The sequence below is a fragment of the Segatella asaccharophila genome, assembly GCF_054687055.1.
Map to the genome: position 1 here is coordinate 1 of NZ_BAACAN010000001.1, position 57,671 is coordinate 57,671.

Below are 57,671 nucleotides of genomic sequence, written 5' to 3' on the forward strand. Positions count from 1 at the left end.
TCTGAAAAGGAGACTTCTTGCTTCTGATTCGCCATATCTAAAGGATTAAAGGATTTATACTGTGGCAAAGATACAAAAAATCCCTTTTCATTCCCTTTGGCGAAAGACAATCATGTACGTTTCATATTGCATTTTAATAGGAATAATAAACAGAATAAATAAATGGAGAAGATTTTCTCCATTTATTTGTATAGACTATGGCAGGATAATCATGCTTCTTCTTTAAAGCGGACAGCTGTTTTCTCTATCTCAAGTCCCTGCTGATAATTTTTGATGTATGTATTGAATCCTTCCACTTCTTCTTTAGTAGGAGAGATTTCTGTACCCGAATTACCGGCAAAGACATTGGTATCCAGAAACTCAGCCAGCGATTGTTTCCTGGTGTTGTTGACAAGGTAAGAAGCCAGAAGAGCAATGCCCCAGGCACCACCTTCACCTGCTGTTTCCATGACATAGATGGGTGAGTTGAGGGCGGCAGCCAGAATACGTTGCCCTACACCCTTAGTTTTGAAGAGACCGCCGTGACCTGTAAATCTGTCTACATTGACCTTTTCTTTGTTGAAAAGGATATCATTGCCAATCTTTAGTACGGCTACGGATCCATAGAGGTGTGCACGCATGAAGTTGGCAAGATTGAACTTGTCGTTGGCAGAACGGACGAAGAGTGGTCGGCCTGCTTCAAGTCCTGTTACAGGTTCTCCTGAAAAATAATTATAGGAAAGAAGCCCGCCGCAGTCAGCATCACCTTCAAGAGCATGATTGTAGAGTTTGCTGAAAATTTCATCCATGTCAACAGGCACACCGAGCAGTTGCTGGTATTCTTTGAAGAGACCAACCCATGCATTCAGATCAGATGTACAGTTGTTACAATGCACCATGGCAACGGGACTGCCGTCAGGTGTCGTCACCATATCAATAACCTGATAAGGCCGGGAAAGATTTTTTTCCAAAACGATCATGGAGAAAGAAGATGTTCCGGCAGATACATTTCCTGTACGTTGCTTAACGGCATTTGTCGCAACCATTCCTGTTCCCGCATCACCTTCAGGAGGACAGACAGGTATGCCGGCTTTCAGATGGCCTGACACATCAAGTCTTTTTGCGCCATCTTCTGTCAGTGTGCCAGCATCTTCTCCTGCCAGCAAGACCTTTGGGAGAAGGTCTTTGATTTTCCAGTGGAATCCTTTCGGCGCTATGAGCTTGTCAAACTTTTCAGCCATTGTGTCATTATAGTTCTTTGTAACGGGGTCTATCGGTAGCATACCCGATGCATCACCGATACCTAGTACTTTTTTCCCTGTGATCTGCCAGTGGATATATCCGGCAAGAGTAGTCAGAAATTTAATGTTCTTGACATGCTCCTCACCATTAAGGATAGCCTGGTAAAGGTGAGAAATACTCCAACGGAGAGGAATATTGAAATTGAAGAGGGCTGAAAGTTCTGCTGCCGCCTTACCGGTGTTCGTATTACGCCATGTGCGGAATGGCACCATGATACGTTCGTTCTTGTCAAAAGGCATATAACCATGCATCATCGCACTGATGCCGATGGCTGCCAGGTTCTCAATCTCTGTATCGTATTCCTTTCTGACATTGGAACGCAGATTAGCATAGCAATCCTGCAAACCGTACCAGATAGCTTCAATACTATACGTCCAGAGACCGTCAACGAGTTGGTTCTTCCACTCGTGACTGCCCTGGGCCAGAGGTTTATTATTCCGGTCGATCAGGACGGCTTTGATTCTGGTAGAGCCGAACTCTATACCCAGAATAGCCTTTCCTGATTCGATCGTAGATTTTGAGTCTGCATTCATATTATCTCAAAGCCTTGTTCAACATGTAATACATTTCATTCCAGCGAAGTTCCTTCTTGAACTGTTCAGGATCGGTATCCTTATTGATGATGCAGCCTTCAATGTCTGCAATGACAGCATAATCACGCCAGTATTCATCAGTAAGTCCGAAGGAGAAACAAGAGTGGTGGGCACCGCCGGCTTCCATCCAGCAGCCTACTCCCTTTTCAAAGGTAGGTTCAGGAATCCAAAGGGCAGAAGCTACAGGCAATTTAGGTAGAGGCTTACTCTTGATCAGGTTGACGTCATCGGCGATGAGGCGGAAACGGTTACCGAGATCAACAATAGTGGCTGTAATGCCGTGCCCTTGTTTGGTCGTGAATACCAGGCGTGCCGTCTGGCTTTTACGGATGCCGATACCCAGGAAATGAACTTCCAGACGAGGCTTTGCTTCCTCTGAGATATCCGGATTGACTTCCAGCATGTGAGATTCCAGAATAGCGGTCTTGTCCCCGTCGAAGTCCAGGGTATAGTCCTCAAGGAACGATGTGCCTCCTTCAAGTCCCTGGCTCATGAACCATGTCGTACGATAGAGTGCGGCACTCTTCCAGTCGCCTTCAGCTCCAAAACCGAAACCATCATGCATCATACGCTGAGAAGCCAAGCCAGGGATCTGATCAAATCCACGTCCAGTCTTTTCTACATTATAGTCACCCAGATCATCGAAATTGGTTGTGAATCCCTTTGCCCCGAAAGCCTTTAATACAGAACGGAGGGTCAACTCAGCTTTTGCAGAGTTCCAGATTTTCCTGTAGCCTTCTGACTTTCCGTCTTTCAGGTTATCTGCAACTGTATATTCCTTGAAATAGACATTGTGGACCAGATCATCCACATCTTTATCCTTGATCTGATCAAAGTACTCCATGACCGTTGAGAATGGGCAGTAATCCACATGGTAGCCGAGAACCTGTTCTGCGGATACCTTGTCTCCATCCGTGACGGCAACATTGTTCATCTGATCACCGAAGCGGAGGATCAGACAGTCATGAGCGTCAGCCCAGCCGGCGCATACGCGTTCCCAGACGGCGATATGATCCTGTGTCTTAGCATCTTTCCAATAGCCAATGACCGTCTTGCAGGGTTTACGTAGCCGGGCAATGATATGTGCATATTCACGATCACCATGAGCACTTTGATTCAGATTCATGAAGTCCATGTCCATAGTATCGTATGGGATGTGCTGATTATACTGGGTGTGGAGATGGAGGAGAGGCTTTTGCAGGATCTGCAGGCCGTGAATCCACATCTTGGCAGGAGAGAAAGTATGCATCCAGGTGATGACGCCTACACATTTCTGGTCTGTGTTGGCCGCAGACATCACAGCAGCTACTTCATTTGTATTGTTTGCTGTACCTTTATAGACAACCTTAATAGGCAGGCGTCTGGATTTATTTAATCCATCAACCATTTCTTTTGAGTGTCCGTCTACTTGTTTAACAGCATCACCACCATAAAGGAGTTGTGCTCCTGTAACAAACCATACTTCAAAGTTTTCAAATGTTTTTACCATAGTAATGTTTTTGTTTTTAGTTCTTGATATTTCAGTTATTCAACCTGTCTTTTTTGGGATGACAGGTCTGAAAAGATTTAAGCTTTTCTTTTTCTTTGTCCATAATACGCATTCGGGCCATGCTTGCGGTTGAAATGTTTTTCTATTAGTAACGGGTTCATGGTCGTATTCGGGTTAACCGAGAACGATATAAAAGCCATTTTTGCTACCTGTTCAGCTACCACTGCATGATAGACCGCTTCATCCGGATCCTTACCCCATGTGAAAGGACCATGGTTTTTGACCAGTACCCCGGGAGTATAGACTGGATTGATCTTTCCTTTTTTGAATCGGTTGACAATGACTACTCCCGTATTATACTCGTATTCATCCATCTGGTCTCTTGTCATATCTTCCGTGCAGGGAATGGCATCATGGAAATAATCAGCATGTGTCGTACCGATGTTCGGGATGTCCATTCCAGCCTGAGCCCAGGCGGTGGCGTAGGTAGAGTGGGTATGTACGATACCTCCGATTTCCGGGAAATTGCGATAGAGCACAAGGTGAGTGGGGGTATCTGAAGAAGGATTCAGAGTACCTTCTACTACCTGTCCTGTTTTCAGGTCTACAACCACCATATCGGATGCTTTCATCGTGTCGTAATTGACCCCTGAGGGCTTGATGACCATGAGTCCTCTGTTTCGGTCAATACCGGAAACATTTCCCCAGGTAAAGAGTACAAGATGGTGCTTTACCAAGTCTAAGTTGGCCTTAAAGACCTTTTCTTTTAAATCTTCCAGCATATATTTATCTTAAGAGTTTATTCAGAGTTTGAATGTCGGATCTTCTAAATAGATTCGTTTGTTAAAGCGGTATAATGCAGCACCGCGTTTGGAAGTTAACTTATCAATGAGGCCTGTTTTTTCTACGAAATCAAACTGTTTGATCCGGTTTCTGAAATTACGCTTGTCGATTTTCTCATCAAGAATAGCCTCATAGACGGATTGCAGTTGGGTGAGCGTAAAAAGATTCGGCAGGAGATTAAAGATCAGAGGCTCCGTATTAATATGCCGTCTGAGCATCAGGATCGTATCTCTTACCATCAGGTTATGGTCAGAATAAAGCAGAGGCATATTCTCCAGGTCAACCCATTCCAAGCCATATTTCCTTCGCAACTTATCATCATAGTCCTTGGCATTGATCAAAGCGCAATAGGCTATTGAAATGACCCGTTCTCCAGGGTCACGGTTGATAGCGCCGTAAGCACCTACCTGCCGCATATAGATCTTGTTCAGTCCGGTGAGTTCCAGAAGATCTTTGTTGGCCGCTTCTTCCAGACTTTCGTCGCTGCCAACGAACCTTCCGTAAAGAGACCATTCTCCACGTCCCGGATCCATCTGCCGTTTACCGATAAGGAGTTTGAGGTGTTTGGTTTCAAATCCCAATACAATACAGTCGACGGAGACGAGTACTTTCGAATGTTCTCCATAATAACTTTTCATTGCATTATTTTTATCAAATTCTTATATGGGTTCATCCGGGATCAATCCCCGGATGAACAGTCCTGCAAAATGAATTACCAGAAGAGAACGTAGAATACAGTGATGAGAGCTACAACTCCTAAAGATGCGATGACATCCCACTTGTTCCAACTGCGCCGTGTTTCCTGACGCTCTTCTTTACTCTGCGTGAGATAAGTGATACCTTTGAGCTTTTCTTCACTGGCCTGTTTGGTAAACAGGCTGACTATGATCATGACAATTATCGTCAGGATCAGTAGGCAGATTTCAAAGATAAGCCAGTTGGTGTCCCAGAACCAGCCCAGTCCTCTTTGCAGGGAAGAAGCATCAAGGGCATTCTTCACAGGTGCAATTTGGGTGATAAAACGGACCATGCCGATAAGAAACCCTGTAACGATACCTACCTCTCCTGCTTTAGGAGTAATTTTCTTTGTGAAGACACCCATGACGAAGACGGCCACAATGGCGGGAGCAAGAATGGACTGGACATCCTGAAGATATTCATAGAGTCCTTTACCTGCCATTAAAGGGATCATGCAGAGACCGATAATGACGACTGTGATGGTGGCGAGCCTGCCTACCCATACCAGCTTTTTCTCACTTGCATCTTTATGGTGCGGTTTATAGAAGTCCACCGTATAAAGTGTGGCGCAGGAATTGAAGAATGCGCTCAGAGAAGTGACCAAGGCACAGATGAAACCTGTGGTAACCAGCCCCTTTACACCTGCGGGCAGTACGAATTTCACAAGTAATCCAAAGGCCTCATCGGTGTTGTCCATCGTAAATCCGTTGACATGATTTTTTGCCAGTGCCATAGCGACCATACCCGGAATCAGAAACATGAATACGGGCAGGCATTTCAGGTATCCGGCAGCGATGGTGCCACGACGGGCACGACGCATGACGGCCTCATCACTTTCATGATCCCCCTGGCCGAGTACTCTTTGTACAATATGCTGGTCAGTACAGAAGTACCAGAATCCGATAATGGCCGAACCGATGATCACACCGATGCCCGGAAACTGTCCGTATAGTGGATCATGCGGGTCCATGTGTACCAGATGATTGGTTCCGTAGCCATTGTCCATGGTACTGGCTGCCGCCATCATTGTATGCCAGCCATGGGGGATGCTTCCTCCTCCTAATACAGCCAAAGACAGGAAGAGCACGAGGAAAGCGCCTACAATCAAGATAGGTGTCTGGATCTTGCTCATGGTCATCACACCTTTCATTCCTCCAATGACTGTGATGATACCTGTGATGATGATTAATCCGATGGCTCCTACCCAGAAGTTCAAGCCCATCAGACTTTCCAGAAAGATGCCTCCCGTGAAGGCTGTTACACTCACTTTTGTGAGGATGTAGGACACCAGAGTGATAATACTCAGCCAACTACTTGTCGTACGGGTATACCGGCGGCTCAAGAATTCGGGCATGGTGAAAACTTTTGCATGCTGATAGATTGGCACAAAAAGCCAGCCTAAAAGTAGGATGCACCATCCTTGCATTTCCCAATGGGCCATACCGAATCCGGTTTTTGCTCCGGCTCCAGCTAAACCTACCAGGTGTTCTGAACCTATATTTGCAGCAAAAATGGCTGCACCGATGACCCACCACGGTTCTCCTTTTCCCAGAAAATATCCGCCGGAAGTTTCATTCTTCTCTCTTCTCTTTTCTTTTGATATGGATCTCATCACGGCCCATCCGATCAGGACTACTCCTAAAAACAGGACTACCCAGTCGAGCCATATAAATTCATGTATTGACCAATTCATTGTTCTTTGTTTCAGTTAAGGTCTCTGTTATTATTTGCGATTATTTCTTTACACTGAACTTGAAGGCAAGATGGGAATAATATTTCTGCCCCGGTTTCAGGTACGGATTAGAAAATTCCCAGCCTTTGGTCTTCTCCATAATTTTGGTAGGAGAATCCGGATATTTTTGACTTTCCAGGCAGACACTCACATGTTTCGGGTATTTGATGCCGTGTTTGCAAGCAATCCCGGTGCCCTGGAAGTTCCCTGTGTAAACTTGAAGGCCCGGTTCATTGGTAAAGACCTGGAGCAAAATTCCTGTTTGGGGTGAATAGAGACTGGCTGCAACTTTTGTGTCATTGCCCTTGCCATTCTTAAAGGTGTTCAGACACCAGTTATGGTCATAGCCGGTCGCATTTCTGATTTGATCGTATGTCGTGTCCACAATTGTCTTCTGGATGGCATGAGGTGTCCGGAAATCCATAGGCGTCCCAGCTACGCTTTTGATTTCTCCCGTTGGAATATAGTACTTATCCGATGGAGTAAATTTGTCAGCATTGATATATAAAACCTGGTTCGTACCAACTTTTGAAGGATCACCGTTCAGGTTAAAATAGGAATGATTGGTCATGTTGACCACCGTTTCTTTATCTGTCGTGGCCTGGAAAACAATATCCAAGGTGTTGTTGTTCTTTACAGTATAGGTAGCAGTAGCTTTGACGGTTCCCGGGAAACCGTTGGCTCCGTCCGGTGAAGTGAGGGCAAAGATGACGGATGAATCTGTTTGGGCTTTTACGTCATAGATCTTGTTAGCCCATCCTGTGTTTCCACCACCATGGAGACAGTTGCCATGGTCGTTGGCACGTAACTTATAGGTCTTCCCACCTATTGTCAATTTTGCATTCTTGATACGGTTTGCATAGCGGCCTACAGAAGCCCCGAAGTCAGATGGACTGTTTAAGGTATCTGCATATTGGCGGATGTTGTCATAGCCCAGTACTACATCTGTAGGTTTGTTGTTCTTGTCAGGCACTGAGATGGATACCACACGCCCTCCATAATTGGTCAGGCATACTTCCATTCCCTTATTGTTCTTAAGTGTTATCAACTCGGTCTTTTTCCCATTGATTGTTGAATCAAAATCTGCTGGGTGAAGGCCAGATACTGTGGTTTGTGCATTTTGGTTAGCACCACATGAGGCAAGCAACATTGTTGTTATTCCTGCTCCCAAAAATAGATTTTTTAAGTTTCTCATTCCTGAGTGATTATTAAGAGATTTGACTTATTGAGTGTAAAATTAGCAATTTTCTTTTATTCTTTTCCCTTTCATTCTCTTTTTCTTTAAATAATAGTGTAAATATAACACTTTTTAAGAATATGAAGGGAATTTCAGTGGCGTAAATCTGTCTATATCAGCTCCGAAAGAGTCTCTGTATCTGCATCTGTGGAATTGAGGTTTTATGGGTTCAAATAATATTGTTTTTTTTAACGGTAAGTCAGAATCATAATCACTGATTCTTTCACATAATGGTTAATTGTGACCAGATTCTTTAGAACACAAGGACCAAAATGGTTCATTTTGGTCACCGTACAGACTGCCACATATTGCTCCTCCATGTACCCCCCCGGAATCAGGTGTCAAGGGACTTTAAGGCCCTAAAATCAGAGGTATACTGTAAACAACAACCATATTATCAGAGTCACTTTATTCTTGAAACATAATAAGATGGTTAAAAGCCCAACTTTATAAAATGATCCGTTTTATGCATTAGTATCACTTTTTCCTTCTTGTTGATGCCTTTTCATATATTCCCTGGGAGACATGCCATAGAAATTTTTAAAGGCGGTAGAAAAAGAGGTTAAATTACTGAATCCGCAGGCATACATGACTTCCGATATGTTTTGATGACCTTTTGTAAACAGACAGGCGGTTTGCTTTAATCGGACATTTCTAATGAAATCATGCGGTGTCTGGTTGGTGAGTTCTTTCATCTTTCTGTAAAGGTGCACACGGCTGATTCCCACTTCATTGGCAATCATCTCGACATTTAGTTCTGTGTTGTTGAGATTCTTGTTTATGACAGACATGATCCTATCCAGGAGTTTGTCATCAGGTGTTTCGATATTTACAGGATTCAAATCGTTATCACGGTCTTCATTTCCGACAAATTTGTTACGGAGAATTTCTCTTTCTTTTAGCAGATTGGTGATTGTCCTTTTTAGGATGTCCATATTGAAGGGCTTTACTATATATGCGTCAGCTCCTGTTTCCAGACCTTCCAGGCGGTCTTCATCACGGCTTTTTGCCGTGAGGAGGATGACCGGGATATGATTGGTGTTAATGTTGGATTTGATTTTTGCACACAAGGTGTTTCCATCCATTACAGGCATCATGATATCACTGATCACCAAAGCCGGGATTTCTTGGCAGATAACCTTTAGTGCTTCTTTTCCATTTCCACAAACCAGAATGTTAAAGTCCTTTCTCAGTTGTAATCTTAAATAGTTGCGAATATCTTCGTCATCCTCAACAATGACTATAGTCTGGCGTTTGCGGGTGGAAAGTTTGTTGAACAGTTCTTCCTTATTAAGTCCTGGTCTTTCCGGAATCGTGTTGTCAGACTGGACTTTCAATGGATGACAGTCATCATTATTTTCGTCCGTTAATTCTTCCGGTGAAAGATGAGCACAGCCTAAAGGCAGAGTGACAATAAATTTGCAGCCTTTCTCACCGTTCTGGTTGTTCCGTGCGATGATCGTACCATGGTGAAGTTCGACGAGAGACCGGGTAAGGTCCAGTCCTATTCCTGTTCCAGGCAGGGTATCATTAGAATTCGATGGGTTCTGGTAAAAACGACGGAAGATGGTTTCCAACTTATTTTCCGGAATATTTTCCCCATCGTCTTTGATAGTGATACGAGCATTTTTCTCGTCGTGAGTCAGGATGATCTCCACATTTCCTCCTGCAGAAGTAAATTTAAAGGCATTGGATAATAAATTCATCAAGATCTTGTCGAAGTTATCACGATCAATGTATACATTCATCGGTTTTTCATCAGAAGTAAATGTGAATTTGATATTTCTGGTTTCGGCCTCCTGTGAAAACAGTCGATAGATATCATCTGTGAAAGCGACAAGATCGGTTCTTTTCATCTGCATATTCATGAGTCCCTTATCTATTTTCCGTAAATCCATCATTTGATTGATAAGGTGCAAGATACGGGTAGCATTCCGTCTTATGATTTCATATATGCTTCTTCTATAAGTATTCTTATCTTCCTTCATCAACGACTGCAGAGGAGTTAGAATAAGTGTCATCGGGGTACGGATCTCATGGCTGATATTCATGAAGGCCTTGATTTTTGCTTCTCCCAACTGTTCCGCGTGGATATGTTCCTGCATACGCAGTCTGGCTTGTTCCTTATGCTTGCGGCTGCTTATCAGCCAATAGATAAGTCCTGTGGCAAGAAGAAGATAAATGAAACGTGCCCAAAGAGAGGCATACCATGCGGAGTGGACAACTACGGAAAATGATTTGAGAGAGGATTCAAGATTATTGTTTATAGCCTTAACCAGAAAATGGTAAGTACCCGCTGACAGGTGGCTGAAAGTAATCTCATTCACTCCAGGCTGCAGACGTTTCCATTTCTCTCCATTTATCTTATATAAATAGGTGATATGGTCAGGGTTATCAAAAGTCAGGGTGGAAAGTTGTATGGAGAAGGAGTTATCAGCCCAGGCGAGATTAAATTTATCGGTATTGATAACCGGTCTGTCTGTAATCTGATAGATCCCGGATTTCATGCCAGCAATAACATGTTCATTGCCAACTATAAATCCTGTGATTTTTACAGAAGCGTGCCATTGGGGCTGGTGAATATTTTGTGGGTTGAACCAAGTGATTCCTCCTGTACCTCCGAAAATCATTAATTTCCCATCGGCTGTTTGGCAGGATGCCCCATCTGAGAATTCATTGCTCTGCAAGCCGTTGTCGACATAGAAGTTCATCGTCCTTCCCTTGTCAGGGTCAAATTTAGAAAGTCCGTGGTTAGTCCCGATCCACAGATTACCCGATTGGTCGGGCTCTATGGAGGCAATGCCATTATCGGGAAGACCATCGTTGATAGTGTATACGTGCAGAGAATGTCGTTTCAGGTTATAGCAACAGAGGCCCTCATTTGTGCCTACCCATATTCTGCCATGAATATCTTCACGGATGATTCTGGAAAAAGTACCATAGTCTGGGCAGTTGCAACCGAAGGTGCTCGTCCAACTGTTATGGATGAGATCCAGGCAGCATATACCTACGGATGAAGCGATGAACAGACGGCGTCCATCACGGGAAAGTTGTAATTTAGAAAGATAATTGTTAGGAATACTGTTTTTGTGCCGGTTCAGATCAGCTCCATTCATCATACGGTAATTCAGGATGCTCTGACTTTTCCTGTCCAGCCGGATCAGTCCCTTTCCCATTGTGGCGAACCACAGGTTTCCCTGTTGGTCAGGGACAATGTCGAAGACACTAAGTTCACCATTTTGTTTCAGGTTTTGGGGATGCCATGCTCCTGATGACGGATCAATATAGCCGCAACCTTCACGCCAGGACCCTGCCCAGATATGTCCTCGAGAGTCTTCAGCCAGCGTAAGGACAGAAAGAGGCAGGTTCGTGTAATGACGGATCAGTTGGAAATGGCTGTTCAGTTCATAGAGTCCATCCTTGTCCGTTCCAATCCAGATATGTTTTTTATGGTCAATAAGAGTACTGATTACACAGTTGCCGCCAATGACATTGTCATGCCCCAGGCGGTAGCCCATATAACCAAATTGAATCCGCTCTGCAGGTTGCATGAAGACACCTTTTTGGAGCATTCCTAACCATAGATTATCATATCTGTCTTCCAGAATAGAACAGATTTTGGTTCTGGACAGATCAATTTCCCTGCTGTAATAAGGATTTTTCTGAAGTGTATTTTTCTGTGGATTGTAAATATATATCCCTTGTCCGTCTGTTCCCAATAAAAGATTTCCTTTATGGGAGAGTGTAAGGCAAATAAGGGGAAGGTGTCCTGTCTGTCGGACTTTCGTAAAGGTGTTGCTATTAGCCGGTTTACGGTAAAGTCCGTAATTGAGCAGGGCGGCATAGATATTTCCGTGTTGGTCTTCACAAATATCCCGAACAGATTCTCTCCGCTGACGATCATTGAAAAAACAGAATATTCGTTTACCTTTGAAGGTGATAAGCCCGTTATTTTCTGTTATGATCCATAATTTTCCACTATGATCTTCCATGGACTTTTCTATATATCTGAATTTCTTGAAAGGGTAGCCCAGGCTCTTGGCTATGCCTCCCCGTATCCGTATCAGGCCATAACCGGATGAACTGGCAATAAGGTCGCCATTATGGCGTTGAATGATGTTTGTAATATAAGTTTTTATTTTTTTCCCATCAGGTCCAACCATCTTTATGCTATGGAACAGACTGCCATTGTAAGTTTCTATGCCACTATTGGTTCCTAAGAAGATCATTCCATTGCGGTCTTGCGTGATGCAATTTACATAATTATTTTTCAGACCGTAGTTTTCTGGTGCTTCTTTTGAGATTGTCCGGAATTGATAGCCATCATAGATGTCTAGTCCGTTGCGTGTGGTAATCCATATAAAACCATCGTGATCCTGGAATACTTGTGTAACGAAATTGCTGACAAGCTGATTGTCTGTGCTGTAGAGTTTTCCGATTTGAGCCATTAAACGCTGCTGGCATAAAAAGAGAATACTGATGAGTATGAAAAGATATTTGTTCTTCATGATTTCGTTTTTGATGAGGCAAATATAATTGTTTTTTTTGAAGAAATGCGTTCAGATTTCTCTTTTGTGTAAAAAGTAGCCCGGAATGTAACATGGTGGAAAGTTTATGATACTTGGTAATAACGGTAAAGTATATGTATGATTTTAGTGCAGTTTTTAGAGATTATTTATTATCTTTGTCGGAAAGAACTACGAAGGTAAAGTGCCATGATGAAAAGGAAGTTAGTGTTAACCTTTATTTCAATCTTCTTGACTTTAGAATGATCAGGTCAGGAAAAACCATAGGCTGACAGGATATTGAAAAGTGGGCCCGATACTTTAATATTCATAAGGATACTGTGAATGCTATTCTTAGCGATGAAAACTAAGGATTCTCAATGTGTTCAGGCACTTATCTTAAAGGTTCCTCTATGTGAAAAACTATCGTGAGAAACTTAAGTTTAAACATAATGATGCATAAAAAACGATATTTTTGTTTTCTAACGGTCTTGATGCTGTTCTTCACCAATGTTGTCTGGTCACAAGAGAACATACTTTGGTATACCCGTCCTGCTGCTGAATGGCTTGAGGCCCTGCCGATCGGAAATTCCAGAATGGGCGGAATGTATTTCGGCGGAATCGTAAAAGATGAACTTCAGTTGAATAATGAGACTTTCTGGTCGGGGTCTCCATACCAGAACAATGGAAAGGAAGCACTTGTGCACCTTAGAGCAGTACGAGATTCAATCTTCTCGAATGATGAAATGGCCGCCTATCGATTGATTAACCGATATTTTGTGGTTGGTCCTCATGGGATGAGATACCTTACCTTAGGGAGCATGTTCTTGAGTATGAAAGGGCAATATGCTGCTCTCGTGCGTCATTACTATCGTGATCTGGACCTGAAGAAAGCTGTCGCCCATATTTCCTATTCTATTGGAAATGTGGATTACAAGAGAGAAATTTTTGCCTCTTTGGCTGATAAAGTTATTGTTATGAGATTGGAAGCCAACCGGAAAGGAGCACTCTCTTTCTCGCTGAGACATCATTGCGTGTTAGGAGGATCCCACCGTGTGGAGGGACATACACTGATAGCTACAATTAAAGGAGTCGCACAAGAGGGTGTACCTGCCGGACTTACAGCTGAGTGTCGCTTCCATGTAGTCAGTGATGGCCATATTCATGATTATGGAGACAGTATTGTGATTGATGGAGCCCAAAAGGCAACAATCTATATTACTTCTTCAACCAATTTTGTTAATTATCATGATATCAGCGGAAATCCGTCTAAGCAGAATGTTCAGATACTTCAGCAAGCCTTAAGATACAATTATCCGATGCTCTTGAAGCGGCATCAGATGACCTATGGCCGGCAATATGATCGTGTGAGTCTTGTCCTTGATCGTTCGGAGAAATCTAGTGAAGAAACTGATCGCCGACTGGCTGATTTTGCAGGAGGGAGGGATATGGCTCTTGTGGCCTTGATGTTCCAGTATGGCCGCTATCTATTGATTTCTTCTTCCCAGGCTGGAGGGCAGCCAGCTAATCTGCAAGGTGTATGGAATGATAAACTTTATGCTCCGTGGGACAGTAAATATACGATTAACATCAATACGGAGATGAATTATTGGATAGCCGGTCCTGGAAATCTGCCAGAGGCGGAGATGCCCCTTTTCAGTATGTTGCAGGACCTCAGCCATACTGGAGCTGTCACGGCACGGGTAATGTATGGTTGTAGGGGGTGGATGGCTCATCACAATACGGATCTTTGGCGTATTGCAGGGCCGGTGGATGGCGCTACATGGGGAATGTTTCCTACAGGCGGGGCCTGGTTGTCTACTCATATCTGGCAGCGTTATCTCTTTTCAGGTGACCAGAGATTTCTCCGTAAGATGTATCCTGTGATGAAGGGTGCGGCAGATTTTCTTCTGGATTATATGCAGATTGATCCTCGTACTGGTTGGTTAGAGACGGTGCCTACTGTTTCACCGGAGCATGGACCAAGGGGGAAAGGAACAACTGTTACGGCCGGGTCAACTATGGATAATCAGATCGCCTTTGACGTGTTTTCTAATGTGCGAAGAGCCACACTACTCCTTTATCCAAAGGATACAATATATGTAGATTCTCTCGATCATGCTTTGTCCATGTTGCCTCCTATGCAGATCGGACGGTATGGGCAATTGCAGGAATGGCTTCAGGATGCGGATGATCCGGATGACCATCACCGGCATATCTCCCAACTCTACGGGCTTTATCCGAGTAATCAGATTTCCCCATATTTGCATCCGGAACTCTTCGAGGCAGCGCGAATAACCCTTCTCGAACGCGGAGATATGGCAACAGGATGGAGTCTGGCATGGAAGATCAATTTCTGGGCGCGTATGCTCGATGGTAATCATGCCTTTAAAATTATCAGCGATATGCTGCATTTACTTCCTGATGAAGAGAAGGCTAAAGATTATCCTAAGGGGAGGACCTTCCCCAATCTTTTTGACGCGCATCCACCTTTTCAGATTGATGGTAATTTTGGCGTAGCTGCTGGAATAGCGGAAATGCTTCTTCAGAGTCAGGATGGGGCTGTACATATCCTGCCGGCATTGCCTGACGCCTGGCATAGCGGACAGGTAAAAGGATTAAGAGCGCGTGGTGGTTTCCTGGTTAGTATAGTATGGCAGAAAAATAAGCTCCGCACCTTGAAAATCAGGTCTACTATTGGTGGCGTGCTGCGCTTGCGCTCTTATGTTCCTTTAAAGGGGGAAGGACTGCGTAAGGCAACCGGGCCATGTCCGAATCCTTTTCTTACCCCTGCCAGAGTGAAATCCCCATTGGTTTCAAAAGACTTTCATGGATCTTTGTTACCAGTCGTCAGGAAAGTTTATGAGTATGATGTAAATACCCGGAAAGGAAATAACTATATTTTCTATCCGGAATAGACTGTGAGACTTTCCCTCAGGTTACTAAAAGGAGTTACAAATCACGGTAATGCCTTTTTTTGTTACTTACACGCAAGTCCCTGTTACCATATAGGAAAGTCTGCCTCATTAGGAATATCTATCTTTGCAACAACAAAAACAGATATTAAAATCATGAGGAAAACTTTATTTGGTATTTTTTCCCTATTATGTTTAGGGATCTCTATTAACGCCATGAATGCTATGAACCCATTAGATTCAGATAGAGATACTCTTTATGCCAGTTTTGATGCGGTGACGGAGATGCGTAATCCTGTATTGTGGGCTGATGTACCTGATCCGGATGTTATCCGGGTGGGAGAAGAATTTTATATGGTAAGCACGACAATGCATCTGATGCCAGGAGGGCCGATTATGTGTTCTAAAGATCTTGCCAACTGGCAACCGGTGAGTTATCTCTTTGATAGTCTTACAGATTCCCCTAAATATAATATGATAGGTGGAACCGTATACGGTCGCGGGCAGTGGGCTACTTCGCTGCGTTATCACAATGGGAAGTTCTATGCCATGTTTGCTCCTAATGACAATGTGGGTGGGAATACTTATATTTATACTACCGAAGATCCTGCTAAAGGATGGAAACTTCTTTCGCGTATGCGTCATTTTCATGATTCATCATTCCTTTTCGATGATGACGGCAGAGTTTACGTTTTTCATGACACAGGATGTATTACAGAGTTACGTTCTGATTTGAAGGGAGTACTAAAGGGAGGATTGGATACCTGTGTCATCTGTCGTGATGCTGAAGAAAATGGGCTTCTCGAAGGTAGTCGTGTCATCAAGCATAATGGAAAATATTATTGGCTGATGGTGTCGTGGCCTAAGAATAAGCCTCGCCGGCAAGTATGTTTCCGTGCAGATCATATTTGTGGTCCATGGGAAAAGAAGGTTATCCTTCAGGATAACTTCGCAGGTTTCCCCTACGCTGGACAGGGAACTATCGTAGATGACCAGAAGGGCAATTGGTATGGCGTAGTCTTCCAGGACCGAGGAGCAGTGGGAAGGGTACTTACCGTGGAACCCTGCCATTGGATTGGCGGCTGGCCAATGCTTGGTGATACTAACGGGAAGATCCCTTTCATAATGAAAAAGGCAGTGCCCGGACAGCCCTATCATCCTTTTGTCGTAAGCGATGAATTCGACGAAGGAAAAACGTGTCATCCTGTGTTGGATATTCATTGGCAGTGGAATCATAATCTTGTGAATTCTGCATGGTCATTGACGGACCGACCGGGATACCTTCGGTTGAAGACGTGCCGTATCGTAAGTAATCTCTTTGCTGCACCAAATACTATTTCCCAGCGGATGGAAGGACCAGGATGCTCGGCAGTGGTAAAAATGGATGTCAGTCATCTCAATGATGGTGATCATGCTGGTTTCTGTGCTTTCAACGGGGATGCTTCTTTACTCACTGTAAGCAGAGAAGGAAGGCGGTTGATCCTTAGGCGTACAAATGAAAGTGTGGTGCTTTCAGACCAAGATAAGAAAATAGAAGGTGTGAATTACAGGGAGATGGATTCTGTCAGTCTGCATGCTCCGATTATCTATCTTCGAATTGATGCGGATTTCAGATTGCATATCGACAAAGCCCGGCTTTTTTATAGTTTGGATAACCAGAATTGGATACCACTCGGAGATCCCTTTCAGATGAAATATGATTATAGGCGACTGTTCATGGGAACACGCTATGCCATCTTCTGTTATGCGACGAAGAGTCTTGGGGGTTACATCGATGTAGACTGGTTTCACTATTTCAGACAAAGACAAGGAGAATGAAAAGGTATGGACTAAGTAGAGTTTGCTGAATAAGTTGATTTAACATTTATTTTATTGAATAGTTACATATTTGATAAATCCCTCAATCGGATGGTGATAGATAATCAAGCATATTCTTTCTGAAGAAAGCATTAACAGATAAGGATTTTGGACGTGTATGATAAATAATAGAACGTTAATGATACAATAAGGAATGATAATGTATTGGTTCTTTTGTAATTTTGTAGTATATTTTATTGAAACCTAAAATCTATGATTATGACTATTACCAAGAAAAAGACATTATTGATGGCATTGATGTTGGCTGCTACAAGCCTGAATGTTAACGCTAAGAAGGGGGTTCCTCCATTTGTGTATCACAGTGAAAATACTGTTACAGGTAAAGTTCCACTTAAATGGTTAAATCCTGAAAAATTACCTATTATACGTAGGTTACCCAACCCACTGGCATGGGCTAACGGCAAGGGGGAGGTTAAAAACTTCGCTGACTGGGCTAAGAGGCGAGATGAAATATCACAAATGATTCAGCATTATGAGATAGGGAAGAAACCAACGGTAGATAAAAGCTGCATCAATCCTTATATGATAGGTGACACCCTGTTTGTAGATGTAACAGTAAATAATAATACTATTAGATTGAAATCTTTTATCCGTTACCCTAAAGTGGGTAAAGCTCCATACGCATTGATGATAGGTACAAGTCATCTGTCGCTGCCAAAGGACATTTTTGATAATCGACCTATTGCCACTATGGAATTTAATGAAGCTCAGGTAAACAATTACTCGCAGTTTGGCAAGCCCGCCGGACGTGGAAATTATGCTTTTGACAGATTATATCCTGATCTCAAGGATAATGGTGCTTACAGTGAATGGGCGTGGGGGTTGAGCCGACTGATAGATGGATTGCAATTGCTAGGAACAGAAAAGACGAAGATAGATATGAAGCATATCGGACTGACCGGTTGTTCTTATGCTGGAAAGATGGCGCTGTTCTGTTCTGCATTTGACGAGCGTATTGCTCTTACTATAGCGCAGGAACCGGGAGGTGGTGGTGCGGCGGCATGGCGTGTGTCGCAGACCAAGGATGGTGTGGAAAATATCGATAAGACGGATTATAATTGGTTTAAGCAGAGCCTAAAGGCTTCGTTTGGAGGTGATAATGTATATAAGTTGCCATACGATCATCATGAACTGTTGGCGATGATTTGCCCTCGTGCTTTATTAGTGTTGGGTAATACGGATTACAAATGGTTGTCTGATGAATCGGCATACGTATCTATAAATGCTGCAAAGAAAGTCTGGAATAAGTTCGGCATTTCGGATAGAATAGGATATTCTATAAGAGGTGGTCATCCTCATTGTCAGTTGCCTAAGGAGCAGTATCCTGAAGTTGAGGCTTTCATAGATAAGTTTTTGTTGGGTAAGAAGAATGTCAATACAGATAACATAGGGATTGCTCCTATGTTCAAGGATAAGGTTTCTTTAACGGAATGGTAGAATAGGTGATGAGAGTGTGTCAAAATGAAATTACTATCCTCTACATGTTACGAATCGTAACTAACAAAGATGAAAACCATATTTAACTCCATAATATAGGGGAAAGATATGGCTTTTATTGGTCCCTATAAATAATCCGCATACAGATTGTTAGTAGGTCCTTCAGAAATAGAGTTTTGCTACACCCTTATCTTTTTCCGTTTGGATAGTTCGCTTCTCGACTTCCCAATTGTTCTCCATTCGGCTAGTTTCACAATACCCCAAGGCCCCTGCCCCTCTTGCCTAAGGTGGGTTGTAACTCTTACTGAATCTCTCTTTAGAGAAGAGACTATGGTGCGCCCTTTGGAGAAATCAGAGTCAGACAGCCGAAAGAACTCCAGTTCTCGCTACTATCTGATAACGATAATTCATTGAATCCTAAGTATGTTTTATACTCTGATGTTGTATAGAAATATTCATTTGTTTCATGAAATTGATTTGCAATATCAGAGAAAGTTTATGTTACAAAACTTATTAAAAGATATCAAAAATATCAACTAATTTTGAACCTGAAAATCTATAATACTTGAAGTAATGCAAAACCTACTGTCCTTATTGAAAGGAAATTCAAAAGTATTGATAGTTTGCTATTTTGATAATAGCTGTAGTCGAAAATATATTGGAAATCTTTAGTTAACATTAAATGTCGACTTTATGAAATTATCCGTAGTTTTATGTGCCTTATTGTTTATGGGTTTTCCCCTTTCTGAATACGCTCAGACTGTTCAGTCGGTAAAATCTTCCCCACATTCGAATCCTATGATGGGATTTTATCAGAAACCGGATCCTAAGAATATAAAGCATCCGGACTTAACAGAGTATTTCTCTCCAGTTTCCAGTTCTGTGATGACTCCGGATGAGAATGGTTTTATCCGTCGCTGGTTACTATTAGAACCTTTTACAAAGTCTAATCGCAGTAATGTGGTTTTTATTGATTCTTACTTAAAAGAGAATCTTTCTCAATCCAATTATCCGGAAGTCTGGGGATACCTGCCCCACGATGGGCAGAAAGTAAAGGCAAAAACTAACAAAGGTATGGAGATTGTGCGCTGGCATGCTTTTGATAGTAATCTCTTCAATGTAAAGCTTTTTCGCTTTGCATCCGGACTGAACAAAAACAAGTATGGTGTGGTCTTTTGGGGTATTACCGTTATAAATGCTCCTGAAGAAATGCACAATGTGCGCCTTGCTGCGGGTTCTAATGGCGCTTCCTGCTGGTGGCTCAACAATAGTGAAGTATTGATACTTTCAGGAGACCGTCGCATGGTGATGGATGATGGTATATCTCCTCGCGTTACATTGGAGAAAGGTAGAAATATACTGCGTTTTGCAGTTATCAATGGTCCGGGCATGAGTGATATCTGCGTGAGATTCCTCGACAGCAAAGGTGAACCTATCAAGAATTTAACAATTACAACGAAATGAAGAAAATTTATATAACTATATTGCTATCTGCTTTCTTTTTCAATGTGAAAGCACAAGTTGGTACTCCATTCATCCATGACCCTTCCACAATAGCCTATTGTGATGGAAAATATTATGTGTTTGGAACTGGCGAAGGTGGATTAATCTCTGAGGATGGATGGCACTGGCATGGTGGTGCCGTGCGTCCTGGTGGGGGTGTAGCACCGGATGTAATGAAAATTGGAGATCGCTATCTGGTAGTTTATAGTGTTGGCGGAGGCGGTCTGGCTGGAGGTCATGCTAGTAATGTAATGACTATGTGGAATAAGACGCTTGACCCTACTTCTCCAGATTTTAAATATACTGATCCTGTGGAAGTTGCTAATTCGGACTATGATGAAGACTGTGATGCTATTGATCCTTCTCTTTTACGGGCTCCTGATGGAAGACTCTGGCTTAGTTATGGTACCTATTTTGGATTTATTCGACTGGTGGAACTCGACCCGAATACTGGAAAGCGAATGGAAGGTAATAAGCCTGTCAATATAGCAATCGATTGCGAAGCTACAGATTTGATTTACCATAATGGGTGGTATTATCTTCTCGGTACACATGGAACATGCTGTGATGGTCCTAATTCTACTTATAATATAGTAGTCGGACGATCAAAAGAAGTTACCGGTCCTTATCTTGACAATATTGGACGTGAGATGTTGAAGGGTGGCGGCAAGATGGTTCTCTCTGCAAGAAAAAACAAAATCGGTCCGGGACATTTCGGGCGCTTTGTTGAAGAAGAAGGCGTGGAGAAGATGTCGTGTCATTATGAGGCTGACCTTCAGCAAGGGGGGTATAGTGTTCTTGGTATTTTACCTTTGCTTTGGAAGAATAACTGGCCTGTAGCTGGACAGCAATTTCAAGAAGGAACGTATGAGATTGCTTCTGAGCGGCGTGGCTATTCTCTGGAGTTAGCAGTAGATTTCGTACGTATGGAAGCAGGATTTCGTTTCTGGCGCAAAATAGATGAGAATACAACCAAGCCTGTCGAAAACCAACGACTTGATGAAGTGGAAAGTTCTTGGCCTAAAGGAAAGATTAGTGTACGTACGAGTGATTATATGGATCGTCCCAATCAGCGTTGGACTATTACAACTGTGAATGATAGTGTAGGCACTCTTGGTGCACCTTATTATAAAATTCAGATTGCCGGTACTCAACGCACGCTAACGGCTACTGCCGATAAAGAGCTTACTACAGAGCCATCTTTTTCGGGCCGACCCGAGCAACTTTGGCAAATAGATCAGCTTACTGATGGCACATATCGTATTATGCCGAAAGCTATTCCTGGAACGAAAGAGCGCCTCGTGCTCTATTCTGCAGGAGACAGTACGCCTACATTGGCTCCTTTTGATATGAAAAGTGATAACTCTAAATGGGAATTTCTGGAAAAAGAATGATTCTGAAGTATCGGAGTTTGGCCTTCCTTTCATTTTACCTTTTAATCTATGCTAAGAAGAAATATATTATTTATAAGTTGTCTGGCAGTTTCTTTGACAGCAGTGGCACAGAACCCAATTATTAAGGGACAGTATACTGCTGATCCAACAGCGCGAGCCTTTGGAGATAAACTATATCTCTATCCCTCTCACGACATCGTGAACCCTATGAACCCTAATAAGAAGTGGTTTGCTATGGCAGATTACCATGTTTATTCTTCAAAGAATCTTTCTGACTGGACCGATCATGGTGTCATACTTGACCAGCAGCAGGTGGAGTGGGGCAATCCTAAAGGTTATTCGATGTGGGCACCAGATTGTGTGGAACACAAGGGTAAGTATTATCTCTTCTTTCCAGATGCATCGAAGTTAGAAAGAGGCTTTGGCATTGGTATTGCAATAGCACCTAGTCCTATAGGGCCTTTTGTCCCTGAGAAGAAACCTTTAGAAGGTGTTATGGGGATTGATCCATGTGTGCTTCAAACTTCAAAAGGCGAGGATTATCTCGTATGGGCAGGCATGGGCATCAGAATGGCAAAACTCAGTGATGATCTTCTTTCATTGGCTAGTAGGCCAATAGAGGTAAAGGGTCTACCTGAAGGATTTAAGGAAGGTCCTTTTGCCTTTGAGCGTGATGGATGGTATTATCTAACTTTTCCTTGGGTGCGACATAAAAATTCAACAGAGACACTAGCCTATGCGATGAGCCGGAATCCAGAAGGACCTTACACTTTTAAGGGTGTCTTCATGGATGAGTGGGCTAATGGCTGCTGGACTAATCATCATTCTTTTGTAAAATATGATGGGCAGTGGTATCTTTTCTATCACCATAATGATTATTCGCCTAACTTTGACAAAAATCGGTCGGTATGCATAGATCCTGTTTTTTTCAATGCTGATGGTACTATTCGGAAAGTTATTCCTTCTCTTCGAGGCGTAGGTATCACAGATGCACGCAAGCATATTCAGATTGACCGTTATAGTTCTCTGTCTAAGAAGCATGCTTCTATCAACTATCTTGATTTACAAAATCCTTTTAAGGGGTGGTATCTGAAATTAAATGCTGGTGGTTGGGCGTCTTATGATAGGGTAAACTTTAAGTCCGGGCTTACTCAGCTCTCCCTACGAGTGAAAAGTGCAACTCCAGCTGAGTTGAACGTCTTTGTGGGAAACAAAATGATAGCCCATTTGACAATTCCAGCCCAGAAAGAATTCACCGTACATACATTTGGCGTAAAGAGTGTGCCTATTGGCATCATTGGGTTGAGAGTCCAACTTGTCAAAGGTGAGAGTGTTGATATCGACTGGCTTTCCTTTGAAGAAGATAATCTGCATCCATGGACAGAAGGTGCTTTTCAGACTCATAAATACCGCAATTATTTTGCGGAGCTTGGTTATAGTGAGGCAGAAGTGAAAGATCGTCTGAATAAAATCTTCCAGGAAGTGTTTTTCGGACCAGATAAGGTTTATTTTGAAGTGGGAGATTCGCTTGGATATGTCTCAGATCTGAAAAATCATGATGTTCGCACTGAAGGAATGTCGTATGGAATGATGGCCGCTGTGCAAATGGGCCGGAAAGATATCTTTGATCGTATCTATCGTTGGGCAAGAAAATACATGCTTTATAAGGATGGGCCGTTAAAAGGTTATTTTACATGGAGTTGTAAGCCGGATGGAACTCGTAATGCTGAAGGACCTGCAAGTGACGGTGAACTATATTTTATCACTTCCCTTATCTTTGCTTCCAATCGTTGGGGTAACAATACGGGTATCAACTATCTGGCGGAGGCTCAGTATATTCTGAATAACTCTTTCTCAAAGCATACAGATGGACAAGGCGTAACTCCACTTATTGATAAGGTTCATCATATTATCACCTTTGTACCTACAGGATTCGGTGCTCGTATATCAGATCCGAGCTATAACATTCCTTCTTTCTATGAAGTGTGGGCTCGCTGGGCTAATGATGGTCGGGCTGATTTCTATCGGCAGTGCGAGAAAGCAACTCGGAACTATCTTCATAAGAGTATTAATCCGGTGACAGGGCTGAATCCTGATACTAATAACCTTGATGGAAGTATCCTGTCCTTTAATGGACCTCATGGGCATTTTGAAATGTCCGATTTTAGTTATGATTCTTGGCGAGTTCCCATGAATATCGCCCTTGACTATAGTTGGTCGTGTGCCGACCCTGTTTGGCAACAGCAATATGCTAATACCATTCAGGATTTCTTCTTTGACAAAGGTATTGATGCATTCATCGATCAGTATCATATTGACGGTATGCCTGCAGCAATGCCTAACAAAGGAGGAGGCAAACCGGGGCTTCGTCATTCTGTAGGACTTGTCGGCACTCTAGGCGCTGTATCTCTTGCTGCAACGCATGCAAAAGCCCGTGATTTCATTAATAGGCTTTGGAACTCATCAAACAGACCATTCCCTGATGGATATTTTGATGCCTATTATGACGGGTTCCTTCGACTGTTTGCTTTTATGCATCTGAGTGGTGAATATCGTATAATCTTTCCCAAAGGCTAATATCGTTCTTTTTGCTTAAATAATTACTAAAATCGTGTTTTTCAGTTTCCTTATATTAATTTCATAAAGACATAAAAATTTATTGCTGATGAAAAATCTTGAAAGTTTGGGCAAACATTGTTTATTTTTAATGATGTTGCTCTGCCTGTTCCCTCTTGGAATACAGGCTCAAAATTATGTGAAAGGTACTATTCTTGATGAGAATGGGGAACCCGTTATTGGTGCAACTATTAAAGTCCAGGGTTCGAATGAAGGTGTAGTCAGTGACCTTGATGGGCATTTCTCACTGAATGTTAAACCTGGAAGTAGACTTGCTGTTTCATACGTGGGTTATAAGACACAATTGTTAAAAGCAAGTAACAATATGAAAATTGTACTTTCCACGGACTCTAAATTTATTGATGAGGTCGTCGTCGTAGGTTATGGCGTTCAGAAGAAAAGTGACCTTACTGGCTCTGTGGGAACCGTAAATGAAAAAGACTTAGCGAATCGTTCTACTTCTGATGCTGGCGCTGCATTGCAGGGTAAAGTTTCTGGTGTACAAGTATTGAACTTCTCCGGTGCTCCAGGTGATGCTGCTTCTATCCGTGTACGTGGTTATTCTTCTAATTCTGGTAACCTCGGTCCGTTACTTATCGTAGATGGTTTGAAAGTAGATAATATTCAATATCTTGATCCGTCAATGATTGAGAATATTGAAGTCTTGAAGGATGCTGCTTCGGCTGCTATTTATGGTGCAGAAGCTGGTAACGGTGTTATCTTGATTACGACTAAGAAAGGGGAAGCCGGTCATGCTAGTATTTCCTATGATATGAAGCTTGTCAACCAAAGTATTGCTCATAAGGCAGAGATATTCAACGCCAAGGACTTTATCGCTTATAAGGAATTGTCGGGTATTGATATGGACGCAAAACTAAAAGCCAACAACTATGATGGTACTAATACAGATTGGCAAGATGTTATTTTTGATCCTTCCTGGTCTACTCAACATTCTCTCACTTTCCAGGGAGGAAACAGAAATGGGCATTTTTTTGCTTCTTTGAACATGTTGAATAATGATGGTATCGTCGTTGGTAATAAGGATCAGTATAAGCGTCTGACGGCTCAGATCAATGCTGACTACAATCTCTTTAAATGGATTTCTGTTGGTACTAATACCTCAATAGAGAAATGGAGCACCCGCGCTGTACCACAGATGAATCTTTTTGGTTCCGTCTATACTTCTGCTCTGACACTTGATCCTCTTACTCCCGTCTATTTTGATGACCCTTCGGAATTCCCATCAGATATGTTACAAGCCTATAAGGCTGGTAAGAATATTCTGAAAGACCCGTCGAATGGCAAGTGGTATGCCGTTTCGAAATATCAGACAGATGATAATGGCAACCCTTTACTACAACGTGACCTTATCGATCAGAAGTCAGATGGAATTAATGTTCGTGGGACACTGTATGCCAATATTACTCCATTCAAAGGATTGACTTTTACGTCTCGTTTTGGTTATCGCCTCTCTTTCAGTAATGTACATAGCTATACTCCGGCTTATTACGCTAATAGTATGGTTTACGGTAATAACTATGATATCTCTGCTACAGCTAATACCGGCTACTACTATCAATGGGAAAATTTTGCCAACTACAACTTCCAGTTTGGAAAGAATGACTTTACTGCTATGGCAGGTATGTCTTATATTGAAAATAATACAGATAATGTAAAGGGTGAGGCAAATGGCCCTGACATTCTTACCGGTTATGAGAGCAATTTCCATTATCTTGACTATGTAAACAACAATTCCAGTACTACTAAATCTATTAGTAATGCCCCTGGTCGTTTGACTAGCATCTCTTATTTTGGCCGTTTGGTCTATAATTTTGACAACCGTTATGGACTTCAAGCTAACTTTCGTGCAGATGCTTTCGACTCTTCCAAACTTGCTAAGAACAATCGTTGGGGATATTTCCCTTCTTTCTCTGCAGGATGGACAGTCAGCAACGAGAAATTCTTCAAAAATGTGTTTGATCCTAAAACCTGGAGTTTCCTGAAACTTCGTGCATCATGGGGTCGTAATGGTAATATCAACGTTTTGAGTGGTTATCCTTATGCAACAACAATTTCTTACAACAGTTACTGGTATCAGTATGATGTTGATGATCCAGGTGTTAGTTATGGTTCTGCTCCTTCTGGACTTGCTAATCCTAAATTAAAATGGGAAACTTCTGATCAGGTAGACCTTGGTCTTGATGCTCGTTTTCTAAACGATCGTCTAACCTTGGGAATCGACTACTTCAATAAGAAAACACGGGACTTGCTCGTCAGTGTACCTGTAGTTAATGAGATTGGTGTAGATAATGAAGTTATGAATGCGGGTAGAGTTCGTAATCGTGGTCTTGAAATTGAACTTAGTTGGAAAAATCATATAAATGACTTCCGATATGAGGTTTCGGGCAACTTTTCTTCTCTTTCCAACAAAGTCACTTATCTTGATCCTGCTGTTGGACGTATTGTTGAAACTATTTCTGGTTGTAATAACCCAATGCGAAAGGTCTTTGAAGCGGGCCACTCTATCTGGTACTTTTACGGCTATAAATATGATGGTGTAGATTCTAAGACTGGGGCTGCCAAGATTCATGATTTCAATGGTGATGGTGTAATTAATGAGGATGATATGACCGATATTGGTTCTCCTATACCTACCTATACTTACGGTATTACTCTCAATATGGCTTATAAAGGCTTTGATTTCACGCTCTTCGGTACCGGTCAGGGTGGCAATAAGATTTTCAACCTTGCTTATCGTGCAGATACCCCACTACGTAACTCTCTGAGATATTATTATAAGAATGCATGGACAACCGACAACCATAAAGGTTCAATGCCTGATCCCAAGCAGGTGGTTAACGACTGGCATTTTTGGGGTTCTTCCGCTTCAGAGTTCAGTGGTGCCTTTTTCAAATTCAAGGAGATTCAACTCGGTTATACTTTGCCGAAGTACTTAATCAGGAAAGTGATGCTGAGTAATGTTCGTGTATATGTTTCTCTTGATGATTTCTTTACTATCACCAAGTATCCTGGCCTTGATCCTGAGACCGCAACTATGAATAATAATAGTTGGTTGATGGGCTGTGATGTTGGTTCATTCCCGACTTCCAAGAAGTTTATTATGGGTCTTAATATTACATTCTAAATGTTTCAAATTAAACGATCATAATTATGAAAAAATATATAATTTTTATTCTGTGCGGGCTATTCTTACTCAGTTCGTGCTCGGAAGACAAACTTGAAATAGGACAGAAAGGGGTTATTACAGAAGAGAATTTCTATAAGACAGATGCTGATGCGGAGTCAGCATTGACTGCTGCCTATCAGATGCTCATTACCAATGTGGGTGGATATGCTCCTAGTTCTTCTACTGTCAATGCTCCTTATGTGTTGTTCAATCTTTGCGGAGATGATATCTATGCCGCTGGAAACAACTATGGTGATAACGATTTTCTGGCTGCACTTAATGAGTTTCGTTATGATACTCAGAATAGTGTGGTAAATGATGCTTATAAGGGATATTATCATGCTATCTATGGTGATAATCTGCTTATCGATAAATTCAAAGGGGGAACCACACCTGTTCAGAAACGTTGTGTAGCTGAAGCGCGTGTCATTCGTGCTTATTGTCACATGATGCTTGCTATCGGTTGGAAGAACCCTCCATTGATAGATCACGTTCTTACCGGTAGTGAGAAACCAACTAATAGCGAAAGTCAGAAGACTTTACTTGACTGGTGTGCGAAGGAATGTGAGAATGCTGTTTCAGACCTTGACGAGCGTAAGAGTGTCAACGATAAGGATGGAGCCATAAAGGTTACCAAGGGCTTTGCCTGGAGTGTAGCCGGTAAATGTCATCTTTTTGCAGGTGAATATGCTGATGCAAAAACTGATTTGAAAAAAGTTATTGATTCCGGTAAATATGCGCTTGTTCCTACAGACCGTTGGAAAGAGCTTTGGCATGTTGAAGGTGATGGTGATGAGGAAAAAGTATTTGAGCTTAATACGGTCGAAAATGCTAATATCGGTACCTGGAGTGGGAAAATTCAGCGTTCAACCTGGATGCAAGCAAATATATGGAACTGGCGCAGTGATAAACTTGCAGTATCACCTACTATGCAAGGTGTTGGCGGTTGGGGTGGCCTTGGCGTTAATGAAAAATTTGCGCAAGATTTTGAAGACAATGATGGTGATTCTCCACGTCGAAAAGCTTCCATTATCTCTTATAGTGAATTTATTACTGATTTGACTTATCCTGACGATGCCGATAAAACAATGACTGTGGATGAGAAACTTGCTGATCCTAACCGTGGTATTAATAGTCTTGAAGGTCTTTATGGTCAATGCATGTATCTGCCATTGAAGCGAATTTATACTAAGGCTGATGTTTCTCCTAATAGCTATAGTGTAAATAACTATTTGATTATGCGTTATGCAGAGGTGTTGTTGATGTATGCAGAGGCATGTGCCCAGACCAATGATCCTTCAGGACTAGAGTACTTGAATGCTATTCAGAAGCGTGCAGGATCGAAGCATATCAGTTCTACGCTGACATTGGATGAAGTAAAGAATGAGAAGAAATATGAGATGTGGCTTGAGGATTGCCGCTGGCCAGATATGGTCCGCTGGGGTGATCTTGATGGCGTGAAGAATGCCGGGAAGAACATTCCTTCTCTTCATGATGAGTTCATCACTTCCGGTAAGTCAAATTATCAAAAGAAACATGTGGCTTTTCTTACCTATAGTAATCCTAACGAGGGCAAGACTTTCGGATTTGTCAAAGGTAAACACGAATATTTTCCGATTCCATATTCTGAGACATCCATTAATCCGAATATCAAGCAGAATCCAGGCTGGGGTACTTCTTCTGGAACAAAGTAGAAACAAACTTGTTCAGTAGGTTTTAAATATATTTATGTGGTTTAGCTAATATTTTTAAGCTTTTACACCCTCGCTATGAGTTGTCTTAATTTCTTGTTACATAAAATGAACCGTAATAGGTTTGTTTTGAGACATTTTTTAAAGGCATATTGAAAAATAAATCGTAATTTTGCGGAAAAGAGTAAAACATCTTATAATGAGGGTGTACAAAGAATAAAAGTAAGACATGAATAACTAATGACATGAATAAAAAGATAATCCTATTTTTCTTTGCTTGTCTGTTGACAATGTCGGCTTCAGCAAAAGTAGATCCAAACTTTTATATTTTTCTCTGTTTCGGACAGTCAAATATGGAAGGTAATGCAAAAATTGAAGAGCAGGACCGACAGAACGTTGATCCTCGTTTTCTGATGATGGCGGCAGTTGATGATAAAAATCTCGGTCGTAAGATGGGGAATTGGTATACAGCCTTTCCTCCTCTTTGCCGTCCGAATACAGGTTTGACGCCTGTTGACTATTTTGGACGGACAATGGTAAAATACCTTCCAAAAAATGTCCGTGTGGGAGTTATCACCGTAGCTGTCGGTGGTTGCCATATCGAAACTTTCATGGAAGATTCCATTAAGAACTATGTGAATCACCGTGCTCCGCAGTGGATGAAAGGTATGCTGAAAGCTTATGATAATGATCCGTATAAGCGTCTTGTCATGCTGGCCAAGAAAGCTCAGAAGGAAGGCGTCATCAAGGCTGTTTTGCTTCATCAGGGAGAATCGAATACTGGAGATGAGGCTTGGCCTTCAAAAGTGGCATGCGTTTATAATCAACTCATCACTGACCTCCATCTGAAAACTGAGGATGTTCCTTTGCTTGCAGGAGAGGTCGTCCGTGCTGGTGGCAAAGGCCGTTGTGCGTCAATGAATAAGATCATAGACACTTTGCCTCAGACTATTCACACAGCTCAGGTCATTTCTTCCGAAGGTTGTACGAATGGTCCTGATTTTTTGCATTTTGATGCAGCTGGTTATCGAGAGATGGGCCGTCGTTATGCTTATAAGATGTTGGCATTACTTGGATATCCAGTTTATCAAGAAGTAAAAGTACCGGAAGATGCGAAAACTTCTATTTATGCCGAACCGGGTAATGAGTTTCCGAAGGTGGATAGTAAGAACTGTGCATGGTTTCGTATATTTGCTCCGCAGGCTCAGGTTGTAAAGGCAGATATATGTGGAAAGAGATACGATTTGCAACGTGATGCCAAAGGTTTCTGGACCGGCGGTACTGCTCCGTTGCCTGTAGGCTTTCATTATTATTTCTTGAATATTGATGGAGTGAACGTCAATGATCCGGCTTCAGACACCTTCTTCGGTTGTTGCCGCCAAAGTAGTGGAATAGAAATTCCTGAAGGTGATGCTGGTAATTATTATCGTCCACAGCAAGGTGTTGCAAAAGGTCAGGTCCGTTCCTTCCAGTACTATTCTGAATCCAAGAAGGAATGGCGTCGTGCTATGGTCTATACGCCGGCAGAGTATGAAACATCGGGTAAGAAACGTTATCCTGTGCTTTATTTACAGCATGGTATGGGAGAGGATGAAACGGGATGGAGTCATCAGGGTTTTATGCAGAATATCATGGATAATCTCATTGCCGAAAAGAAAGCTGTTCCGATGATTGTTGTTATGGAGAGTGGGGATGTAAAAATGCCTTATGATACCAAGCGTTTTACCATGGCTGATTATGGTGCCAGTTTTTATGAGGTAATGATCAATGATCTTATTCCTGCTATTGATTCTAATTTCCGTACTTTCACTGACCGTGATCATCGGGCTATGGCTGGTCTTTCCTGGGGCGGACACCAGACTTTTGACATCGTGTTGAACCATCTTGACAAATTCTCTTATATGGGTGGATTTAGCGGTGCTATCTTTGGACTTAATGATCAGACGATCAAGACCGTATATGATGGGATTCTTTCCCGTCCTGATGAGTTTAATAAGAAGATTCATTATCTCTTCCTTGGTTGTGGATCTGAAGAAAACATGGGTACTCTCCAATTGATCACGACATTGCAGAATGCCGGTCTCAAGGTTGATTCTATGGTTTCACCGGGTACTGCACATGAGTGGCTCACATGGCGGCGCTGTCTGGAGCATTTCGCCCAGCATCTGTTTAAGTAAAGCCGATTTTACATAAGGTTAAAATGGATGTTCTCTTGGTATAGAATTATAATTTTGTTGATTTAATAAGAAAACGCTGTGCTGTCATGGCACGGCGTTTTACGTGGAACGATATGACCGTTTTTTAGTCCTTAGATCAAAATGAATAGAATAAATATTTTATCAGTTCTATTGCTTCTCTTGCCTGGAAGCATGAAAGCTCAGATGGCAACTTTCCACTATTTTTGTTATCAGGGTGAGGATGTGCGATTCCAGCAACCAATTAATAAGAATAGGGAATACTTTAATCCGATTATTGCAGGGTTTCATCCTGATCCTTCTTTTTGCAAGGCAGGTGATACCTATTATCTTGTAAATTCATCCTTTTCTTACTTTCCTGGAGTTCCGATTTATGAGAGTAAGGATCTTATACATTGGTGGCAAATCGGGCATGTGCTGGATCGTATTTCGCAGGATCCTCTGGATCATCAGAATGTTTCGGGTGGTATTTTTGCTCCGGCTATTTCGTATAATAGTAGTAATAAGACTTTCTATATGATTACTACTAATGTAGGGAAAGGCAATTTCTTCGTAAAGACAAAAAATCCGGAAAAGGGCTGGAGTGATCCGATATACCTTCCTCAGATAGATGGTATAGATCCTTCTTTCTTTTTTGACAGAGACGGGCAGGGCTATATCGTGCATAATGCTCCTGTCTGTGGAACGGCTGCCTATGAAGGGCAGAGAGCCATACGTATTTTCCGTTTCGATGTAGAGGGGGACAGTATTATTGGAAAGCCGAAGGAAATTATCCGTGGAGGAACGCATGTAGATAAGCATCCTGTCTGGATTGAGGGACCCCATCTTTATCGTATTGGCAAATACTACTATTTGATGTGCGCTGAAGGTGGTACTGGAACAAATCATAGTGAGGTGATTTTCCGTGCCAGACACCCGATGGGGCCATGGGAGGAGGATCCTGAAAATCCTATATTGACACAGCGTGAGGGTGTGGATCCTGATCGAGCAGACAGGGTGACCAGTACGGGACATGCTGATCTCTTGGAAAGTAAATCTGGAGACTGGTGGGCAGTTTTCCTGGGTTGTCGGCCTTATAGAGGTGATTTGTATAATACTGGGAGGGAGACATTCTTGTTGCCTGTGACATGGAAGAACGGATGGCCGGTAATCCTGAAGAGGGGGAAGGCTATACCTACAGTAAACGAAATGCATCCCTGGCAATGGAAAATAACAGCTGCGAAGACGATTCCGGTTACTGGCAATTTTACTTTCCGTGATGATTTCCATGGACAGAAACTTAACCCTTGTTGGACTTTCCTCCGTAATCCGTCTTCTTTTTATACATTAGGACAGGATGGACTGAAGATTTCCGCTTTACCAGTAGCAATTTGGCAGGATGATTCACCTTCTGCCTTGTTTTATCGTCAGCAACATACAACGTTCAATGCTGAGACAGAGGTCGTCTTTTCTCCGGAAAATGACAAACAATTTGCAGGTTTCTGCCTTTTCCAGAATGAACAGTATAATTTTACTTTTGGTAAAACTGAAATAAATAATCGTTTGGCTATTTTGTTGACTCGAACAGAAATGAAGCCGGTAACGATTGCGACAGTCTTTATAGATGCGAAGGATGCTGATATGCCGGTCAAATTGAAAATTCATGGTGAGGGCCAATACTATGATTTCTATTATTCATTGGGCAATGGAAAATGGAAAGTCTTGGCTCGTGGGGTGGATGCTTCTAATTTGTCTACTCATGAAAGTGGTGGTTTCGTCGGCACAATGATTGGTTTATATGCTTCGAAGAAATAGCGATGGTTGATATTTTGAATCTTGGAATAGCCTATCTTGAGTAGTGTATGGTATTCTTGTGTTTGTCAGACTGAGAGGGCAATGGAGATTATTTGAAATAATATTGTCCTTTATGCTTTGTACGCCGGCCATATTCTATAGCGTGGTGGGGACAATGATGATAGCAGTTGAAGCAACTCAGGCAGGAGCCGTCGTGCTTCCAATGTGGTTCTTCACCCTTTCCTCCCATCAAGTCTCCGGTGGGACAGACCTGAGCGCAGATGCCACACCTCACGCAGCGGTCACTCACCACATGGAAGGGTTTGTCTGTAATAAGAACTTTCTCAAAGAATGCTCCGAGGAGCTGTGAGTTGATCCAGGGCCAGCGGCCTTTATGTAAACGGAAAACACCCTCTTTCTTATCAAAGACCTCCTCGCAGATGACTTTCAGCATTTCATTGGCTTCGGTTTTCTTCTTGATCTCTTTTTCTTTCGTGTCAATATCCATGAACGGTAATCCTACATACGTCTCTGGCATGAGGATGGAATAAGCAGAGTCAACTTGATGAACATGGATACTTTTCAGTGACCGGTTAGCAGACAGAGCCTTGTTCAAATATCTGTCGACGGTTAATCCGATATTATCACCTGCCGTGACCACTGCGTAGGTAAAGGGTTTCTCTGCGCTTTCGACCGTGAGGCGGGATAGAAATGTTCTTACGATCGTCGGAACACGCCAGCCATGTACCGGGAAGACAAAGCCCATGCGTTCTCCCTTCTTGAGGGTGAAGGGCTTTCTGCTTCCCATGACTTCCGGTATGGAAATCAGCACATCCTGGGTTGCTGCAGCTAATTTCCGGGCCACCCACTGAGAATCACCTTCTGCTGAAAAATAGAATATCATAGGTCTCTCCGTTAATATGAAAAATGGATAGCACGCCTCCATGCTATCCATTATAAATGATATAATTTTCTTAAATTATTTAGCTTCTTTCATGTTTCCCTCAATATAGAGACGGGTCATTTCAACAACACCATTGGTGCGGACCGTAATGGTCTTTTTAAAATGACCGGGAAACTTACCTTTACCATTATAGGTTACTGATAATTCTCCCTTTTGACCTGGCATAATGGGTTTCTTCGTGTAACTGGGAATGGTACAGCCACAACTTGCAACTGCCTGGTTGATAACTAATGGTTTATCTCCCTTATTTATAAAGGTGAATGTTGTTTTCTGAATGGGTTGGGACTCAGAAAAAGTGCCGAAATCATGAGATAGCCTGTCAAATTTGATCTCTGCTTGTGCACTGACACTTAAAGTGCAAACAAGCATTAATAGCATACTTAAAACTAACTTTTTCATATTGTTATCACTTGATTTATAATTCGTTCGATGCAAAGGTAAATAGAAAGTTTAGCATAAGTTCTGTTTTTTACAAAAATTAATGCTTTTATTTGGCATTTATCTTGATTTATTGTATTTTTGCAAATCAGAATTGAAAATACTTAATATGTATAGAACGAATACGTGTGGGGAGTTGCGCCTTTCGGACTCTGGAAAAGAGGTAACACTGGCCGGCTGGGTTCAGCGTTTAAGAAAATTAGGGGGGATGACTTTTGTTGATCTCCGTGATCGTTATGGTATTACCCAATTAGTTTTTAACGAAGCTAAAGACAGCGTGTTGTGTGATCAGGCTAATCAGTTAGGTCGTGAATATTGTGTTCAGATCAAGGGAATAGTCCGTGAACGTGCCAGCAAAAATCCTAAAATGGATACGGGCGATATTGAAATCATTGCTGAGGACCTCAACGTCCTTTCTCCAAGTTTGACACCACCGTTTACGATTGAGGATCATACGGATGGGGGAGATGATCTTCGGATGAAATACCGTTATCTTGACCTCCGGCGGCCTTGCGTAAGAAAAAATCTGGAGTTGCGCCACAGGATGACTATTTTAATTCGTAATTTTCTGGATGCTAAGAAGTTTATTGAGGTAGAAACGCCTGATCTGATCGGAAGTACTCCCGAAGGAGCTCGTGATTTTGTCGTTCCTTCCCGTATGAATCCGGGACAGTTCTATGCGCTGCCACAGAGCCCTCAACTTTTGAAACAACTACTGATGGTGGCTGGTTTTGACAGATATTTCCAGATTGCCAAGTGCTTCCGTGATGAGGACTTGCGGGCTGACCGTCAACCAGAGTTTACACAAGTAGATTGTGAGATGAGTTTTGTGGATCAGGATGATGTGATCAATCTGTTTGAAGAGATGTGCAGGATGCTTTTTAAGGAGATCCGTGGCGTCGAACTGCCTAAACTGCAGCAGATGACATGGCAGGAGGCGATGAGGCGTTTTGGCAGTGACAAGCCTGATCTGCGCTTTGGTATGGAGTTTGTTGAGCTTCAGGATTTCTTTAAAGGAAAAGGCTCTTTCAGTGTCTTTGATGAGGCTGCCTATATCGGGGGAATTTGTGCACCTGGATGTGCTGATTACAGTCGTAAACAACTCAATGAGTTGACTGACTATGTGAAGTCTCCTCAGGTTGGTGCCAAAGGACTCGTCTATATTAAGTATAATGCTGACGGGACGGTAAAGAGTTCTGTTGATAAGTTCTATTCTCCTGAAGTCCTTGCCCAGGTCAAGGAAAAAATGGGGGCAAAGGACGGGGATCTGGTATTGATTCTCAGTGGTACAAGCATTAATAAAACTCGCATTCAACTTTGCAGCCTGCGCTTGTTGATGGGGGATCGTCTGGGACTTCGTGATAAGGATATCTTCAAATGCTTATGGATCATTGATTTTCCTCTCTTCGAATGGAGCGATGAAGAGCAGCGGCTGGTATCCACTCATCATCCGTTTACGATGCCTAATCCTGATGATATTCCTTTGCTGGACACACATCCTGAAAAGGTTCGTGCTAAGGCTTATGATTTCGTCTGCAATGGAATGGAAGTGGGCGGAGGAAGTATTCGTATTCATGATACGAAACTTCAGGAAAAAATGTTCAAAGTCCTTGGCTTTACCAGGGAGAGAGCTGAGGCTCAGTTTGGCTTCTTGATGAATGCATTTAAATATGGTGCTCCTCCTCATGCAGGACTGGCCTTTGGACTGGATCGTTTCACCAGTATCCTTGCCGGTCTGGATAGTATCCGGGATACAATTGCCTTTCCTAAAAATAATAAGGGCAGGGATGTGATGCTGGGGGCTCCTTCTGAATTAGACAAAAAGCAACTTGATGAGTTGTCTATTTGTGTAAATACTCCTCAGGAATAAGATCATTTCCGTTTTTTATTCTAAGATTCATTCATGAACAGAATAAAAAACGGATTTTTGTTTGATATAAGTCAAGAAATTTGTTTTTTTTTATTTCCAAAGTCTTTAATAAGTAACATTTTAATAAAGAATAATGTAAATCTGAAAAAAAGAATTATCTTTGTAGCAGATTTATAAAAGTAGGTGGGCTACATGATGTAATAAGCCTTGACTAATTTTTTAAATATAGACAAAATGAGAGAAAAGAAAACAAGAACATGCGCTGCTAAAAAAACGGTATCTAAAGCAGCTGAAACGAAGACCGTTCTGGTTCTGAGTCCGGAAAATGCAGGTTTCAAAGCAGGTGATGTTTATCAGGCACTTGCAGCTGCAGGACAAGCCATGACAGTAGATGAAATTGCTAAGCAGGCTAAGATCAGCGAAGAAGAAGCTATTCTTGGCATTGGCTGGCTCTTTAAAGAGGGCAAAATCAAAGACGAGGACAATAAAATTATCCTTGCTTAATATTCCTTTCAAAAAGGTCGCAGATGTTTCGTGCGTTTGTGGCTTTTTTGTTCATTCTGTTTAGCTGATACTCTGTTCCGTTTACAATGAATTGTAGGAAAAGAGTTTTTGCATGAAAAACAACTACTGATAATCTCTATACCTGTTTTCTTTCACTGTAATAAGATCTTCTCGTGCTGATTCTGTAATTTTTCCCTTCCGTTGTTTAAGGCAGACAATAGTGGAGAGATAAATGGGTAATTTGTAACTTGGGCTAAAGTCTATGTTACAAGCTTTGGATGAACCTGACAGGTTTTTGTATAACTTTGCCCTCGGAGAATGACAGGAATGAAGAAGTTTATCTTTCTATGAAAGAATTTGCTTCCAAGCAGAAGTCAGAACAAGAGCGCTCCGTTCTCGTAAATGAAAAACTAAAAATGAAAAACTTATGACTGAGAAATATTTATTGGGTTTTGATGTGGGATCATCATCGGTGAAAGTGTCTTTGATCAATGTCGATACCGGGACTGTAACATCATCAGCTTTCTCTCCTGAGCATGAAGCTCCAATGGTAGCAATGAGACCTGGATGGGCTGAACAAGAACCTGAATCGTGGTGGAAATATGCGAAAACTTCACTGGCTCAGGCTATGAATAAAGCAGACATCAGTGGAGAGGATATTTTGGCTATAGGCATTTCTTATCAAATGCATGGACTGGTATGCGTGGATAAAGATCAGCGGGTCCTTCGTCCTTCGATCATCTGGTGTGATTCTCGTGCTGTTTCTTATGGAAATAAGGCTTTCAGGGAGTTGGGAAGGAAAAGGTGCCTGGAGCACCTCTTAAATTCTCCCGGGAATTTTACGGCTTCTAAACTGGAGTGGGTGAAGATTCATGAACCTCAGATTTTTGAGCAGATAGACAAGGTCATGCTGCCAGGGGATTATCTGGCCATGAAACTTTCCGGGTGTATCCAGACAACAATTGAGGGACTTTCTGAAGCAATCTTATGGGACTTTAAGAATAAAGTTCCGGCAAAATTCCTTCTGGACTATTTTGGCTTTCCGGAAGGTTTCCTGCCGGAAATCGTGCCAACATTTTCGAGACAGTGTGTGGTGAGCCGACAGGCTGCCGAAGAAACAGGATTGAAGGAGGGAACTCCCATTTCTTACCGGGCTGGTGACCAGCCTAATAATGCTGTCAGCCTGAATGTCTTTGATCCGGGGGAAATAGCTTCTACCGCAGGTACGTCAGGGGTCGTTTATGGCGTACTGGGGAAGGCCAACTATGATCCTAAAAGTCGTGTGAATACTTTTGCGCATGTTAATTATGCGGAAACAGAGGATCGTCTTGGTGTCTTGCTCTGTATTAATGGCACAGGTATCCTCAATGCCTGGGTGCACCGTAACATTACACCTGACCTGAGTTATGCTGACATGAATCAGTTGGCTGCTGATATACCGATTGGTTCCAAGGGGGTCACTGTAATTCCTTTTGGTAATGGCGCGGAACGTGTGCTGGAGAATAGGGAAATTGGGTGTAGTATCCATGGACTGAATTTCAATGAACATAATCGTGCACATATCGTGCGTGCAGCCCAGGAAGGCATCGTTTTCGGTTTTTGCTATGGTATGGAAATCATGGAAAAGATGGGCATGAAAATCCACAAGATTCATGCTGGACATGCCAATATGTTCTTGAGTCCGGTTTTTTGTGACACGCTTGCAAGTGTCAGTGGAGATTGTATTGAGTTGTATGAAACGGATGGAAGTGCTGGCGCAGCAAGGGGGGCCGGAATCGGAGCCGGAATTTATAAGGATCACGATGAAGCCTTCTCTATGCTGAAACGGTTGGCTGTCGTCGAGCCGGATGAGCACCATCGTAGTGCTTATCTGAATGCATACGCGGACTGGAAAGACCAATTGAATAAAATGCTACTGGATTAACTAATAACTATTAAATTAAACAACTATGACAAAAGAGTATTTTCCGCAAATCGGAAAAATCCCGTTTGAAGGGACAAAGAGTAAAAAAGTTTTAGCTTTCCATTATTATGATCCTGAAAAGGTGATTATGGGGAAGAAAATGAAGGACTGGCTGAGATTCGCCATGGCCTGGTGGCACACGCTGGGACCAGCGTCTGCTGATCAGTTCGGGGGACAGACACGCCTCTACCCCTGGTATAAAGCTGATACTGCCATCCAACGGGCAAAGGATAAGATGGATGCCGGTTTTGAGATTATGGAGAAACTGGGTATTCATTACTTCTGTTTCCATGACGTTGATCTTTGTGATCCTTCTGATGACATCCAGGAGTACGAAGACAATATGAAGGCGATTACGGATTATGCCCTCCAGAAAATGAAAGTATTTCCGGATATTCATCTCCTTTGGGGGACGGCAAATGTTTTTGGAGACAAGTGCTATATGAATGGTGCTTCAACAAATCCTGATTTTGATGTCGTGGCCCGTGCTTGCGTACAGATCAAAAATGCCATTGATGCGACGATTAAACTTGGAGGGTCTGATTATGTGTTCTGGGGTGGCCGCGAGGGCTATCAGAGTTTGCTGAATACGGATATGAAGCGTGAGAAGGATCATTATGCTACGATGCTGGCTGCTGCCAGGGACTATGGCCGTTCTCATGGCTTTAAGGGGACCTTCCTGGTAGAACCGAAGCCGATGGAGCCTACAAAGCATCAGTATGATACAGATGTAGAAACGGTTGTCGGGTTCCTCAGGGCTCATCATCTGGACAAGGATTTCAAGATTAACATAGAAGTGAACCATGCAACGCTTGCCGGACATACTTTCTCTCATGAGCTGGCCTGTGCTATAGATGCAGGCATGCTTGGATCCGTTGATGCTAACCGTGGTGACTATCAGAACGGCTGGGATACGGATCAGTTTCCTATAGACAATTGGGAGTTGACTCAGGCCTGGATGCAAATCCTGCGCAATGGCGGTCTGCATAATGGCGGATCAAATTTTGATGCTAAATTGCGTAGGAATTCTACGGATCCTGATGACATCTTTATTGCTCATATCAGTGGTATGGATGCCTTCGCTCGTGGATTGGAGAATGCTGCTGCCATTTTGACGGAGAGTCCTCTGCCTCAAATGCTAAAGGAGCGATATGCTAGTTTTGACCATGGGGAAGGTAAAAAGTTTGAAGATGGTGAGTTGTCTCTTGAACAGATCGTCGACTATGCCAAAGGTCATGGTAAACCAAAATTGATTTCAGGTAAACAGGAACTGTACGAGATGATCGTGAATTTGTACTGTAAATAATTTTATTTACAAATTGATCTGGTAAACGATTGTAAATAAGGGGAGTAGGACCATTTGGCCTTACTCCTGTTTCGTTCTATCCATAAAATGATTTTGTTTGGGAGGCAAGGTAATCGTATTTGTAACTAAACGGAAGTAATGACATTTTGTTTTCTGTTTGTGTCTGCCTAAAAATGATAAGATTATTTTGTAAGTTAGAAAAAATCAATTATCTTTGCATATCATAAAAATATACATTTATGACTCAAAATCATAATCACCTGGTAATTATGGCCGGAGGTGTGGGGAGCAGATTCTGGCCGATGAGTACTGTAGAACGACCTAAACAATTTATAGATGTCCTGGGGGTGGGACGCTCCTTACTCCAACTGACCTATGATCGTTTTGAGGGCATCTGTGATCCCCGGAATATATGGGTTGTCACGAATAAGAAATATGCAACCCTGGTAGAGCAACAGCTTCCTGAAATTCCAACCGGGAATATTTTGTTGGAACCATGCCGTCGCAATACGGCACCTTGCATAGCTTATGTGAGCTGGCGTATCAAATCCATGGACCCTAAAGCTAATATCGTGGTGACTCCTTCTGATCATATTGTCACAAACGGCTCTGAATTTCGGCGGAGTATACTTTCTTGTATGAAATTTACAAGTGAGACAGATGCGATTGTCACTTTGGGCATAAAACCTTCCCGGCCGGAAACGGGTTATGGCTATATTAAGGCTGATCTGGAATCCAGTAGCGCGCGGAATAGTGAAATATTCCGTGTGGATAATTTCCGGGAGAAGCCTGATTTGCAGACAGCCAGAAAATATCTTCAGGAAGGTGATTATTTCTGGAATGCAGGAATCTTTATCTGGCGGGTAGAGACTATTGTCAATGCCTTCCGGGTTTACCAACCTACTTTGTCGGCTGTCTTCGAGAGTCTGATGGATGTTTACGGTACTGAACATGAACAGGAACAGATAGATCTCCGCTATCCGGAATGTGAGAGCATCAGCGTAGACTATGCCATTATGGAAAAGGCGGAGGAAATTTTTGTGTTTCCAGCTGATATAGGGTGGAGTGATCTGGGTACCTGGGGCAATCTGCTGGCCCATACTCACCATGATCTTTATGGCAACAGTCTGATAGGAGAGCATATCCAGGTCTATGATACAAAGAACTGTATCATCCATACGACGCAGGAGAAAAAGGTGATTGTCCAAGGGCTGGATGGATATATTGTCGCTGAGAAGGATCATCAGTTATTGATTTGTAAACTCTCGGATGAGCAAAGCATCAAGCAGTACAATGAGCAGTCCTGAGAGAATGTGGGGGTGACCTTCTCGGTCTGTTGGGCCTTTTAGGGATGGTCAGGGCAGTAGTCAGATCCTCCCTTGCGTTCTTCTGTTTAAGAAATAGCTGAAAGTTATTCCGCACCTGTGATGCGCTTATGGCGCTTGATGAGCCATCTGATAATAAGATAAAGGCATCCGATACCGACAAGAACAAAGATAACGGATTTGATGCTTTCGGTGTAAAGGGCAATCTTATCGTCTAACTGGTCTTCTGGAACGATAGAATGGAGATACCAGCCCAGAACGGCAAGAACACAATTCCATACTCCTGCACCTGCCATCGTATAGAGAAGGAATTTCCAATATTTCATCTTGCTCATGCCGGCAGGAATGGAAATCAAATGTCTGATGCCGGGGATCAGACGCCCTGTGATGGTAGCTGCCATCCCGTGTTTGTTGAAATACCTTTCACTTCTTTCTATTTTACTTTGGTTCAGCAGGCAAAGATGCCCGAACCGGCTGTTGGCGAATCGATAGATAACAGGCCTGCCTAGATAATAGCCTGCTAAATAGTTGACAGTGGCTCCGCACCCGGCTCCTAATATGCCAAAAATAACAACTAGGAAGATATCTAGGTTCCCACTTGCTGCATGGTAAGCTGCAGGGGTAATGACGAATTCTGAAGGAACAGGCAGGACGGTGCTCTCTAATAGCATCAGAAAGAAAATCGTCCCATAATTCAAGTCACTTAGCAATGAAGACAAAAAGCCCATATTAATAAAATAGTTAGAAGTTAAAACTTAAAACTTAAAGAATGCTGGTTATACCTTATGAAAACAGTCTGTATGGAGATTCCTCCATCTGTCAATTAGCATGAAGTTTCTAAATAAGTTTCATATTGTGAAGGTTCCATTCCTTCTGGAAAATATTTACCTAATACCCGTTTTGCCTCTTGAGGATTTTTCTTCACAGCGATCTTTAAATATTTGCGATACTCATCATCTTTATGGAGCTCTCTCGCACAGGCGGCAAGGTAGGAAAACCCTTTGTTCCATTTTTCCTGAGGGGCGAGCAGAATGGTCTGAAACATTTCGTATGCAGTCAGAAAAAGCCCGTTTTCATAAAAAGAGACGGCTGACCGGAAGAAGACTTGAGGTGAGTTTGTATGATCGATAGCTTCCTCGTAGTATTTTTGTCCTTCCTTATATCTTTTGTTTTCCAGATAAATATGTCCCTTGAGGATCTTTAATTCATCCGGATCGCTGTTCGGTAATGTCATCGCCTTGTCAATATAGTGAATCGCCTCATCGACATGCCCGAGTTTGCTCTCTGCAAAAGCTAGTTGTTCATAGATTTCCTTCAGCTCTGTCTCGTCATCTCCTGCCAGTAGTTCAGCCCTTTTGATATGTGGGAAAGCTGCCTGAGGCTTATGGAGCCGAAACAGGGTGATTCCTAAAGATAATTCTACGATCCCACTGTCCGGGACCAGTAGAAGGTATTTCTTGAAATATTTTTCTGCTTCCGCATAGTTTCCTAATGAATAGAGTCCGTTTGCCTTGTTCAGTATAGCTTCGTCATCTTTTATGTTAATTGCGATGGCAAACTCACTACTCTGGATGGATTTTCTGATGTCCCCTTCTGACAGTTGTGTGGAAGCCAGTTTGTTCCATAATTCTTCCGAATAGGGATCTTCTTCCAGAAGTTGCTGGTAGATTTGGATGGCCTTCTTATAATTACTTGATCCTGTAGCAATACGGGCATCCAGCTCTTGATAATCTGTTGTATCTGTTTCGTTATTTCTTGCCAGCCATTTCCTGGCCTGATCATAGAGTTTGTAGTCCGCAAACAGGTTGGCCACATCGAAATAGTAATCCTGAACGGACATTTCTTCTTCCTCTTCCTCATTTTCAACGATGGGAATTTGTTCCTGCAGGTAATGGTCAGCTTCGTCTGTTTGTTGCTCTACGATCATGATTTCTGCAATGAGATAGAAATAGTCTATATCCGTTTTATCCTGGATTTGTGCAGCATATTTGCGAGCTTTCACCGGATTCTTCTCAACCAGTAGAAAGTATCTGGACAGGAAGGCCAGTGGCTCAATTGCTCCTGGAAAAAGTTCGAGCGCATAGCGAGCCCCCTCCAGTGCCTTGGATCCTTCTCCATTGGCCTGGTAATATTCGCAGATGCGAGTGAGGTCGTCAGAATCCATGAAGATGTGCTCTCCTTTGGTTCTGGCTTCCTCATATTCCTTCAGCATCCGTCGAAAATCCGGGGTATCGTAATAGCTGTCTCTCATTTTTCCTTATTCTTCATTTTAGCCCAGGTATCTTTCAGATTTACAGTTTTGTTGTAGATCAGATGCCCGGGGGTTGAATCCAGGTCGGCCATGAAATAACCTATACGCTGGAACTGGAGGTATTCTCCTGGTTTCCTGTCAGCAGCGTAGTTTTCTACATAGCAATGCTGAAGGATATGCAGGCTGTTCGGGTTCAGTAATTCCCGGAAGTCTCGCTCATCTGCTGACGGGTTTTCTACCGTGAAAAGCCGGTCGTATTCCCGAATTTCGGCTTCCTTGCAATTATCCTGGCTGACCCAGTGGAGCGTACCTTTCACTTTCCGGTTTGCACCGGGCATTCCGCTCCTGCTTTCCGGATCGTAGGTCGCTTCGATCTCTGTTATCCGTCCCTGGTCGTCTTTCTTGCATCCTGTGCATTTGATGATATAGGCATTTTTCAGCCTTACTTCCTTGCCCGGTGTCATGCGGAAAAACTTTTTAGGAGCATCCTCCATGAAGTCAGTTCGTTCTATCCATAGTTTCTTCGTAAACTGGATGGTATGGCTGCCGGCAGTTTCATCTTCGGGATTATTGATGGCGGTCATCTCTTCGGTCTTTCCTTCCGGGTAATTGGTGATGATAAGACTTACCGGGTCTAGTACTGCACTTACACGTGTAGCCCGCTCATTCAGATCTTCCCTTACACTGGCTTCTAACAGGGCTATATCGTTGAGGGCATCAAATTTGGTGTAACCGATGGAGTCTATGAACTTCCGGATGCTTTCAGGGGAATAGCCTCTCCTGCGCATGCCGCATAATGTCGGCATGCGTGGATCATCCCATCCGGTAACTAATTTCTCATCTACCAGGGTATGGAGTTTACGCTTGGACATTACTGAATAGGTCAGATTCAACCTGTTGAACTCTATCTGTCGCGGACGGTTATCATCCATTTGATTGTCACTGCCGTCCATCTCCTTGAGGTAGTCTACAAAAAGATCATATAACGGACGGTGGGGGACAAATTCCAATGTACAGATGGAGTGAGTGACTCCCTCAAAATAGTCACTTTGTCCATGGGCAAAGTCGTACATCGGGTAGCAGTGCCATTGGGTTCCGGTACGGTGGTGGGGGGTCTGAATGATTCTGTAGATGACAGGATCACGTAACAGCATATCCGCGTTGGTCATATCAAGTTTGGCACGCAGTACCATTGAACCTTCTACTGCTTCGGCAGTATTCATGTGCCGGAAGAGTCGCAGGTTTTCCTCAATCGGGCGGTCTCTGTACGGACTGGATGTCCCCGGGGTCGTAGGAGTACCTTTCTGCTCGGCAATCTGTTCACTGGTCTGCTCATCTACATAGGCCCTTCCCTCCTGGATCATCCAGATGGCAAAATTCCATAATTTTTCAAAGTAGTCAGAGGCATAATAGATGTGCCCCCATTTGAAGCCAAGCCACTTAATATCGTTAAGGATATTCTCTACATATTCATTGTTTTCCTTGCTGGGATTCGTATCGTCAAAACGAAGGTTGCAGACACCATGGTACTTTTCGGCAATACCGAAATCCATGCAGATGGCTTTCGCATGACCGATATGCAGATACCCGTTGGGTTCTGGTGGAAACCGGGTCTGGATGCGTCCACCATTTTTGCCTTTTTCCAGATCTTCCTGAACGAGTCGTTCTACAAAACTGATGCTCTTTTTTTCTTCGTGATTTTCTTCTTTTATTGCCATAACAACAAAACTATAGATATTTACTATTGGCTGCAAAGGTACTAAAAAGATCGTAGACTGACCAAGCCTCGATTGCAGTTTTTTTGTTCACATGTAAACGAATGTTTAGAAATGGGAGAAAATTTATAGAGATATGTTCTTAAACATGTAAAAGAATTTGCAGAAGACAAATAAATCTTTTATCTTTGCAACATTATCCTGAATACAATCTTTTTACCTTAAAAGAAGCTAATACCTATTGAGATAAGCGTTTCCCTTTGTGAAAAGGGAGACGCTTCTATTTTTTGTATGGATTCCTGACTTTCCGGAATCCGGTAATTGTAATGAATTGATACTTTTTCCTTTTAGTGTGGACAGCGTGGATGTGTTGTCTTCATGTTATTAAAATAACCATGTAACATTTTCGAAACAGGAATGTAAATACATCGTCATCATATAGAAACCATGGCGTAACACTTGATATTTACTTTTGTGTTCGAGGATAAAAATCAATAAGTAGTGTTTCTGACAGAGTGATGTTGACCATCCGTCACATCTTTGTAACAGATTCTTTATATAAACATAACATCGAAGACATCATATTGAAACACGGGCGGAATATCTTTGCAGAATAATATAAGAATGGACCTTTATCATTCATCTTAAAAAGGAAGATTATAAAAAAAATTATTTCAATAATGAGCATCATGTTAGTCTCTACAGTCGGTATGGCTCAAGAAACAACATTTAAACCAGGCGGTCAGCCGGTACTTAAGGTTTTCACTGATTTCAGAGTACAGTCGACAGACGGAAAAACGAATACTGCCTTTGAACTATCAAGAGTCTATTTAGGTTATGCTTATTATTTCTCTCCTTATTTTTCTACAAAGGTCGTATTGGATGTTACGGATAAGAATAATGGGTATCAAGGTTCTGCCTATACAGTTTATGCCAAAAATGCTTATGGCGAATATTCCAGAGATGGACTTACTCTTGATTTCGGCTTGATAGGTACGAATACTTTTAATTGGCAGGAATCTCTTTGGGGAAAGCGCTATCTTTTAAAGTCCTTCCAGGATCTGAATGGTTTTGCTTCCAGTGCTGACCTTGGCTTGGGAATAAAATATCAGATTGCCCCCGAAGTAAGTATGGATGTGCAGGTGGTTAATGGGGAAGGCTACAAATCGGTACAGGCAGACAGTGCTGTGAAAGTGTCGGCCGGATTGACGTATCAGCCTGTTAGAAATTTTTATATGCGCATATATGGTGATTATTTGAAGAAAAAGGAGGCACAGATAACGTTCAATGCAATGTTAGCTTATCAATGTGACAGGTTTACGGTTGGCGGTGAATATAATAGGCAGACCGGGCATAATAAAGTGAAAGATCATAATCTGAATGGCCTCTCGTTCTGGGGAACCTGCCATCTGAATAGGATCATGACCGTATTCGGCCGTTATGATTATCTGAGTTCTAAAAAACTGAATGGTTCTGATGAGGGGTGGAATAGTGCCCAGGATGGGAACTTATATGTCGCGGGCATGGAATTCTTCCCGGTAAAGGGTGTATCAATCTCTCCCAACGTTCAGATTCAGGATCCGAAATTGTCTGGTTCAAAACCGACAACATGTTTCTTATTGAGTTTTCAGTATAAGTTATAGTATAAAGGTCATTTAAATATAAAAATTTATGAAGAAAAAAATTATTTTAATTGCCGTATTGAGTATAGTTGTTATCGGATTAGGCGTAATCATTTTCGGCAACAAGAGTGATTCAAAAACTATTTCCGGTGCAGGAGCTACATTCCCTCAGCCGTTTTATAATGCTGCATTCATCAGGTATGAACACCTGACTCATGTCAAGGTCACTTATGGAGGAATCGGCTCTGGCGGTGGCATCCGGAGCTTGAAAGATAAGGTCGTAGACTTTGGAGCTTCTGACGCTTTTCTCAGTGATAAGGAGTTGAAGGAAATGCCGGCTCCTGTTGTACATATACCGACGTGCTGTGGAGCTGTTGTCATTGCCTTTAACCTGCCGGGTATCAAACAGATCAAATTGACTCCTGATGTGCTGGCCGGCATATTCTCCGGAAAGATTAAAAACTGGAATAGTGATGAGTTGAAAAAGATTAATCAGGGGATTCATTTTCCGAATAAGGCAATCGTTGTCATCCATCGTTCTGACGGTAGTGGAACCACTAATATGTTTACGGACTATTTGTCAAGGGTAAATGCTGAGTGGAAAGCAAAAATTGGTTCCGGAAAAACTGTAAACTGGCCCGTCGGCATAGGTGCCAAAGGGAATCCAGGGGTTGCTGGAACCATTCATCAGACGGTAGGTTCTATCGGGTATGTTGGCTCTGAGTATGCTTTTGCAGAACATCAGCCGGCAGCATTGCTCCAGAATAAATCGGGCAGGTTTATCGAGGCTTCTGTCGCATCCGCAAGTGCTGCCGCCAAATGTACTATTCCTGCTGATACTCGTGTGATGCTGAACAATTCATCGGCAAAAGATGCTTATCCAATTGCAGGTTTTACCTGGCTGCTTCTTTACAAAGACCAGGCTTATAATCATCGTTCCTTTGCTCAGGCTCAGGCTACTTTGAAATTGATTGATTGGATGTTAGGAAGTGATGCCCAGGGAATCGCTTCGAAAGTGAGCTATGCTCCGCTGCCTCCTGCTGTTGCTGCAAGGGCTAAGGCAATATTGCGCACGATTACTTACAAGGGTAAACGAGTTTTAAAATAAAAGACAAAGGGCGGACTTTATGTCCGCCTGTATATAGGTATGCAAATCAATAGTGATAAGGTTCTAAAACGTGTATTATTCGCTTCCTCTTTGGTGATCTTACTGATAGGGGTAGCGATTTTAATCTCTTTAATAGAAGGTTCCATGCCATCCATCTCAAAGATGGGATGGAAATTTCTGGTATCATCGAAATGGGATCCTACTCAGGGGAGTGAACATTATGGTGCATTGGCCTTTATCGTTGGCACGTTGATGACCTCTGTACTGGCTCTGATCATCGCCATTCCCTTGGCATTTTTCACGTCGCTTTTTATCGCGGAATACTTCAAGGGCACTAAATTAGGGGCTGTTGTAGGAACCCTGGTGGATCTGTTGGCTGGCATACCTTCGATCATTTATGGACTTTGGGGATTCTATATCCTCTGTCCGCTTGTGGTCAAGTCGGGGCTGAGTCCACAAGGTTTTGGCATCTTTACATCATCTTTGATATTAGCAGTCATGATTGTTCCGTATGCTACCTCGTTAAGTAATACGGCAATAGCAATGGTTCCTAACGAACTGAAGGAGGCTGCTTATTCTCTGGGTGCTACCAGAATGGAGGTGATCAGAACGGTTATCTTGCCTAATGCCCGTTCAGGCATGGCTGCCAGTTATGTGCTGGCATTGGGCCGTGCCATGGGGGAAACGCTTGCGGTGACCATGCTGATCGGTAATGCGGACGTTATACCACACAGTATCTTCAGTACGGGTAACACGATGGCAAGTGTCATCGCTAATCAGTTTGGCGAGGCTAGCGGATTGCAATTAAGTGCATTGATTGAGATAGGTTTGCTGCTGTTCATTATCACGACAATAGTGAATGCGATAGGCAAATATATTATTAAAAAGATTGGACAATGAATCATTCTATGGCTGTGGAGAAAAAATATAGTTCTCTGTCTTCTATAAGGTATCGGAAGACTAAAGATCGTCTGTTCAAGGGAGCTGTCATGTTTTTTTCCTTTATCACGATCTCAATGGTGTTCTTGATCATCGGGACCTTGCTGATCAAGGGCTACCGGCAGATCAACTGGGCCTTTTTCACCCAGGTCGCTCCTGATACTTTTTCGGCGATGATGGCAAAGTCCAGCGGGCAGATCATACCTGGCGGCATTGCTAATGGTATCCTCGGCTCTCTTTATCTCGTTGCAATTGCCTCGGTTCTTTCCATACCCATCGGCATCTTGATCGGGGTATATCTGTCGGAGAACAGCGAGAAGAAATATGCAGGTCTGATACGTGATATTGCAGACATTTTGCAGGGGGTTCCTTCCATCGTCATCGGACTGATTGCCTATATATGGATAGTGGTTCCGGTTACCAGAAGTTATTCGGTCCTGGCTGGTGGGGTGGCATTGGCGATTATGATGCTCCCGCTGATCGTCCGGTCCACGGAAGAGTCTCTGAAGAGGGTGCCTAATACCCTCAAGGAGGCTGCAATAGCTCTTGGCACTCCTTACTACAAAGTGATTTGGAGGGTAGTCATCCCATCTGCCTTTTCCGGCCTGATGAGTGGCATCCTCCTTTCTGTCTCTCGGGTGCTCGGGGAGACGGCTCCTTTGATGCTGACTACTCTTGGGAACCCGAATATCAACTGGAATATCATGAAGCCTGGCAGTGCTGTACCCTTGCTGATATGGCAATTTTATAATAATCCGAATATGGTCGATCTTATCTGGAGCTCGACGATTTTCCTGATGGGATTTGTGTTGTTACTCAATTTGACGTCTAAATGGATAGAAGCTAAGAGAAAGAAATAACAGATAGAAATACGGAATATGAAAGAAACAGAAGAAGAAAGAATTGCCCCTCCGGTAATGTTGATAGATAATATTTCAATAAGTTATGGTGATGATAAATATGCAGTGAAAAATGTATCGGCTAAAATATTGGGTAATTCGATCACGGCAATCATGGGGCCGTCCGGATGCGGAAAGACTACACTATTGCGGGCGATTAACCGGATGCATGAGTTGTACCCTAATATACATACCAAGGGGAAAATATGGCTCAATGGTAATAATATCTATGATATGCCGACCATCAATTTGCGCCGTAAAATCGGAATGGTCTTCCAGCGTCCTAACCCGTTTCCTACATTGAGTATATTTGATAATGTGATAGCTGGTTATAAGTTGAATGGTATTCATCTGAAAAAATCTGAGAGGGAAGAGATCGTGGAGACTTCCTTAAAGGATGTTGCTCTTTGGGATGAGGTTAAAGACTCTCTTCACAGCAAGGGAAATTTCCTTTCGGGAGGGCAACAACAGCGCCTCTGCATTGCACGGACGATAGCCTTCAGGCCTGAAGTCATCCTGCTGGATGAGCCGACGTCTGCCCTTGATCCTATCTCAACGGCCAAAATAGAAGACCTGCTGGTCGGATTGAAAAAAAACTATACCATAATTATGGTTACTCACAATATGTCCCAGGCTGCACGAATCTCTGATAAATCGATGTTTATGTACTTGGGTGAACTGGTTGAATATGACAATACTCAGAAGATGTTTACGACTCCCTCTGACCCTCGTACCGAGGCTTATCTCACGGGTAAATTCGGATAAAGTGTTATAAACAATATAAAAATAGAGATTATGGCGATAACTAAAGACAATGCTTTGCACGCGATATTGGTCCATTTCAATGAGATGGTGAAAATTGTGATGCGTCAACTTGACATTATGGATAAAATGATCATTGATCATACCATACAGATTCCTCCTGAACTCCAAAAGGAAATAAAGGAAAATGAGGACAAGATAGATGAGTATGAAACAGGCCTGGGGAATGAGATCATAGACATTATCGTCTTGCAGAGCCCTGTGGCTTCCGATATTCGTAAGATTATGGCTGCGTACCAGATTATATCTAATCTGGAAAGAATCGGTGACCAGGTTAAGAATATAGACAAATTGTTGCCCCGTATCGAGGATAAAGAGATTTATGAACACATGGTACCTGTTATCTCCAGCATGATGGCATCAAGCATTATGATGGTCAAGAGATCCATTTCCTCATTTGTTGATGATGATAATAATGCGGCGATCTGGACGATAAAAAATGATGATGTCGTGGATGAGATTAATCATAAACTGATCCAGGATACGATTCAGAAAAGTCACTATCCTAACGATATTCAGCATCTGTTGTTTACGTTTATAAACGTAAACAGCATTATTTCAAATATCGAACGTATTGCTGACCATGCGACGAATATCGCTGAGGCTTCCATTTATGCCAACATAGGTGAAAACTTGCGTCATAGTAAAGTCGTCTTCAGGGATTCTGATTCAGAACCCAAGCATTAGGCTTGTCCTTTATTTCTTCTTTGCTTTCTTTCTTGATCAGGCAGGTCTCTGTGTGGAAACCTGCCTGATTGTGTGTTTTCTTTTACAGGTCAGTTCATTCAATCACTTGATGCCTCTTTCATTTAAGGCCTTGGAATACCTGGCTGCATTTTGCAGATGCTCGCTATAGGTGCGGGCAAAATTATGGGTGCCGCTGAAATCTTCTTTCGCACACATGTACAAGTAGTTGTGGTGCACATAATTGAGTACCGCGTCTATTCCGGCTACCGTAGGGATACAGATCGGGCCGGGGGGCAGTCCCGGATTTTTATAAGTATTATAAGGACTGTTAATGTACAGAAGATTGTTATAAATACGTTTTAAATCAAATCGTTTCCAGGCAAACTTGATGGTCGGATCGGATTGCAAGGGCATGCCGTCGGGATACTTGGCACTGCGTACTTTCAACCGGTTATAGTATAAGCCGGCTATCATGGGCTTTTCTGCGTCATTATTCGTTTCTGAATCTACAATACTGGCCAGGGTGATCACCTGGACGGGGGTGAACCCCATCGCTTCAGCTTTCTTGATGCGTTCAAAATTCCAGAACTTCTTGCTTTCCTTTTGCATCCTGTCCAAAAATCTAGGGATACTGATATCCCAGTAGACATCGTAGGTGTTCGGGATGAACATGCAGGCAATCGTTGTCGTATCATAACCGTAATGCCTGCAGACTTGTTCATTTGTCAGAGAATCATAAAGTTGTTCTTCGTCCAGCATCAGCTTTTTACTTACATCGTAGGAGAGGTCTCCGATGGTTCTTACTGCTGAGGGGATGGACAGGTCTACGGGAGTCTGCTGCCCGTTTCTCAAATGGCGGAAAAGGGTCAGGGCACCTTCTCCCTTACGTATGGCATAACGCCCTGTGCGGATATGCTGGGCATAATCGAAATGGCGGGCAAGGGTTCGGAAGGCGAAGAAACTATGGGCGTTGGCTATCGGACGGAGTTTGTCATATACGGAATCAATGCTATCATCCTTGTCTATATAAAGATAGGACGTTTCTGATTTTGCGGAAAAAGAAGAGAAGAAGTAGTAGTACACTACTCCTAAGATCACCACCAAGCATATTGCTATGGCGGTAATATACTTCTTACATGTCTGATGTTTCATTTTTTTGTCTTTAGAAATCGGTGCAAAGATAGTAATAAATTAAGAAACATGAGTGAAGAATTATTATTTATTTTTATACCTTTGCATAAAAATAATGGTGTATGAAATTAGAGTTTAGTATTGTGTATCATACTGAATGGGGACAGTCTGTTCATCTTGTTCTCAATTATATCAGCAACAACGGTCGCAAGAGCAAGATGGAGTTTCTCTTGCACACGGGTGACGGATATTTATGGACACTGGAGACTTCGGTAGTCGATTTTCATCAGTCTCCCTCAGCCTATATCTGCTATTGGTATCAGGTAGAAGATGAGAAAGGGAAAGTGCTCAGAAGGGAGTGGACACAGTCTTACAGGATTTATACTTATGATCCTACGAAAGATTATACCTTCCAGGATTCCTGGCGTGATATACCTTATCCTTATTGTACCCTTTCTGAATCCATGAATGAGGAGGATCGTGGCTCGCTGGAATCCAGTCAATTGCTTCCTCATGACAATATCGTCATCTATGACCGGACAATACTTTTCCGCGTCTCAGCCCCTGATTTGCGGGAAAATGAGTCGGTGGCGATCTGTGGCAATCATGCTGTTTTAGGCAGCTGGAATCCGAAACGCTATCTGCTGATGAAGTGTGTCTCGCAGCATGAGTGGCTTCTGAGCGTTGACGTATTTGCCGTGAACACTTCCCTGGAATATAAATATGTCGTAATCAATAATGATACCCGCAGTCTCAGGCAGTGGGAGACGGGAGAGAACAGAACGGTGGAGGTCAGCAATATTACGGATAATCATGTGCTGGTAGTCGATGGTGGCCTGCTGAGAGTTAAGGATAGTTCTCTGGAAGCCCGCATTACGGTGGAAACGGACCAGCCTGATAAGGTGATGAATGCTTTGTATCATTTGCCGGTCAGAATCAAAAAATTCAATTGGTTCCAGTCTTATGATACTTATGTCTTTGACCTGGACGGTACTTTGCTGAATACTCTTCGTGACCTGGCAGCGAGTTGCAATTATGCCCTTCATACTGCCGGGATGCCGGAACGGACTATAGAAGAGGTCCGCAGGTTCGTGGGAAATGGTGTGAAAAAACTCATGGAGCGTGCCATCCCGGGGGGACTGGATAATCCTGAATTCGATTCCACTTACCAGATCTTCCGGAAGCATTATCTCCTTCACAGTCTAGACACAACACAACCTTATCCGGGGATTCCTGAAATGTTGAAACGACTGGTGGATAAGGGAAAGGGGGTGGCTGTCGTAAGTAATAAGTTTTATGCTGCCACACAGGAACTTTGCCGGCACTTTTTCCCCCAGGTAAAGGTGGCAATAGGTGAGCGGGAAAATATTCAGAAAAAACCGGCTCCTGATACGGTCCTGGAAGCCTTGAGACAACTCGGCGTCTCTCGCTCACATGCGGTCTATATAGGTGACAGCGATGTGGATATTATGACCGCCCGTAATTGCAAAATGCCGTGCATAAGTGTACTCTGGGGATTCCGTAACCGGGAATTCCTGATCGAACACGGAGCTACTACTTTAGTAGAATCACCGGAGGAAATTTTCTGAACTTGATTAAACTTGAAGGCACACTCATCCTTGCAGGCAAAACCCTTCTGACAGAAATAAGAACTTTCTGACAGAGAATTTTGCAGATTGCATGGAATTCTGACCTTACAGGGAATGTAATTCGATATACTCCTGGACAGCTATCTTGTAGGTATCAGAAATAGGGATAAAAGTTTCGTTGAATCTGATCCTGAACCGGTCTATCATGGGAATAGAAGGCATGTGCACAATGTAGGAACGGTGTACACGCATGAATTCCGGACGAGGCAGGAAATTATCCAGCCTTTTCATGTTCATCAGACAAACAACCGGTTTGAGGTTACCTTTCAGAAAGAATTTCACATAGTCTTTCTGTCCCATAATGTAAAGGATGTCGTCAAATTTGATTTGTACAGTTTTGTACTCACTGTTGACAAAAAAGAAGCGGTCCTCTTTTATTAACCCTTTTTTCTTTTGTTCTTCCATATCTATAAATCTATATGTTTTATTAAAAATAGAGGTATATATCTTTTTTCTCCCCTAAGTTTATTAAACGTTGCCACTTATAGTCATTTGACGAACTGTAATGACGAAGGTTTATTTTATTGCTCCAAAATTAACATTTGTTTGTTTTCTATTACTTATTAAACTGGTATAGTCTTGCAATGTATTTTCCAAGTATGTCAAATTCAATGTTCACGATACTGCCGATGTGCATATCACAGAAATTGGTATGGTCATGGGTATACGGTATGATCGCTACTGTAAAGGTGTTGTCTGTGGGCTGGCATACCGTCAGTGACACGCCGTTTACACTCACTGATCCCTTGTCTACGGTGAGATACCCTTTTTGGGCCATTTCCTGGTTCAGAGGATATTGAAAGGTATAGTAGACAGAGCCATCAGCATCTTTCATGTTGATGCATTGTGCGGTCTCGTCTACATGTCCCTGGACGATATGCCCGTCGAGGCGACTGTTCAGAGGCATAGACCTTTCTACATTTACTTTGTCTCCGATTTTCAATAACCCGAGGTTGGAACGGTCCAGGGTCTCTTTCATTGCGGTGACGGTATAGGTGTCGTCCCGTGTCTTCACTACAGTGAGGCATACCCCGTTGTGGCTGATGCTCTGGTCTGTCTTCAGTTCCCTGGCAAAAGGGCAGGTGAATGTGAAATCGATATTCCCACGTGTTTTCTTTATAGCTGTTACGGTAGCCATCTCCTCTATAATACCACTAAACATATTGATCGGTGTCTTTTATTATGGGTAAAATAAAAAACAGGAATCACTTTGACTCCTGTTCCATTAAGAAAGGGGTCGCTCGACGATGTGATGAAAACTCCGAGTTTTTAACATTTGAGTGTACCTTTAGTTTTTGTAATCCACCGGATTCCAAAGAATTTTTTCACCTGAGCGAATGTTGTGGCCCGCCATAGACTAAAGAACGACCCGGTTTTCGTATTAATTTGATGAGTATCCCAATCAAATCGAAACGACCCCAATATTTTATCCTTTCATTTACAAAGTTACTCATTCTCTTTTAATTCTCCAAATATTCTATGAAATATTTTTCTCAATTGTACAGGATCATCGATGATATTACGGATTGTATTGAGATTTTTCTCATTAGGACTTCCTGAAATCCATAAGTGGATATATCCGTTGCGGGAATACTTTTCATTCATGTGTCTTTGAAAGTTGTCCCATTGTTGTTCTTCTTCTTTTCCCGGATAATTTTCCATCCCGTATTCGATGGCCCGGCGAAATACAATTTCGGGTTCAAGGTCTCGGTCTGCCTCTGCGACGATTTTTCCGTACAGACTTCTTGGGCATCGGCTCATGGAGGCCCTGTGATCCTCTACGGCTTCTTTCATCACCTTTATTTGTTCAGGGGTAAACCATTTCCTCAATCGTACATCATTTGCGAGAATCTTTCCTCCGGTAATCTGATGGATGGCCCTTGGTCCTATCATGCCCAGGTCATGATAGGCTGCGATGGCATAGACCATGTTGATGTTGGCACCTGTAGTACGGGACAGTATGAGGCTGTTTTGTATCACTCGTGTCACGTGTTCCAGACCGTGGCTCTTTCCGAACTGATTATAGCGGGGCAGAATTTGGGTCTCTATGAATTCCATGAGATCCAGGCTGACTTGTTGTTGCATAGGATAATGTTTAGATAAAAATTGCGCTGATGGCCACAATCAATCCAAAGAGGAACATGTTCCGGGCATTCTTGCCGAGGATTCTATTCAGCTCTTTTCCATGATTGATTTTTTTCATCAGGCTGTAGGTATAGCAATGTAAGGTGCCGTAAAAGATGAGGAGGGCTACGGCCATTACGATCTTCCATTCTGGAGAAAAGTGATTCAGGGTATAACTGACGAGGATACTGATCATGATGAGGATGGCTAACAAGCCGTCTGACAGGTACAGCCGTTCGGCGTTGCGCTCTCCGATCCTGACGACCAGTGTCTTTTTCCCGTCTCGCCGGTCATTGTCCCGGTCCCGGTAATTGTTGACTACTAATAAGGTGTCTATGACTAACCCGCAGGCGATGGATGCTAATAGGATCTCTACTGTTATCCGGTGCATCGTGGCCGGCAGCTCCAGATAGTAGGTCAGGCATACCGGGATGATCCCGAAGAACAGGAGGACCAGGATGTCTCCAAGCCCCATGTAGGATAACCTGGTGGTATAGAGAAAACAGAAAAGGACGCACAGGACGCCGACGGCGATCATCCAGAATCCTCCATAGATAATCAGGGGAAGGCCGGTCAGGCACGCCAGGATGGTGGTCATGACGATACCTCTCCTCATTTTGGAGAGTGTGATCCATCCTTCTGAGCAGGCTCTTTTCGGACCAAGGCGTGTCGTCTTGTCATCATTGCCCTTCATGCCGTCAAAGTAATCATTGATAAAGTTGGCATCTATTTGCATGATGAAGGCAAATAGGAAGCACAGGATGGCCGGAATGGCTTGGAAAGAACTTGCCCCGGCGTCTCTTAAGGCAAAGCCTGTGCCGATCATGACAGGCACGGCAGCACCTGAAAGTGTTTTAGGACGTGCTGCCAGAATCCATGCCTTCCATGAGTTTGTTTTAACGTTTGATTCATTCATATTACTTTGTGTTTTATCTTGATCCTGGTTGACAGGAATAGTATAGTATGGTCGGACCATGGAAGTGGCCTGACCTTGGTCAATTGAAGAAATTCCAACTGATGCCAAAACGGACTATGGCCGGATCCAAAGGATAGTGGGGGGTGTAGAAATAGTCCTTATTGCCGCTTTTTCCGTTCAGATGACTATACATGACGAAGAAACGGGTATGCTTCAGGTCAAAATTGATATAGGCATTGACCATGGGGTAGTTGCCGATTTTCACCCTTTGGCTGTTCTGGCTGTCCTGTACCGTGAACACACCCATGGCGGGACTGTAGTCGGGAGCATAATAAGAGGTGAAGTATCTCATGTCGATTCCCAGATCGGTATGCAGCACCCGTGCGATCCTGAAACGGAGATAGAGGTTGGTATAGACATTCAGCGTCGGC

Annotated in this window: 40 protein-coding genes and 1 pseudogene (1 of these 41 running past the window's edge); 23 read left to right on the forward strand and 18 right to left on the reverse strand. The window is 42.8% G+C overall.

From position 1 onward, the window contains the following. Positions 1-209: 209 nt before the first annotated feature. The 7 genes from ACYRYG_RS00005 to ACYRYG_RS00035 all read right to left on the reverse strand — a co-directional run bounded on the left by ACYRYG_RS00005 (position 210) and on the right by ACYRYG_RS00035 (position 12,421). Complete coding sequence (locus ACYRYG_RS00005; protein ID WP_460197252.1) at positions 210-1,814, reverse strand: xylulokinase; 1,605 nt, start codon at positions 1,812-1,814, stop codon at positions 210-212. A gap of 1 nt (position 1,815) precedes the next feature. Next, positions 1,816-3,363 carry an L-arabinose isomerase gene (araA, locus tag ACYRYG_RS00010; RefSeq protein WP_293416263.1) on the reverse strand — a complete coding sequence of 516 codons (1,548 nt, stop codon included), beginning with the start codon at positions 3,361-3,363 and terminating at the stop codon, positions 1,816-1,818. Between the two features lie 77 nt (positions 3,364-3,440). Further along, a complete protein-coding gene (locus tag ACYRYG_RS00015) occupies positions 3,441-4,145 on the reverse strand; it encodes an L-ribulose-5-phosphate 4-epimerase (RefSeq protein WP_293416265.1) in 705 nt (234 codons plus the stop codon). 21 nt (positions 4,146-4,166) lie between these two features. After that, positions 4,167-4,844, reverse strand: coding sequence for an NUDIX hydrolase (locus ACYRYG_RS00020; protein WP_293416267.1), 678 nt, complete (start codon positions 4,842-4,844; stop codon positions 4,167-4,169). 74 nt (positions 4,845-4,918) lie between these two features. Continuing rightward, positions 4,919-6,637 carry a sodium:solute symporter family transporter gene (locus tag ACYRYG_RS00025; protein ID WP_293416268.1) on the reverse strand — a complete coding sequence of 573 codons (1,719 nt, stop codon included), beginning with the start codon at positions 6,635-6,637 and terminating at the stop codon, positions 4,919-4,921. A 40-nt stretch (positions 6,638-6,677) separates the two neighbouring features. Next, positions 6,678-7,871: an aldose epimerase family protein gene (locus tag ACYRYG_RS00030; RefSeq protein WP_460197253.1), complete on the reverse strand. Its 1,194-nt coding sequence runs from the start codon at positions 7,869-7,871 to the stop codon at positions 6,678-6,680. Between the two features lie 506 nt (positions 7,872-8,377). After that, entirely contained in the window at positions 8,378-12,421 is a 4,044-nt protein-coding gene (locus tag ACYRYG_RS00035) for a hybrid sensor histidine kinase/response regulator transcription factor (RefSeq protein ID WP_460197255.1), read from the reverse strand. Positions 12,422-12,873: 452 nt separating this feature from the next. Here ACYRYG_RS00035 and ACYRYG_RS00040 point away from each other — a divergent pair, with 452 nt between their 5' ends. The 10 genes from ACYRYG_RS00040 (at position 12,874) to ACYRYG_RS00085 (ending at position 33,028) form a co-directional block, all read left to right on the forward strand. Then, complete coding sequence (locus tag ACYRYG_RS00040; RefSeq protein WP_460197387.1) at positions 12,874-15,336, forward strand: glycoside hydrolase family 95 protein; 2,463 nt, start codon at positions 12,874-12,876, stop codon at positions 15,334-15,336. A gap of 222 nt (positions 15,337-15,558) precedes the next feature. Further along, a complete protein-coding gene (locus ACYRYG_RS00045; RefSeq protein ID WP_460197257.1) occupies positions 15,559-17,151 on the forward strand; it encodes a glycoside hydrolase family 43 protein in 1,593 nt (530 codons plus the stop codon). 252 nt (positions 17,152-17,403) lie between these two features. After that, positions 17,404-18,648 (forward strand): glucuronyl esterase domain-containing protein, encoded by a 1,245-nt coding sequence (locus ACYRYG_RS00050; protein WP_293426660.1) that lies wholly within the window; start codon positions 17,404-17,406, stop codon positions 18,646-18,648. A gap of 693 nt (positions 18,649-19,341) precedes the next feature. After that, the gene (locus ACYRYG_RS00055; protein ID WP_460197259.1) at positions 19,342-20,112 is read left to right on the forward strand and encodes an acetylxylan esterase; all 771 of its coding nucleotides are present in this window, start codon (positions 19,342-19,344) and stop codon (positions 20,110-20,112) included. Continuing rightward, positions 20,109-21,545, forward strand: coding sequence for a family 43 glycosylhydrolase (locus ACYRYG_RS00060; RefSeq protein WP_293426666.1), 1,437 nt, complete (start codon positions 20,109-20,111; stop codon positions 21,543-21,545). The genes ACYRYG_RS00055 and ACYRYG_RS00060 overlap by 4 nt, the downstream gene beginning before the upstream one ends. 48 nt (positions 21,546-21,593) lie before the next feature. Continuing rightward, the gene (locus ACYRYG_RS00065; RefSeq protein WP_460197261.1) at positions 21,594-24,122 is read left to right on the forward strand and encodes a glycosyl hydrolase family 8; all 2,529 of its coding nucleotides are present in this window, start codon (positions 21,594-21,596) and stop codon (positions 24,120-24,122) included. Positions 24,123-24,210: 88 nt separating this feature from the next. Further along, positions 24,211-27,306: a SusC/RagA family TonB-linked outer membrane protein gene (locus ACYRYG_RS00070; protein ID WP_460197262.1), complete on the forward strand. Its 3,096-nt coding sequence runs from the start codon at positions 24,211-24,213 to the stop codon at positions 27,304-27,306. Positions 27,307-27,332: 26 nt separating this feature from the next. Then, complete coding sequence (locus ACYRYG_RS00075) at positions 27,333-29,042, forward strand: RagB/SusD family nutrient uptake outer membrane protein (RefSeq protein ID WP_460197264.1); 1,710 nt, start codon at positions 27,333-27,335, stop codon at positions 29,040-29,042. 242 nt (positions 29,043-29,284) lie between these two features. Beyond that, positions 29,285-31,216: a sialate O-acetylesterase gene (locus tag ACYRYG_RS00080; RefSeq protein WP_460197266.1), complete on the forward strand. Its 1,932-nt coding sequence runs from the start codon at positions 29,285-29,287 to the stop codon at positions 31,214-31,216. A 141-nt stretch (positions 31,217-31,357) separates the two neighbouring features. Further along, the gene (locus tag ACYRYG_RS00085) at positions 31,358-33,028 is read left to right on the forward strand and encodes a glycoside hydrolase family 43 protein (protein ID WP_294075679.1); all 1,671 of its coding nucleotides are present in this window, start codon (positions 31,358-31,360) and stop codon (positions 33,026-33,028) included. Positions 33,029-33,116: 88 nt separating this feature from the next. Here ACYRYG_RS00085 and ACYRYG_RS00090 read toward each other — a convergent pair whose 3' ends face one another. Beyond that, entirely contained in the window at positions 33,117-33,911 is a 795-nt protein-coding gene (locus ACYRYG_RS00090) for an EFR1 family ferrodoxin (RefSeq protein WP_460197268.1), read from the reverse strand. Between the two features lie 75 nt (positions 33,912-33,986). Then, entirely contained in the window at positions 33,987-34,370 is a 384-nt protein-coding gene (locus ACYRYG_RS00095; RefSeq protein WP_252760050.1) for a DUF1573 domain-containing protein, read from the reverse strand. A 148-nt stretch (positions 34,371-34,518) separates the two neighbouring features. On the opposite strand from ACYRYG_RS00095, the gene aspS reads away from it, so the two are divergent. From aspS to ACYRYG_RS00120, 5 genes are all read left to right on the forward strand, one after another. Further along, complete coding sequence (gene aspS, locus ACYRYG_RS00100) at positions 34,519-36,279, forward strand: aspartate--tRNA ligase (protein WP_293417427.1); 1,761 nt, start codon at positions 34,519-34,521, stop codon at positions 36,277-36,279. 234 nt (positions 36,280-36,513) lie between these two features. Beyond that, positions 36,514-36,783, forward strand: coding sequence for a winged helix-turn-helix domain-containing protein (locus ACYRYG_RS00105; protein WP_293417424.1), 270 nt, complete (start codon positions 36,514-36,516; stop codon positions 36,781-36,783). Between the two features lie 427 nt (positions 36,784-37,210). Then, complete coding sequence (locus tag ACYRYG_RS00110) at positions 37,211-38,707, forward strand: xylulokinase (RefSeq protein WP_293417421.1); 1,497 nt, start codon at positions 37,211-37,213, stop codon at positions 38,705-38,707. 25 nt (positions 38,708-38,732) lie between these two features. Next, the gene (xylA, locus tag ACYRYG_RS00115) at positions 38,733-40,052 is read left to right on the forward strand and encodes a xylose isomerase (protein ID WP_293417418.1); all 1,320 of its coding nucleotides are present in this window, start codon (positions 38,733-38,735) and stop codon (positions 40,050-40,052) included. A 239-nt stretch (positions 40,053-40,291) separates the two neighbouring features. Beyond that, positions 40,292-41,359, forward strand: coding sequence for a mannose-1-phosphate guanylyltransferase (locus tag ACYRYG_RS00120; RefSeq protein WP_293417415.1), 1,068 nt, complete (start codon positions 40,292-40,294; stop codon positions 41,357-41,359). A 104-nt stretch (positions 41,360-41,463) separates the two neighbouring features. On the opposite strand, the gene ACYRYG_RS00125 is transcribed toward ACYRYG_RS00120, so the two are convergent. The 3 genes from ACYRYG_RS00125 to ACYRYG_RS00135 form a co-directional block, all read right to left on the reverse strand. Continuing rightward, positions 41,464-42,105 (reverse strand): DedA family protein, encoded by a 642-nt coding sequence (locus tag ACYRYG_RS00125; protein ID WP_293417412.1) that lies wholly within the window; start codon positions 42,103-42,105, stop codon positions 41,464-41,466. Between the two features lie 95 nt (positions 42,106-42,200). Beyond that, on the reverse strand, positions 42,201-43,628 hold the full coding sequence (locus tag ACYRYG_RS00130) for a tetratricopeptide repeat protein (protein WP_293417409.1): 1,428 nt from the start codon (positions 43,626-43,628) through the stop codon (positions 42,201-42,203). Further along, entirely contained in the window at positions 43,625-45,346 is a 1,722-nt protein-coding gene (locus ACYRYG_RS00135; protein WP_293417406.1) for a glutamine--tRNA ligase/YqeY domain fusion protein, read from the reverse strand. Before ACYRYG_RS00135 ends, ACYRYG_RS00130 begins: the two co-directional genes overlap by 4 nt. A 677-nt stretch (positions 45,347-46,023) precedes the next feature. On the opposite strand from ACYRYG_RS00135, the gene ACYRYG_RS00140 reads away from it, so the two are divergent. The 6 genes from ACYRYG_RS00140 to ACYRYG_RS00165 are packed head-to-tail and all read left to right on the forward strand — an operon-like array spanning position 46,024 to position 51,420. Further along, positions 46,024-46,986: a hypothetical protein gene (locus ACYRYG_RS00140; protein ID WP_293417403.1), complete on the forward strand. Its 963-nt coding sequence runs from the start codon at positions 46,024-46,026 to the stop codon at positions 46,984-46,986. 28 nt (positions 46,987-47,014) lie between these two features. Beyond that, on the forward strand, positions 47,015-48,073 hold the full coding sequence (pstS, locus tag ACYRYG_RS00145; protein ID WP_293417400.1) for a phosphate ABC transporter substrate-binding protein PstS: 1,059 nt from the start codon (positions 47,015-47,017) through the stop codon (positions 48,071-48,073). 39 nt (positions 48,074-48,112) lie between these two features. Next, entirely contained in the window at positions 48,113-48,973 is an 861-nt protein-coding gene (pstC, locus tag ACYRYG_RS00150; protein WP_293417397.1) for a phosphate ABC transporter permease subunit PstC, read from the forward strand. Further along, a complete protein-coding gene (pstA, locus tag ACYRYG_RS00155) occupies positions 48,970-49,872 on the forward strand; it encodes a phosphate ABC transporter permease PstA (RefSeq protein ID WP_293417394.1) in 903 nt (300 codons plus the stop codon). The genes pstC and pstA overlap by 4 nt, the downstream gene beginning before the upstream one ends. 18 nt (positions 49,873-49,890) lie before the next feature. After that, positions 49,891-50,676, forward strand: a complete 786-nt coding sequence (pstB, locus tag ACYRYG_RS00160) for a phosphate ABC transporter ATP-binding protein PstB (RefSeq protein WP_293417391.1) — start codon at positions 49,891-49,893, stop codon at positions 50,674-50,676. A gap of 30 nt (positions 50,677-50,706) precedes the next feature. Further along, positions 50,707-51,420 carry a phosphate signaling complex PhoU family protein gene (locus tag ACYRYG_RS00165; protein WP_293417388.1) on the forward strand — a complete coding sequence of 238 codons (714 nt, stop codon included), beginning with the start codon at positions 50,707-50,709 and terminating at the stop codon, positions 51,418-51,420. Between the two features lie 102 nt (positions 51,421-51,522). Here the strand turns inward: ACYRYG_RS00165 and mltG are convergent, their stop codons facing one another. Next, positions 51,523-52,572, reverse strand: coding sequence for an endolytic transglycosylase MltG (mltG, locus tag ACYRYG_RS00170; protein ID WP_293417385.1), 1,050 nt, complete (start codon positions 52,570-52,572; stop codon positions 51,523-51,525). A gap of 443 nt (positions 52,573-53,015) precedes the next feature. Between mltG and ACYRYG_RS00175 the strand changes: the two are divergent. Together ACYRYG_RS00175 and ACYRYG_RS00180 are read left to right on the forward strand one after the other, a co-directional pair. Further along, positions 53,016-53,339, forward strand: a pseudogene (locus tag ACYRYG_RS00175) (carbohydrate-binding module family 20 domain-containing protein); the annotation flags it as partial. A 117-nt stretch (positions 53,340-53,456) separates the two neighbouring features. Then, on the forward strand, positions 53,457-54,140 hold the full coding sequence (locus ACYRYG_RS00180) for an HAD family hydrolase (RefSeq protein ID WP_293417439.1): 684 nt from the start codon (positions 53,457-53,459) through the stop codon (positions 54,138-54,140). A 105-nt stretch (positions 54,141-54,245) separates the two neighbouring features. Here the strand turns inward: ACYRYG_RS00180 and ACYRYG_RS00185 are convergent, their stop codons facing one another. From ACYRYG_RS00185 to ACYRYG_RS00205, 5 genes are all read right to left on the reverse strand, one after another. Beyond that, the gene (locus ACYRYG_RS00185; protein WP_293417382.1) at positions 54,246-54,605 is read right to left on the reverse strand and encodes a LytR/AlgR family response regulator transcription factor; all 360 of its coding nucleotides are present in this window, start codon (positions 54,603-54,605) and stop codon (positions 54,246-54,248) included. A gap of 151 nt (positions 54,606-54,756) precedes the next feature. Further along, positions 54,757-55,362: a riboflavin synthase gene (locus ACYRYG_RS00190; RefSeq protein WP_293417380.1), complete on the reverse strand. Its 606-nt coding sequence runs from the start codon at positions 55,360-55,362 to the stop codon at positions 54,757-54,759. A gap of 284 nt (positions 55,363-55,646) precedes the next feature. After that, positions 55,647-56,285: an HD domain-containing protein gene (locus ACYRYG_RS00195; protein ID WP_293417377.1), complete on the reverse strand. Its 639-nt coding sequence runs from the start codon at positions 56,283-56,285 to the stop codon at positions 55,647-55,649. Positions 56,286-56,295: 10 nt separating this feature from the next. After that, positions 56,296-57,240, reverse strand: coding sequence for a 1,4-dihydroxy-2-naphthoate octaprenyltransferase (menA, locus tag ACYRYG_RS00200; RefSeq protein WP_460197276.1), 945 nt, complete (start codon positions 57,238-57,240; stop codon positions 56,296-56,298). Positions 57,241-57,319: 79 nt separating this feature from the next. Beyond that, a protein-coding gene (locus ACYRYG_RS00205) for a putative porin (RefSeq protein ID WP_294077554.1) crosses the window boundary here: on the reverse strand, positions 57,320-57,671 show its final stretch. It continues 2,015 nt past the right edge of the window; the window shows 352 of its 2,367 coding nt (coding positions 2,016-2,367); the start codon falls outside the window, past its right edge; the stop codon is at positions 57,320-57,322.

Excerpts from the sequence above, each read along its gene's own strand:
- ACYRYG_RS00005 (WP_460197252.1), bottom strand. The coding sequence starts at position 1,814 with ATGAATGCAGACTCAAAATCTACGATCGAATCAGGAAAGGCTATTCTG.
- araA (WP_293416263.1), bottom strand. The coding sequence starts at position 3,363 with ATGGTAAAAACATTTGAAAACTTTGAAGTATGGTTTGTTACAGGAGCA.
- ACYRYG_RS00015 (WP_293416265.1), bottom strand. The coding sequence starts at position 4,145 with ATGCTGGAAGATTTAAAAGAAAAGGTCTTTAAGGCCAACTTAGACTTG.
- ACYRYG_RS00020 (WP_293416267.1), bottom strand. The coding sequence starts at position 4,844 with ATGAAAAGTTATTATGGAGAACATTCGAAAGTACTCGTCTCCGTCGAC.
- ACYRYG_RS00025 (WP_293416268.1), bottom strand. The coding sequence starts at position 6,637 with ATGAATTGGTCAATACATGAATTTATATGGCTCGACTGGGTAGTCCTG.
- ACYRYG_RS00030 (WP_460197253.1), bottom strand. The coding sequence starts at position 7,871 with ATGAGAAACTTAAAAAATCTATTTTTGGGAGCAGGAATAACAACAATG.
- ACYRYG_RS00035 (WP_460197255.1), bottom strand. The coding sequence starts at position 12,421 with ATGAAGAACAAATATCTTTTCATACTCATCAGTATTCTCTTTTTATGC.
- ACYRYG_RS00040 (WP_460197387.1), top strand. The coding sequence starts at position 12,874 with ATGCATAAAAAACGATATTTTTGTTTTCTAACGGTCTTGATGCTGTTC.
- ACYRYG_RS00045 (WP_460197257.1), top strand. The coding sequence starts at position 15,559 with ATGAACCCATTAGATTCAGATAGAGATACTCTTTATGCCAGTTTTGAT.
- ACYRYG_RS00050 (WP_293426660.1), top strand. The coding sequence starts at position 17,404 with ATGATTATGACTATTACCAAGAAAAAGACATTATTGATGGCATTGATG.
- ACYRYG_RS00055 (WP_460197259.1), top strand. The coding sequence starts at position 19,342 with ATGAAATTATCCGTAGTTTTATGTGCCTTATTGTTTATGGGTTTTCCC.
- ACYRYG_RS00060 (WP_293426666.1), top strand. The coding sequence starts at position 20,109 with ATGAAGAAAATTTATATAACTATATTGCTATCTGCTTTCTTTTTCAAT.
- ACYRYG_RS00065 (WP_460197261.1), top strand. The coding sequence starts at position 21,594 with ATGCTAAGAAGAAATATATTATTTATAAGTTGTCTGGCAGTTTCTTTG.
- ACYRYG_RS00070 (WP_460197262.1), top strand. The coding sequence starts at position 24,211 with ATGAAAAATCTTGAAAGTTTGGGCAAACATTGTTTATTTTTAATGATG.
- ACYRYG_RS00075 (WP_460197264.1), top strand. The coding sequence starts at position 27,333 with ATGAAAAAATATATAATTTTTATTCTGTGCGGGCTATTCTTACTCAGT.
- ACYRYG_RS00080 (WP_460197266.1), top strand. The coding sequence starts at position 29,285 with ATGAATAAAAAGATAATCCTATTTTTCTTTGCTTGTCTGTTGACAATG.
- ACYRYG_RS00085 (WP_294075679.1), top strand. The coding sequence starts at position 31,358 with ATGAATAGAATAAATATTTTATCAGTTCTATTGCTTCTCTTGCCTGGA.
- ACYRYG_RS00090 (WP_460197268.1), bottom strand. The coding sequence starts at position 33,911 with ATGATATTCTATTTTTCAGCAGAAGGTGATTCTCAGTGGGTGGCCCGG.
- ACYRYG_RS00095 (WP_252760050.1), bottom strand. The coding sequence starts at position 34,370 with ATGAAAAAGTTAGTTTTAAGTATGCTATTAATGCTTGTTTGCACTTTA.
- aspS (WP_293417427.1), top strand. The coding sequence starts at position 34,519 with ATGTATAGAACGAATACGTGTGGGGAGTTGCGCCTTTCGGACTCTGGA.
- ACYRYG_RS00105 (WP_293417424.1), top strand. The coding sequence starts at position 36,514 with ATGAGAGAAAAGAAAACAAGAACATGCGCTGCTAAAAAAACGGTATCT.
- ACYRYG_RS00110 (WP_293417421.1), top strand. The coding sequence starts at position 37,211 with ATGACTGAGAAATATTTATTGGGTTTTGATGTGGGATCATCATCGGTG.
- xylA (WP_293417418.1), top strand. The coding sequence starts at position 38,733 with ATGACAAAAGAGTATTTTCCGCAAATCGGAAAAATCCCGTTTGAAGGG.
- ACYRYG_RS00120 (WP_293417415.1), top strand. The coding sequence starts at position 40,292 with ATGACTCAAAATCATAATCACCTGGTAATTATGGCCGGAGGTGTGGGG.
- ACYRYG_RS00125 (WP_293417412.1), bottom strand. The coding sequence starts at position 42,105 with ATGGGCTTTTTGTCTTCATTGCTAAGTGACTTGAATTATGGGACGATT.
- ACYRYG_RS00130 (WP_293417409.1), bottom strand. The coding sequence starts at position 43,628 with ATGAGAGACAGCTATTACGATACCCCGGATTTTCGACGGATGCTGAAG.
- ACYRYG_RS00135 (WP_293417406.1), bottom strand. The coding sequence starts at position 45,346 with ATGGCAATAAAAGAAGAAAATCACGAAGAAAAAAAGAGCATCAGTTTT.
- ACYRYG_RS00140 (WP_293417403.1), top strand. The coding sequence starts at position 46,024 with ATGAGCATCATGTTAGTCTCTACAGTCGGTATGGCTCAAGAAACAACA.
- pstS (WP_293417400.1), top strand. The coding sequence starts at position 47,015 with ATGAAGAAAAAAATTATTTTAATTGCCGTATTGAGTATAGTTGTTATC.
- pstC (WP_293417397.1), top strand. The coding sequence starts at position 48,113 with ATGCAAATCAATAGTGATAAGGTTCTAAAACGTGTATTATTCGCTTCC.
- pstA (WP_293417394.1), top strand. The coding sequence starts at position 48,970 with ATGAATCATTCTATGGCTGTGGAGAAAAAATATAGTTCTCTGTCTTCT.
- pstB (WP_293417391.1), top strand. The coding sequence starts at position 49,891 with ATGAAAGAAACAGAAGAAGAAAGAATTGCCCCTCCGGTAATGTTGATA.
- ACYRYG_RS00165 (WP_293417388.1), top strand. The coding sequence starts at position 50,707 with ATGGCGATAACTAAAGACAATGCTTTGCACGCGATATTGGTCCATTTC.
- mltG (WP_293417385.1), bottom strand. The coding sequence starts at position 52,572 with ATGAAACATCAGACATGTAAGAAGTATATTACCGCCATAGCAATATGC.
- ACYRYG_RS00180 (WP_293417439.1), top strand. The coding sequence starts at position 53,457 with ATGAATGCTTTGTATCATTTGCCGGTCAGAATCAAAAAATTCAATTGG.
- ACYRYG_RS00185 (WP_293417382.1), bottom strand. The coding sequence starts at position 54,605 with ATGGAAGAACAAAAGAAAAAAGGGTTAATAAAAGAGGACCGCTTCTTT.
- ACYRYG_RS00190 (WP_293417380.1), bottom strand. The coding sequence starts at position 55,362 with ATGTTTAGTGGTATTATAGAGGAGATGGCTACCGTAACAGCTATAAAG.
- ACYRYG_RS00195 (WP_293417377.1), bottom strand. The coding sequence starts at position 56,285 with ATGCAACAACAAGTCAGCCTGGATCTCATGGAATTCATAGAGACCCAA.
- menA (WP_460197276.1), bottom strand. The coding sequence starts at position 57,240 with ATGAATGAATCAAACGTTAAAACAAACTCATGGAAGGCATGGATTCTG.